Consider the following 48,642-nt stretch of genomic DNA (forward strand, 5'->3'; position numbering starts at 1 on the left):
ACCTTGATAATTAAACAATAGACAACAAACCCTTGAAAATTTCTTATAGAGAAAATTTTTAAGAACAGCATCATAATGATGCACCCATCACTGAGATTAATCTCGGTGGTAAGAACAGTAAAAGGGATAGAATTAGCTAGTAGTTAATTTTGACCCGGATACAAACACTTTTAACGAGAGTTTGATCCTGGCTCAGGATGAACGCTGGCGGCGTGCTTAACACATGCAAGTCGAGCGAAGCGCTTTACTTAGATTTCTTCGGATTGAAAAGTTTTGCGACTGAGCGGCGGACGGGTGAGTAACGCGTGGGTAACCTGCCTCATACAGGGGGATAACAGTTAGAAATGACTGCTAATACCGCATAAGACCACGGTGCCGCATGGTACAGTGGGAAAAACTCCGGTGGTATGAGATGGACCCGCGTCTGATTAGCTAGTTGGTAAGGTAACGGCTTACCAAGGCGACGATCAGTAGCCGACCTGAGAGGGTGACCGGCCACATTGGGACTGAGACACGGCCCAAACTCCTACGGGAGGCAGCAGTGGGGAATATTGCACAATGGGGGAAACCCTGATGCAGCGACGCCGCGTGAAGGATGAAGTATTTCGGTATGTAAACTTCTATCAGCAGGGAAGAAAATGACGGTACCTGACTAAGAAGCCCCGGCTAACTACGTGCCAGCAGCCGCGGTAATACGTAGGGGGCAAGCGTTATCCGGATTTACTGGGTGTAAAGGGAGCGTAGACGGTTATGTAAGTCTGATGTGAAAACCCGGGGCTCAACCCCGGGACTGCATTGGAAACTATGTAACTAGAGTGTCGGAGAGGTAAGTGGAATTCCTAGTGTAGCGGTGAAATGCGTAGATATTAGGAGGAACACCAGTGGCGAAGGCGGCTTACTGGACGATGACTGACGTTGAGGCTCGAAAGCGTGGGGAGCAAACAGGATTAGATACCCTGGTAGTCCACGCCGTAAACGATGCATACTAGGTGTCGGGTGGCAAAGCCATTCGGTGCCGCAGCAAACGCAATAAGTATGCCACCTGGGGAGTACGTTCGCAAGAATGAAACTCAAAGGAATTGACGGGGACCCGCACAAGCGGTGGAGCATGTGGTTTAATTCGAAGCAACGCGAAGAACCTTACCTGCTCTTGACATCCCCCTGACCGGCGCGTAATGGTGCCTTTCCTTCGGGACAGGGGAGACAGGTGGTGCATGGTTGTCGTCAGCTCGTGTCGTGAGATGTTGGGTTAAGTCCCGCAACGAGCGCAACCCTTATCTTTAGTAGCCAGCGGTTCGGCCGGGCACTCTAGAGAGACTGCCAGGGATAACCTGGAGGAAGGTGGGGATGACGTCAAATCATCATGCCCCTTATGAGCAGGGCTACACACGTGCTACAATGGCGTAAACAAAGGGAGGCAATACCGCGAGGTTGAGCAAATCCCAAAAATAACGTCTCAGTTCGGATTGTAGTCTGCAACTCGACTACATGAAGCTGGAATCGCTAGTAATCGCGAATCAGAATGTCGCGGTGAATACGTTCCCGGGTCTTGTACACACCGCCCGTCACACCATGGGAGTTGGTAACGCCCGAAGTCAGTGACCCAACCGTAAGGAGGGAGCTGCCGAAGGCGGGATCGATAACTGGGGTGAAGTCGTAACAAGGTAGCCGTATCGGAAGGTGCGGCTGGATCACCTCCTTTCTAAGGAAGAAAGAAGTAAAGAGTATGTTGTCTATTGTTTAGTTATCAAGAGAGTGTCTGAAGAGGACATGATCTCATAACAAAATTTTTTGGTGGCGATGCGCCTGGGGGAAACACCCGTTCCCATCCCGAACACGATGGTTAAGACCCAGACGGCCGATGGTACTGCATTGGAGACGATGTGGGAGAGTAGGTGGCCGCCAAATCTAAAAAAGAATAACAGAATGACGGAAGCGCCGTCAGTATTATATAAATGTTTATTATATAGATACCGGCAAGGATAAGCAACAACTTATCAACGCCAACCCAATCAGCAGGGCAGTGCTGTTATGATAGCTGGTTTTACCAGTGATTAGATATACGAAGCAATTCGTGTATGTAATGACTGATAAAGCAGTCAGCGGATAGGAAGCGAAAGCAGAGCATCCGGATATGTACCTTGAAAATTGCATACAAAGAAAGGTTATATTATTACTGATAAGCGATAATATAACAGATTAAATATCTTATGCTTATTGAAAGACATTCAATAAGATATTCCTATTAAATGTCATTTGATAAGATATTAATCAAGACATCCGAGGTAATGTTAACAACATTAACTGGTTCGAAAAAAACGAACGGAAAAAATTGAATTTTATTGAACATTAGCAGTTCAATAAGAGGAACCTATTACCAACGCATATCACGCTAGATATGTGTCGCCTGAACTCCAACCCGTGAGAGAAGGCAAGTTGGTTATGCTAATAAGAGCGTATGGTGGATGCCTTGGCACTAAGAGCCGATGAAAGACGTGATAAGCTGCGATAAGCTTCGGGGAGGGGCAAATACCCATCGATCCGGAGATTTCTGANTACCGGCAAGGATAAGCAACAACTTATCAACGCCAACCCAATCAGCAGGGCAGTGCTGTTATGATAGCTGGTTTTACCAGTGATTAGATATACGAAAGAATTCGTGTATGTAATGACTGATAAAACAGTCAGCGGATGGGAAGCGAAAGCAGAGCATCCGGATATGTACCTTGAAAATTGCATACAAAGAAAGAGCTGTATTATTATAGATAAGCGATAATACAGTGATTAAATATCTTATTTAATCAAGACATCCGAGGTAATGTTAACAACATTAACTAGTTCGAATAAAACGAACGAAAAAAATACATTCTTATTGAACCTTAGCAGTTCAGTAAGAAGAAAAACCTATTACCAACGCATATCACGCTAGATATGTGTCGCCCGAACTCCAACCCGTGAGAGAAGGCAAGTTGGTTATGCTAATAAGAGCGTATGGTGGATGCCTTGGCACTAAGAGCCGATGAAAGACGTGATAAGCTGCGATAAGCTTCGGGGAGGGGCAAATACCCATCGATCCGGAGATTTCTGAATGGGGAAACCCACTGGAGCAGACCTCCAGTATCCTTAACCCAATCCATAAGTTAAGGAAGGGAACCCGGTGAACTGAAACATCTAAGTAGCCGGAGGAAGAGAAAACAACATGTGATTCCGGAAGTAGCGGCGAGCGAAACCGGAAGAGCCCAAACCAGGGTGCGTGCACCCTGGGGTTCGGACCGCATAATTGATTCATGGAAGATAGCAGAACAGTTTTGGGAAAGCTGGCCAGAGAGGGTGAAAGCCCCGTAAGCAAAATCCAACATGACATGGCGGTATCCAGAGTACCACGAGACACGAGAAACCTTGTGGGAATATGCGGGGACCACCCCGTAAGGCTAAATACTCCTTAGTGACCGATAGCGCATAGTACTGTGAAGGAAAGGTGAAAAGGACCCCGGGAGGGGAGTGAAAGAGAACCTGAAACCATATGTTTACAAACTGTGGGAGCACTATATAGGTGCAACCGCGTACTTTTTGTAGAACGGTCCGGCGAGTTACGCTGGCTGGCGAGGTTAAGGGCCAAAGGCCCGGAGCCGAAGGGAAACCAAGTCTGAATAGGGCGATCATAGTCAGTCGGAGTAGACCCGAAACCGGGTGATCTATCCATGTCCAGGTTGAAGTTGCCGTAAAAGGCAATGGAGGACCGAACCCACATCCGTTGAAAAGGGTGGGGATGAGGTGTGGATAGGGGAGAAATTCCAATCGAACCCGGAGATAGCTGGTTCTCCTCGAAATAGCTTTAGGGCTAGCCTCATACTCAAGTCTTGCGGAGGTAGAGCACTGAATTTCCTAGGGGGCGTCAAAGCTTACCAAAGAATATCAAACTCCGAATGCCGTGTAGATGATGTATGGGAGTCAGACTGTCCGAGATAAGTTGGATGGTCAAAAGGGAAAGAGCCCAGACCTACAGCTAAGGTCCCAAAATGTGTGTTAAGTGGAAAAGGATGTGGGATTTCGAAGACAACTAGGATGTTGGCTCAGAAGCAGCCATCCATTGAAAGAGTGCGTAATAGCTCACTAGTCGAGAGGTCCTGCGCCGAAAATGTCCGGGGCTGAAACACACTACCGAAGCTTAGGAATTAACGAATGTTAATTGGTAGAGGAGCATTCTTAACTGCGACGAAGCTGTACCGTAAGGAGCAGTGGAGTGTTAAGAAGAGAGAATGCCGGAATGAGTAGCGAGAGGAAGGTGGGAATCCTTCCGGCCGAATATCTAAGGTTTCCAGAGTAAAGCTGATCTGCTCTGGGTAAGTCGGGGCCTAAGGCGAGGTCGAAAGACGTAGTCGATGGACAACAGGTTGAAATTCCTGTACTTTTAACTGACAGAACTGTGGGGACGCAGAGAGAAAGCGCAAGCCGGGAGTGGAAAATCCGGTGCAAGCGGGGTAGGAGTATATCAGGCAAATCCGGTATACAATCCGAAGACGTGATGCGGAGCGAACTAAAGTAGCGAAGTGCGTGAGCTAGCTGCCAAGAAAAGCCGCTATTGTTCAGTTAAAACCCGTACCGTAAACCGACACAGGTGGATGAGGAGAGAATCCTAAGGCCGACGGGAGAAGCATTGTTAAGGAACTCGGCAAAATGACCCCGTAACTTCGGGAGAAGGGGTGCCTCGCGAGAGGCCGCAGAGAATTGGCCCAAGCAACTGTTTAGCAAAAACACAGGTCTATGCAAAACCGAAAGGTGAGGTATATGGGCTGACGCCTGCCCGGTGCTGGAAGGTTAAGGGGAGAGGTTAGCGCAAGCGAAGCTTTGAACTTAAGCCCCAGTAAACGGCGGCCGTAACTATAACGGTCCTAAGGTAGCGAAATTCCTTGTCGGGTAAGTTCCGACCCGCACGAAAGGCGTAATGATTTGGGCACTGTCTCAACAATGCACCCGGTGAAATTGAAGTACCAGTGAAGATGCTGGTTACCTGCGCCAGGACGGAAAGACCCCATGGAGCTTTACTCCAGCTTGATACTGGGATTCGGTATTGCATGTACAGGATAGGTGGGAGGCTTTGAACTTATGACGCCAGTCGTAAGGGAGCCGCTGTTGGGATACCACCCTTGCAGTATTGGGTTTCTAACCATCAGCCGTGATCCGGCTGGGGGACAATGTCAGGTGGGGAGTTTGACTGGGGCGGTCGCCTCCGAAAGGGTATCGGAGGCGCTCAAAGGTCTTCTCAGAATGGTTGGAAACCATTCGCAGAGTGCAAAGGCATAAGAAGGCTTGACTGCGACACCGACGGGTGGAGCAGGTACGAAAGTAGGACTTAGTGATCCGGTGGTATAAAGTGGGATTGCCATCGCTCAACGGATAAAAGCTACCCTGGGGATAACAGGCTTATCACTCCCAAGAGTTCACATCGACGGAGTGGTTTGGCACCTCGATGTCGGCTCATCGCATCCTGGGGCTGAAGTAGGTCCCAAGGGTTGGGCTGTTCGCCCATTAAAGCGGTACGCGAGCTGGGTTCAGAACGTCGTGAGACAGTTCGGTCCCTATCCGGCGTGGGCGTAGGATATTTGAGAGGAGCTGACCTTAGTACGAGAGGACCGGGTTGGACTGGCCGCTGGTGTATCTGTTGTTCTGCCAAGAGCATAGCAGAGTAGCCAAGCCGGGAAGGGATAAACGCTGAAGGCATCTAAGCGTGAAGCCCCCCTCAAGATGAGATATCCCATAACGTCAAGTTAGTAAGACCCCTTGAAGACGACGAGGTAGATAGGACAGAGGTGGAAGTGTGGCAACACATGGAGCTGACTGTTACTAATAGGTCGAGGGCATAACCAAGCAAGGTGATAGGAAATGGATGGATTTAATTCTTTGTATGCAGTTTTGAAGGTATATACATATGGAATGAGGAGACGGTACCAGAAGGTATCGTTTTTTTTACATAAATCATAATCCCTAAGTTATGTTGACAGTATTTGTTCTCTTAAAATTTATTGATTTTAGAATATTCTGAAAACAATGAGCAAAAGGGTCTGACCCCCTTGCATGTTTTATGAAATCAAACTATAATGGACATACTATATAAAAAGGAGAATATACATATGAGTCAGGAAGTATTAGCAGTTGTTGCAGGAGAAGAGATTACACAGGAAGAGTTTGATGCATTTTTGCTCAACGTTCCGAGAGACCGTCAGGCGTACATATCCAATCCTCAGTTCAGACAGCAGTGTTTGGAGCAGTTGATTGCACTGCATTTGTTTGCGAAAATGGGGAGCGACCTGAAGCTGGATCAGACTGAGAAATATGAGAAGTTTCTTGTGAATGCAAAGAGAGATATCCTTGCACAGATGGCAATGGAAGAGATTATGAAAGACATTACTATATCTGATGAGGAAGTGGCCGCATATTATGAAGCTAATATGCAGCAGTTTACCAAGGGCGAGATGGTAAATGCAAAACATATTCTCACAGATTCAGAGGAAAAGTGCAGCTCTATATTAGAGTCTATAACAAGCGGAGAAAAGAGTTTTGAGGATGCTGCCAGAGAGAATTCCATCTGTCCATCAAAAGAGAACGGCGGAGATTTGGGTAAATTCGGAAGAGGCCAGATGGTAAAAGAATTTGAAGATGCAGCGTTTGCTGCTGAGGCGGGGCATATAGTCGGACCGGTAGAGAGTCAGTTTGGCTATCATCTGATCAAAGTGGAAGGGAAAGAAGATGCGTCAATAGCTCCTTTAAGCGAGGTGAAGGAGTCCATTAAGACGAGTATGCTTCAGCAGATGCAGAGCAGCGCTTATGCAGAGATGGTGAATGAATTAAAAGCAAAATACATGCAGGAATAATCAGACTTCTATAGGTGGGGGATAAATCACGAAAGAATGTAATGGCAGATGGTCAAGCGGGACTATCTGCCATTTTTTGTGATATGCTTATATTACGATGTACTAGACAAAAAACAGTATCGCGGCGGAGTGCAAAGTGCGCAGCCCTGTAAGCATGAGGGAAAGAAGGGCTGCAGCCAGTACGCTCATGTTGTAATCTAATTTAAAATCGAATAAAACAAATAAAAACCACATTAATACATTGACAAAACCACATAAAACCAATATAATGAATATATAACCAGTCAAGAAAAAACATTTCAATGAAGGAGGAATGATTATATGAATATAAATTTATTACATCCTGCAGACCAGCTGGTCATGATGATGGACCGTATCTATCATTATGGGATGACCACAACATCTGGAGGTAATCTGTCCATTTTGGATGATAATGGAGATGTGTGGATTACACCAGGCAGTGTGGATAAAGGAAGTTTGACAAGAAATGATATCGTATGTATTAAAAATGACGGTACTATTATAGGAAATCATAAACCATCCAGTGAATACCCATTTCATTTGCAAATCTATAAAACAAGAAGTGATATAAAATCAGTTCTGCATGCACATCCACCGGCATTGGTTGCCTTCAGCATTGTCAGAGGGATACCGAATACATTGCTGAGTCCGAACTCCTTTGTGGGATGCGGCCGGATCGCTATGGCAGAATATGGACTGCCGGGAAGTCAGGATCTCGGGGACAAGATTGCTAAGGAATTTGCCAAAGGATGTGACATTGCCGTTTTAGAGAACCATGGTGTAGTAGTTGGAAGTGACAGCCTGTTTAATGCATTTAAAGCATTTGAGAACCTGGACTTTTGTGCCCGGCTTCAGATCAACGCAGCTATTATCGGTACGCCCAGATATTTAAAGGCAGAAGAGATTCAGCTTAAGTATACAAGGAATCATCTGAATATGGATGAATTCGTAAGAAATACTATCACAAGCGGCGAGAAGGCTGCTAGACGGGATATGTGCAACATCATTCATCGTGCATACGACCAGGGGCTGGTGAACTCCACTCAAGGATCCTTTTCTGTAAGGCTGGATGAAGAGCGATTTCTGATATCCCCTTATAATGTGGACAGGAAATATATTGATGTAGAAGATATTGTCTGTATCAAAAGAGATATGAGGGAAGCTGGGAAGGTTCCGAGCCGCTCTATCAAGATACATGATGAAATCTATAAGCAGCATCCGGAAATCAATTCCGTTATCATTGCGCATCCACCGTATATCATGGCATACGCCGTTACGGATGAAACTTTAGATTCAAAATCTATACCGGAAAGTTATATTCTAATGAGGGATATACCTAAAGTGGAATACTCAGAATTTTATCAGAATCCGGATAAGGCTGCTCAGAAGTTTGATGAGAGCACTCCGATTGTAATGGTTAGCAATGACTGCTTAGCCGTAACGGGAGATAGCCTGCTCAATGTATTTGACCGTCTGGAAGTAGCGGAATACAGTGCAAAGGCGCTTGTATATGCTAAGAATCTGGGGGATATGGTTCCAATCAGTGAAGAACAGATTGAAGAAATTAAAAATGCATTTCATTTAAAATAGAGATATAAAATTGAGGTTTAAAAGAATTAAAAACTGTTAATTAAAAAAGATAAAAACTGAAAATAGAAAAGAAAAAATGTCCGGCGGAGATTCATCGATGAGAATTCGATGTGCTCCGACGGACTTTTACGTTTAAAGCGACGGGGAGTTCGGGTTATTTTTTCAGAACATCCATATACTCCGGATGTTTTTTAAACCACTTCACTGCGTAAGAGCAGGTGAGAACAGCCTTTTGTCCGCTTTGACGAAGTTCAGAGACCAGTTCCTCCATGAGTTTACCAGCAACGCCCTGCCCTTGCAGCACAGCGTCCACATATGTGTGATTAACATTAACCGTACCGGCATCGATCTCAGGAAAGGTGACCTCTGCCACTACCAGATAATCCGGAGTATATACGGCGATTTGATTTTTATTATGCACAAACTCCATCTAGAATTCTCCTCTCATTTGACGTTATAGATTGAAATACAAATTGTTTCTGTGTCAGCTCTGAATTAATATTAGCGGAACATGAGCAATATTGCAAGTTACTATGTGCAGCTTACAGCCGTGAATAGTAAATAATGCTAATAAAATATTCAGAAATTTATAAAAAATGATGAGAATTGTGAGAAAAAGTGGTACAATGAAAATACACTAATGTGTTTCAAGTGAAGGCTTCGTTGGATGGGAGGTATGGAATATGAACGAAGTACAATTAAAAAGGATGCACGAAGGTAATGGATTCATTGCGGCGTTGGATCAGAGCGGCGGAAGCACTCCAAAAGCTCTGAAACTATATGGAATTGATGAGTCGCAGTATCACAATGATGATGAGATGTTCGAACTGATACATAAGATGCGGACAAGAATTATTACGAGTAATGCCTTCACTTCTGAACACATACTGGCGGCTATTTTATTCGAGAATACGATGGACCGAAAAATGGAAGGAAAGTACACCGCAGATTATCTGCTGGAGGAAAAAGGGATTCTGCCGATTCTGAAGGTAGACAAAGGTCTGGAAAAGGAAGAGGCCGGTGTTCAGATCATGAAACAGATTCCGAATCTGAAAGAACTCCTGAGCAGGGCGAAAGAGAGGCATATCTTTGGAACCAAGATGCGCTCTGTGATCAAGCTCGCGAATGAGGATGGTATACGTGAGATTGTAGAACAGCAGTTTGCTGTCGGCATGCTGATTGTCAAAAGGGGACTGATTCCGATTCTGGAGCCGGAAGTCGATATCGACAGTCCGGAAAAAGAACAAGCAGAGAAGATCCTGAAAAGAGAACTGCTTCGTCATCTGGATCGGGTACCGGAAGATACCAGGCTCATGTTTAAACTGACGCTTCCAACGCAAAACGGCTATTACAGTGACCTACTGGAAGACCCGAGGGTAGTGCGTGTGGTTGCTCTTTCCGGAGGATACAGCAGAAAAGAGGCCAATACACTGCTAGCTGATAATCCAGGAGTGGTGGCGAGTTTTTCACGTGCGCTTACACAGGGACTGCGGGCTGACCAGACACAGGCAGAATTTGACAGTATGCTTGCAGAATCCATTCAGGAAATTTATGATGCCTCAATAACATAACAAAATATGGTCTTAAAGTGATTTTCACAGCCCTTTTTAAGTTTTTAACCTAAAATTTGAAAAGGGCTGTGATTTTTTGGCAAAATCTATTGACAGATCCAACTGTATCTGATATTGTTACAGTATAAACTGAAACTATAAAAGATACAGATTCCGGGAGGGAACTATGAATACGAAATATGATGATATAATTATTGGATTTGGAAAAGGCGGAAAAACGATTGCGGGTGCATTGGAGAAATCCGGAAGAAAGGTGGCGCTGATCGAAAAGTCGGCAAAGATGTACGGAGGAACCTGCATTAATGTAGGATGTATACCTACGAAGTCACTGGTTCACAGTGCCGGCGCTGCAGCCAGTGGATGCATAGAAAAAAGTATTGCTTATGCGAATGCTGTGGCTAGAAAAACACAGCTTGTAGAGAAGCTGAGATTGAAGAATTATAAGAAGTTGGATACGAACCCCAATATAACAATTATCGATGGAACGGCTCGTTTCACTTCTGATCATAAAGTGGAAGTACAAAGGGCAGACGGTGTCCTGGTGCTGGAAAGCGATCGGTTTTTTATCAATACAGGATCTTCACCATTTATTCCACCTATTCAGGGGATTCAGGGAAATCCGTATGTCTACGTCAGCGAATCTCTTCTGGATATGGAGACGCTCCCCGAACGCCTGGTAATCATAGGCGGTGGTTACATAGGTGTTGAATTCGCTTCGATTTATGCGGATTTTGGAGTAGATGTGACGATTTTGCAGGACGGTTCGGTATTTTTGCCGAGAGAAGATACAGAGATCGCAGATATGGTAAGACAGAATCTTGATCATAGAGGGGCCAGGGTACTCACGGAGGTTCAGGTTCAGGAAATTAAGCAAAAAGAAGGTTTTGCAGAAGTTGTTATCAAAACAAAAGACGACATAGAAATACTTCCGGCAGAAGCGATTCTTGTAGCAACCGGGCGCAGGCCTAATACAAAAGAACTGAATCTGGAAGCTGCAGGCGTACATGTGAATGAAAGGGGCGGCATCATAACTGACAATTCAAGGACAACAACAGCACCGAATATTTTTGCAATGGGTGATGTAACCGGCGGACTGCAGTTTACCTATATCTCACTTGATGATTATCGGATTGTGGCTTCAAAAGTTCTTGGGGATGGCAGTTACACACTTGACAAACGAGGCGCGGTACCGTACAGTGTATTTCTAAACCCGCCTTTCTCAAGAGTTGGGATGAGTGAAAAGGAAGCTGTTGAAGCAGGCTATCGTGTAAAGACAGTAAAGCTTCCCGCAGCGGCAATTCCGAAGGCGCAGGTACTGGAACAGCCGGACGGACTGTTGAAAGCCGTTCTTGATGCTGACACGAATAAAATACTTGGTGCACATCTTTTCTGCGAGGAGTCACATGAATTGATAAATCTAATAAAAATGGCAATGGATGTCGGACTTGACTATACAGTTCTGAAAAATATGATATTTACACATCCGACTATGGGGGAAGCATTGAATGATTTATTCAGTGTCTAAAGATGGAATATTTCGGTGTCATCAGATCCCGGATATTGCATAGTAAATAATACTTAAAATAGGGAGATTAAGATATGGGATTTTCATTGGATATAAGCGTACCAATACTTACGGTATTTGTTCAGGGATTATTGAGTTTCTTCTCACCATGTGTGCTTCCGCTGATTCCGCTTTATATCGGATATCTGGCGGGAGGCACAAGGAAGGTCGGCGAAGATGGCAAAGTATATTTCAGCAGAAAAAAAGTTATGGTAAATACGTTGTTCTTTGTGGTTGGGGTGAGTTTCACTTTCTTTCTGCTGGGATTTGGAGCCTCGGTGCTTGGAAGCTTCTTCAAAGGCAGCCAGAGTATGTTTGCACGGATCGGAGGCATTCTGATCGTTGTATTCGGATTCTATCAGCTGGGAGTATTCGGAAAGTCCAAGGCTTTAAGCCAGGAACACAGGCTGCCGTTCCATTTGGATAAACTGGCCATGTCACCTTGGACCGCACTGATCATGGGATTTACCTTCAGTTTTGCGTGGACACCCTGTGTCGGCCCGGCTCTGTCCAGCGTCCTGCTAATGTCAGCGTCTGCAAGCACGAAATTGTGGGGATTTGCGTTGATTGGCGTATATACCCTTGGATTCGTACTTCCGTTTTTAGCAGTAGGCATCTTCAGTACAACTTTACTGGATTTATTTAAAAAGCATAATAATGTTGTCAAATATACAGTGAAGGTGGGCGGAGTACTCATGATATTAATGGGTCTTATGATGTTCACTGGAAAAATGAATGCAATTACGGGATATCTTTCAGAGGTACAGACTGCGCAGCAGGATAATACGAAGACAGAAAAGCAGGTACCTGAAAATGAAGAAAAATCAGCGGGTGATGCTGCAGAGAAAAAAGATAAAGCGCAAAATAATGACAGTAATACAAAGGATAATACAGATAAAAATGATGATTCAAAACAGGGCAGCGTTACGGAACTTCCGGATGCCATTGATTTTGAATTAAAGGATCAGTATGGGAATGTGCATAAGCTTTCTGACTATAAAGGGAAGACCGTCTTCCTGAATTTCTGGGCGACGTGGTGCCCGCCGTGCCGTGCAGAGATGCCGGAAATACAAAAGCTCTATGAAGAATACCAAAAGGAAGAAGATCCTGAGGTTGTGATACTGGGAATTGCTGCTCCTGGATATGGACAGGAACAGTCTGCAGATGGCGTGAAACAATTTCTGGAGGAGAACGGGTATACCTATCCGGTTCTGATGGATGAAGGCGGAAACATATTCGACCAATACGGCATTCAGTCTTATCCTACTACATTTATGATTACAAAAGAAGGCAAGGTATTTGGTTATCTGAGCGGACAATTGAGCGAGGATATTATGAGAAACATTATCGCTCAGACAATCAGCGGAAAGCGAGAAACGAATTAGTAGACGGAGCAGCAGAGGGGTCTGACCCCTTTGCTCTCCGTTTTCAGAATATTCTTAAATTAATATACGAGAAAAATCGTGGAAAATGAAAAAAGCTGTTGACAAATGACATAAAAATGTGATAATCTAATCAAGCTGTCGCTTCAAATAGCAACTTTTTCTATAAAACAGTTGATTGAGATGAGTTGAATTTGGGAATTCTAATTTATGCAGTCAGTTGAAAATTAGTTGATAAGTTTTAGAATGAAAATCGACAAGAGGTTATAAAGCCTCTGCCGATTTTCTTTTTTTATAGGAAACAGCAGAAAAGAAGAGCGTGCAGAGCGTAAAACTCTGGCACGCTTATTNTTTGACGACAGGACAGAGGAAGAGGTAGAGAGTATAGAGAACTGGATAAACGGATACCCACGCAAAATACATGGCTACCATTCAGCGGGGGAATTATTCAAGGAAGAGGTAAAGCAGCTTGCATAACAACGGATACAGGGAGCGTGAGAGGCTGGCAGCAGTGGCAGCCTTAGTACTGCGCTGCCTAAAAGTGAAAATACACAATAAAACAGGCTGCGTATTGTGCAAAATGGCAAAACGATAAAAACATGAAAAAATGTCGATTTTAATGTTGACATTTTTAAGGATAAGTTTTAGAATGAAAATCGACAAGAGGTTATAAAGCCTCTGCCGATTTTCTTTTTTTATAGGAAACAGCAGAAAAGAAGAGCGTGCAGAGCGTAAAACTCTGGCACGCTTATTTTTTTACCATAAAAGCGAATGAGGACGGAAAGGAGCATAGAACATGGAAAAACGAAAGTACAAGCGTCTGCATTACGAGGACAGGCAGACCATAGAGGCTATGAGTAAGCAGGGCAGCAGTGTAAGCGATATTGCAGAGGTGCTGGGAACACATAGGGACACAATTTATAGAGAGTTCAAACGCTGCAACGCCACACTGAAAACCTACACGGCGGCAGCGGGGCAGCAGGCATTATAAACCAGAAGAACAAAAGAGAGGTAAGGCACATGAAAAAAGTAGATTTTAACAAATTGCAGGCGGGCGACTTAGTACAAGTACCACGTACACAGTTTGCGCCTATGCGCAGTGGGTGGAACGGCTGGCTATTCAGTGAGGCGGTAGTAATAAGAAAGGGAGTAGGAAGAAAAAGCAAAAGGAACGTAGTTGTAGTGGAAATGAGAACACCAGCAGGAAAGAACAACTACGGAACTATAAAGGCAACATTTTACGCAGAGAATGTTTTTACCACGCCAGCAGCAAAGAACGCAAGAAACATTTTGAAGAAATACGGAATAGAGGACGCAGAGGGCTTTTACAAATTCATTGAGCGGGACGACGTAACGGGCTGCGATTGGATAAGGTTTTTAATAGAGAAAGGCTTTTTATTTAATGAGTAGGCGGCAGCAGCCGCCACGAGTGCCGTTAGTTCAGTGGTTAGAGCAGCCGCCTCATAAGCGGCAAGTCGTGGGTTCAAGTCCCACACGGCACATTGCGTAGCAGGCATGGCGAGCCTGCGGCAGAGGGCAGCAGGCTAATAGCTGCAATCTGTATACCGTGGAAAAATAGCGGCGGTCATACCAGCCAGAAAGTATGTGGACGGTCAACAGGTTTTCAGTTGCTTTTTAATGCGAAAAGCAGCCCGCACGGTAAAACCAAACGCCAGAACAGGAGAGCGGCACACATGGAAAGACAGAGAGCGCCGCCGAAAGGAAGAGAGGCAGAGAATGGCAGCAGAGACATTGATAGTAGAGGACGCATACCAGAGAGGCTATGCAGATGCCATAGCAGATATGCGAAAGAAAAAAGAGCAGAGGCGGCAGCGGGAGCAGGCAAAGAAAGCCCGCCGCTGGTATTTCATTAAGCAGAAAGCCTACGGGCTTGCAATGCTGGCAGTTACCGTGCTGGCAGTATGGGCGACAGAGAGAGATATAACAATAGCGGTTATTACCGTACCGCTGGGGCTTATGTGCATTTTCAGTAAAAAAATGCTGATAGTAGACAACTACTATTTTGAGGCAGAAAAGGGGCAGACATGGGTATAACAAGGACGGTAACTACACAGGTGTATTGCGACGTATGCGGCAAGTGGGTAATTGGCTGGGAAAGCGAGAAAACAGGAGTAAGCAGAGAGTGGGCTAAGTACCATGCAAGGTGTAAGGGCTGCACAGCTGGACAAAAGGTTATATGCAAAGAGTGCCGGATAAAGCAGCGTATAAAAAAATGCAGTTTGCAGAAAAAATGGGGCGCAGCCGGAATGGACGGCGGCGCTTGTCTGGGATTTTCACACGACGGGGACGACGAGCCTATAGAACGCTGCAAGCGTTGCATAGCCTACACAAGTTTTGACTGGGACGAGGAAAAAGAAAGGCTGAAACTATGAGGAAACAGAAACGACAGACAGTTAAGAAACTGATACAGTGCGCAGCCATTATAGCAGCAGGCGTGCTGGCAATCATTTTGTTTATGTGGGTTATCTGGTGCAGAGGAAAGAACAGCGAGCCAGTGACGGACGAACAGGTAGCAGCGCAGATGCAGCAGGCAGAGCCGCTGGTTATTGAAACGCCAGAGGCAGCCACAGAGGGCAGTATAAGAGTATACGACTATGACGGCTGCTGTATTTATTCCTACTACGGAAAAATTCGGATAAACAACGACGGTAAGAACGGCAAGGACATTGATGTAGAGACAATAGGCTACTTAGAGGGCTACCAAGAGCATAAGGACGAAAGCGAGGCAGGCAATGAGTGAGGTATACATACGCAGCCAGAATAAAGAAAAGCTGTATAGACTGGGCGGTAATTACGCCTGCGTAGAGTACGGAGAGTATGAGGACGTAAAGAAAAAGAGAGGCGGCGCAGAGGCAGACAAAAAGCGCCACGTAATTTGCATAAGTGACGGGTGCTTAGAGGAAATCGGAGAGTATGCAACAAAAGAGCGCTGCTTAGAGGTTTTGGACGAGATACAGAAAGCGTGCGTAAGCTATCTGTTTACGGCTGGCGGTGCAGCCGTAATAAGGGGCGGCATGGACGTACAGCCGTTTGCAGCAGTAATACCGAGGCTGTACGAAATGCCGGAGAAGTAGGAGAGGCAGACAGTGACAGTAAAAGAATTTATAGGCACGCTGGAGAGTTCAGACCGCCTGCGCATTATTGAGGGCAAAGCAGAGGTTTACGTAGGGTATCTGGCAGCGTTCAAACCGTTTGCAGACCACGAGATAAGCGAGGAATACCGAAAATACAGCGAGCATGAGGTAAAGAAGTTTAGAGCAGTGCCGGAGATAACGCACAGACGCTGGAAAGAGCTGGGGCTTATGAAACCATTAGAGCCAGACCAGACAGCACAGTATAAGTTTAGTGATTTGCAGATGTCACTTTACTACACCATATACATACAGGAAAGGAAAGGGCAGGAAGTATGACAAAGAAAAAGCCGGATTTTTTACGGGATTTAGATACTGCAATCATGGACGAGCTTACAGGTGGCGGTATCAAGGAAAATGCAGCGGGACTGGTAGGAACGCTTACACAGATTAAGGAAATTAAGCAGCTATGCGGGCTGCCGTTTTGTGGTTATATGGCAAAGGTAGAAACGGTAAGACCAAGCGGCGTGCCGGACGAGGTAACGGTAGTATTTGCAGAGGACGTACCATACAGAGCTTGCAGCGGCATAGAGTTTGACGTTATGCAGGAATTTGTAGAGGGCAGCAGGCTTTTACTGACGGGCAAGGTGCAGACGCTTAAGGACTTCCAGAGCGGTAGACTGCTGGTATATATTCTGGCAGATTTTGTGGCGGTATCAGAAAAGGCAGTAGAGCAGGACGAGGTAGCAGTAAGAGGCATTATAGCAAATACGCCAACACACAGAGAAACGCCGAGAGGCAAGCGCATTACTGATATTACGGTAAGGGTAAGAAATGAGCTTACAGGCGGCAGCTGCTATTTACCGTGCATCTGCTGGCAGGAACAGGCAGACGAGGCGGCGCAGTGGCAGCAGGGCGATACTGTAGAGCTGCTGGGGCGGTATCAGAGCCGCCAGTATGAAAAGGTGCTTGACGCAGCCACAGGAGAAAGAGAACAGCGTACAGCTTATGAGGTATCGGTACGGCTGATTAGAAGAAAGGAAGAGGCAGAAAATGAGCGTTGAACGCATTGGTAAGGGCTATGTAAAAATCTGCGTGAGTGAGGAAGAGTTAGAGAACAGCATAGCTGGGCTTAGCCAGTTAAAACCTATTTTGCAAACGCAAGTAATGAAAGGGAATGGAAGAAACACAAAGCAGGGGCTTATTGACGCAGCAGAGCTGGGAAAACATTTTGATACGGCGATAGATGCAATGACTATGCTTTTGGCTGGGTTTAAGGAAGAAAGCGAGGTACAGAATGAAGAGTAAAACAATTTTAGGAGCAGACGGCGCAACAAAAATGCGACAGATTACAGTAGGGATACACGGAAAGGGCGGCGAGGCAGGCATAAAGGCAATACAGCAGCTTGCAGGCATGGTGGACAGCTTAAAGCAGTGCCAGACACCGCAGGAAGTATACGACAGATATTTACAGATTACGGGGTATTGTAAATGTTGCGTTGATTGTAATTTTATAGACCAAAAGGGAGCAGACGAGCTGATGTGCTTAGCAGCATATCTGGCAGGAAATGAACAGGCACGGGCAGAGGCACAACAGAAAGCGGGTAAAAAGGCATGAGAAAGGTTTATATATGCAGCCCATACAGGGCGAAAGACGGCGCAGAGCTGGACAGAAACATAGATTATGCGCAGCAGCTGACACGGCAGGCGTTAGAGGCGGGCTTAGCACCCATTACGCCGCATTTATATATGACGCAGTGCATGGACGATAAAAAGCCGGAAGAGCGGGCAAGAGGTATGGCTGCGGGGCTTACGTTGTTGAAAAGCTGCGATTTTGTTATTGCTGGCGTGAAATACGGCATAACAGAGGGAATGGACAGAGAAATACATACAGCAAATATGCTGGGAATTGCGGTTATAGATGCAAACCAGATTAAGCGGCATCTGGAATACGAGGAAAAGCGGAAGGAGCGGGCGGCGAGCGATTACGCAAAGTTGCATAGCTGCGAGTTTTGCAGGGGCAGCAAATTATACAGCTGCACGGGCTACGATTGCAGAGAGCCGTACAGACGGGCTTATGAGTATGCCTTAAGCCGCATAGGAGAGCGGCAGGAAACATGAAAAAAATAAAAGCGCCTACGGTGGGGAAACACCATAGGCGCTAAGCTATACAGCTTTGAAATACTATAAAAATTATAAGCTATGTATGGCGCAAAGTCAAGAAAATTAACGGGCGGGCAGCCCGTTTTAACACTTGATAAAAGTATTAACGAACCGACAGAGAGGTAGATATATGCCATACGTAGAGAGGGTAACAAAAGCGGGGAATACGATAGAGATAGAGAGGTACTTTACCAGCAGATACAAAAAGAAAGGTATCAGCAGAGGGGATAAGGTAAAGCCAACAAAAGAAGAGCAGGAGAAAGTAAACACCAGACAGGCAGAGAGAAAGTTAAGGATACTCATAAATGCGAACTATGGCTATGGGGACTACCATTTAGTGCTTGATTATATCCGCAGGAAAGGGCAGCCAGACAGAACGCCGGAGCAGATGCGGCAGGACATAGACGTATTTTTGAGGGAGTGCAGAAAGGAGTACAGAAAAGCAGGGTTAGAGTTCAAATACATACACGTTATGGAGATAGGCAAGAAAGGTGCGAGGCATCACCACCTTGTAGTAAATAAAATTGACACAGAGATTTTACAGCGCTGCTGGTATAAGGCATACGAGGGGCATAACAGGGTTAAGGTATTCCCTCTGGACGACAGCGGAAACTATGCAGAGCTGGCAAACTATTTAATTAAATACACAGGAACGCATAAAAAGGGTACTGACGGAGCATTACAGGGCAAGCGCTGGAATTGCAGCAAGAATTTGGTAAGACCAGAGCCAGAGTATCACATAATTTCAGACCGTGAGTATTTCAAGAAAGAGCCAAAGGCAATAAAGGGCTATTACGTGGATAAGAACAGCGTGAGCATGGGCGTACATAGTCCAGAGTATTACGGCTATGGGTATTTAAGATACACCTTAGTAAAAATAACGGATAGGGGGGGCTGAAATGCAGATAATCAAGGGCATTGCCATTGCAGCAGTGTTGATAATAGCCGGACTGCTGGCGCTGATTGTGGCAGCGTATCTGGCGCTTAGAATTGCGGCGGCTATTTTTGAACAGCAGGAGAGCTGGAAAGACAACGGCAGCAGAAAGGGCAGAAAACATGATAGAAAAAATTAAATACTGGTTATTCCAGAAAGGCAAGGACTGTAAGCGCTGCTGCCTACGGTGCAGATATTACGATATATGCCGCTGGGACGTACTGGGAAATGCAGGACTACAAAGCGAGGAAACAATAACGCTTTTGGCGATAGAGAACAGCAAGCCGCATAAGGACGGGCTGCTTTTCAGAATTTGCCAGTATGTAGAATTTAAGCAGAAAGCGAGGCGAGAAAATGAGAAACTTTAGACTGGACGACGAAAGCGGGCATCAAGAGGCATTATTTAACTGGGCTGCATACAGAACAGGGCTTATGCCGGAGCTGCAATATATGTATCATGTGCCAAACGGCGGCAAACGTGATGCGGCAACAGCAGTGGCGCTTAAGAGGCAGGGCGTAAAGGCTGGCGTGCCGGATATTATGTTACCAGCTGCAAGGGCTGGGTATCACGGGCTTTACATAGAGCTTAAGGCAGGCAAGAACACGACGACAAAGAAACAGAAAGAGTGGTTAGAGTATCTGCGGCAGCAGGGTTATTATACCGCCGTCTGCTATGGTTGGCAGCCAGCAGCGCAGCTGATAGAGCAGTATTTATTACATTCAGACGAGCTTACAAAAGAGCAGGAAACAGTAACCATGCGTTAGAGGCGACGCAGGAAAGAGAGGCAAAGAATGAAAACAATAAGCATTTTGAATTTAAAGGGTGGCGTAGCCAAGACCTTTACAGCGGCAAACATGGCGTATGAGCTTTACAGGCGAGGCTATAGGGTGTTGCTGATTGACAACGACAAGCAGGGAAATTTAAGCAAGGCGTACAGCAGATATGACGCAGAAAACGTAGCACCAGTTACAAGGTTGTTGGCTGGGGACTGGCAGGGAGCAACAGAGCTGATACAGAATACAGATTACGTAGGGCAGCAGTGCTGCATAGATATTGTTACGTCGAATATGTCACTTTTTGGGGCTACGTGGAATTTGACAAAAGAGGACAGCGAGAACCAGACAGAACGCTATAAGAGATTTGCAGACATTATGGGCGGCTTTTATGATTACTGTATCATTGATAACCCGCCGGATATTGGGCTTAATGTCATAAATGCGCTGGCAATCACGGACGAGGTAATAGTACCCGTAAAAGTGGACGAGGACGCTTTAGAGGGGCTGGACATTGTGACAGAGCAGATAGAGGACGCAAAGGCGTTTAACCCAGCATTAAAGCTGGCAGGCGTGTTGATTACGTCATACCAGAACACAGACGGCGAGGCAGCAGGCGTAGAGTGGCTGGAACAAAAGACAGATTTTAATATTTTGGGTATTATTCGGTATTCCAAGAAAGTAGCAGAAAATACTTTCATGCGTAAGCCAATTTATGAGTATAGCCCATGCTGCGGAGCGGCGCAGGGGTACAAGAAATTTGTAACAGCGTATACAGGGAAAGCGAGGTAGCAAGCGTGGCACATAAAGAGAGATTATGCGCTTACTGGCATTGCCGCAGGACTGGCGGTACGGAGTGCTGGAACTGGGGCAGCAAATTTGCAGGGCAGAAATGCCCGCAAAGCGACGCTTGCGAGCATTGGAGAACGTGCGAAATGTGTAACGGAGTAATGGGACAGTGTAAGAAAAAACAAAGGATTGAGAAAGAGAGGTAGAGAATATGGCAAAGTTTGGTATTAACGACATTCTGAACGCAAAGACGAAAGCAGCAGGGCATCAGGCGCAGACAGAGGGATACAAAGAAATCTATTTAAGCCCTTACGAGGTAAAAGCAGCGCAGGAGAATACACACCAGAAATTAGAGAACATAGAAGAGCTGGCAGACAGCTTTTTACACGTAGGACAGGAGCAGCCTACAGTATTGGCGAGAGTAAACGGGGAATACCGTATAATCGACGGACACAGACGTAATGCGGCAAATATTTTAAACTTAGAGCGGGGGCATAAGGAGTATGAGAAAGTGCTTTACCGCTTTATGGACATGAGTGAGGCAATGTATGAGCTGCGCTTATTGGCTGGCAACGGATATACGCAGGAGCTTACAGCCTATGAAAAAACCAGATTAGTAGAGCGTACCAAAGCGGCGCTTATCAGAGCCAAGGAAGAGGACGGCTTAGAGATACAGGGCAAAATGCGTGATTTAGTAGCAGCTATGATAAACGAGAGCAGCACAAACGTAGCCAGAATGGACGCAATCAACAACAACGCAACGCCGGAGATTAAAGAGCAGCTGAAAGAGGGCAATTTAGGTATCACTGCTGCATACGAGGCAGCCAAGCTGGACGAGGACGAGCAGAAAGAAATAGCGGAAAAAGCAGCAGCGGGCGAAAATGTGAGGGCAAAGGAAATAGCGGAAAAGGTAGCAGAGAAAAAGGCGGGGGACGATTACGAAACACCGCACCCAGAAAGCATAACGTCTTTGTGCTATTCTTGCCAGAAATACAAGGACTGCAACGTAAAAACGGGAACGTGCCAGAAATGCGACCAGTACATAAACAAGGCAGAGGCTGAAAAGACGGACGAACAGCGGTACAGCGAAGAGCAGGACGCTATAGACCGCCAGACAAAGAAGAAATTACAGGAGCGGGCAGACGCAGAAAAAATGGAGCATCTGCCAAGCGAGGGAAACACAGAGCATAAACAGCATGAGGTAAAAATAGTGGCATCTTATTACGAGGACGTAGTAAGCGGGAAAAAGAGCTTTGAGCTGCGGAAAAATGACAGAGGCTACAAACAGGGCGACAGCCTTAAAATGCTGGAATTTAAGGACGGTAAGCACACAGGGCGCACGATTAATGCAGATATTATTTATATGCTGGAAGATTATACAGGGCTTACAGAGGGCTACTGCATTCTGGGTATCAGAGTAACAGACTATACGGGTAAGGTGTCCGAAACGGACACAGAAAGCGGGGCGGTAAATGTTTGAGTTTATGGACGGCGTAGTAGATGCGCTGGAAGAATTGGGACAGGCAGCAGTAGACGGGGCGGTATATTGCCTGATATGCGTAGTCAAACTGGCGTTGATAATAACAGCGCCAGTATGGGTGCTGCCGTATGCGATATGGAGAAAGGGGCGTAAGTAGTGAAATACAGACAGTGGAAAAAGAACTATAAGAAAAAGCACGGAGTAAACCCGCCGTTAGAGCTGGACAAGCGAAAACAGCGCAGGCTTGCAAGAAAAATGGCAAGACAGATAAATAAAACCTTGCCAACAGCAGCAGAAACATTGACGGCAGCTATTAACAGCTGGGTAAAGAGCATAAAGCCAGTGCTGGCGACATTCTGCGAGAGCGTAGCGGCGGCGTTTAGCAATGTGGCGGCAGGATTGAGAGAAGAAAGCGAGGCGGTAGAAAATGACAAGTATATTACTGGGAATAATTGCGCTGGAATTGCTGGCGATATTTTCAAAGCTGGACAAGCTGGAAGAGAGGGGCAGAGAGAATGAATAATGTATCACTTACAGGGCGGCTTACAAGAGAGCCAGAGCTTAGATATGGCGGGCAGGACAATAGCACAGCTATTACCCGCTTTACGCTTGCGGTAGACGACGGGAAAGACACAGATTTTATAAATATTAAGTGTTTCGGGCGTACTGCGGAATGGGCGCAGAAATGGTTAAGTAAAGGCAGCAGGGCAGAGGTTACGGGCAAGATTAAAACAGGCAGCTACGAGAGCCAGCGCACGGGCAGCAAGGTATATTACACAGAGGTTGTGGCAAATAGCGTAGGTTTTGGAGAGAGTAAAGCAGAGGCAGAGGCGAGAGGGCAACAGCTGCCGGAGAGCGACGGGTTTATGAACATACCAGAGGGAGCAGACGAAGAGCTGCCGTTTAATTAACAGAAAGCGAGGTACAGAACATGGAGCAGGAAGAAGCAAAGACAACAGCGGCGGTAGGGGCAGAAATGCCGCCAGAGGCTGAAAGCTGGGTACAGCTGCACGAAAGCGAATTGACGGAGCTGATGCAGAAACAGGCAAAGGCTGCAATAACGGAACTGAAAAGACAGGAAAAGCAGGAGCAGAAGAAAGAGAAATACCACAACACTTTTACGCTTATGAAATGTTACCGTGATGCAGTTTTCCATATCGAGAACGCCATAAGCGACGGGCAGCAGTTAGAGCTTAAGGGCATGACGGACGAGCAGCAGCGTACATACTTAGAGAGTATCAGACGCACACGCTTTAAGACATTGATAATGACAGCGCATATAGACAAAGCGGTAGAAGAGATAGAGCGCCGCAGAGAGGCAGCAGGCAGAGGCGTAGAGTACAAGGCTTTTGAAATGTATTTCATGCAGGGTATGGACTATGCGGAAATTGCAGAGCAGCTGGACACAGGAAAGAATACACCGAGGCGCTGGGTAACGGGTATCATAAATGAGCTGTCAGTATTATTGTGGGGCATTGATGAAGAGAGGGTAAAGTAAGTGTTTGAAAAAATAAAGGCATGGATAAAAAGAAAGCGGGAAACAGCGAGGGAACAGCAGGCGGCAGACAGGCTGATAAAGCATATAGAGCAGGCGTTAGGATTTGAGCTTTACGAGTGGCAGAGGTTATATATAATAACTGGGATATGGCAGCCGCCAGAGGGACGACTGCACGGAAGAACGACAGCATATATATTGCGGCTATTGTTAGACCAGAGTAAGCCACTGCTGCTGTATGAGTTTTCACAAGTGGCAGCGTATGCAGATAACCCATTTATGGAGCGGCAATATCAGCCAGTACCCATGCAGTATGTAGGCTGGTTTAGGCATGAGATAAGGAGCATATACGAGCAGCTAAGAACAGCAGGCGTGCCAGTAAGAGAAATGATAACAGTACAGCAGCGGGTAATATCGTGGTAAAAACGTGGTGTTTACATGGGAAAACAAAAGAGATACAATGGTAGCATGAAATGAGTAGGCGATAGCTTAAGCCATGTGCGGCAGCAGTTGCCTACTCTTTTTCTATTCATTCTTTAGCCTCCACCCAGCGCATGAAACTTAGGGCGCTGGGGAATGAAGAAAGAGAGGGGACAGTATGAAAGCATGGGCTAAGAGTTTTTATTTATCGGCGGCGTGGGAACAAACCAGAGCCGCTTATTTAATGTCACAAGATTATATTTGTGAACGCTGCGGGCAGCCCGCAAAGATAGTGCATCATAAGCGCTGGCTTAACAGAGAGAACATAAACGACATAAGCGTTACGTTGTGCTGGGATAACTTAGAGGCGTTGTGCCAAGACTGCCACAACAAGGAACACCACAAACAGGAGAGGCATAAGCGGTATCGGTTCGACGAGAACGGCGGCATACTCCCCCCATATCAGAAAAATAATTAAAGGGGGCGAATACCGAGGGGGATACCCTAAAATTACCCTACGGGCGTGCGCACGGGTGGTGTAGGGGGTGTGGTGCGGCGCAGGAATGGAAAGCGGGGTAAAGGAATGGCAACAAAGAAAGAGAAAACCAAAGAACAGAGGATAAAGACCGAAAAGACCAGACTTAAGGGAATTTTCAAGGACTTAGACGAAAACAAAAGAAAATTAGTAACGCCGCTGATAGAAAAGGCTGCATTTATGAGCGTTGAGCTGGACGACTTGCAGGCGAAACTTGAAAAAGACGGCTGGACGAGTGAGTACCAGAACGGGCAGAACCAGTGGGGAACAAAGAAAAGCCCAGAGGCAGAAACCTACATAGCGCTTAGTAAGAACTATGCAGCAGTGATTAAGCAGCTTACAGAATTAGTACCAGCTGCGAAACGAAAGACAAGCAGGCTGGCGGCTTTGCGGGAAGAGTAAGCAATATTGCCGCCTTATCGAAATTATATCTATGAGTACCACGCAAAGATTACAAGCGGCGAAATCATAGCGGGAAAATGGATAAAGAAAATATACGAAATCATTATAAACGGGCTGCAAAAGCAGGAGTATTTTTTTAATGCAAAGGCTGCGAATAAGGCTATACGGTTCATAGAGAACTTTTGCCACCACAGCAAGGGACGTAATGATTTAATCAAGTTGGAGCTATGGCAGAAAGCCATAGTTTCTGTTATTTTTGGCATACAAGACGCAGAAAAAATACGTATTTTCCGTGAAATTTTTATTGTAATTGGCAGAAAAAACGGAAAAAGTTTATTTGCATCTGCGATTATTGCATATATGGCGTACTTAGAGCCGGAGTATGGACAAGAAATATACTGCTTAGCACCGAAATTAGACCAAGCGGCGCTGGTGTACGACGGATTTTATCAAATGGTACAGGCAGAGGACGAGTTAGCGGAGCTGGCAAAGAAACGGCGCAGCGATATTTATATTGCGGAGAGCAACACGGTAATAAAACCGATTGCTTTTAATGCCAAGAAGTCAGACGGATTTAACCCACAGCTTGTGGTATGTGATGAAATGGCAGCATGGAGCGGGGACGCTGGACTAAAACAGTATGAGGTTATGAAATCCGCTTTAGGCGCACGTACTCAACCTATGATATTGAGCATAAGCACTGCCGGATATATCAACGACAGTATTTATGATGAACTAATGAAACGTAGCACAAGTTTCTTGAAAGGAAACAGCAAAGAGCGCAGGCTATTACCATTCCTTTACATGATTGATGATGTGGAGAAGTGGAACGACATAGACGAACTGAAAAAGGCTAACCCTAACATGGGTGTATCCGTAAAAGAAAGTTTCTTTATGGACGAGATAGCCGTAGCAGAGGGCAGCTTAAGTAAAAAAGCAGAGTTCCTTACAAAGTATTGCAATATCAAGCAGAACAGCTCTATTGCATGGCTGGAATATCAGACAGTAGAGAACGCCGGAGTAGAAAAGACCTTAGAAGACTTTAGGGACTGCTACGCAGTGGGCGGTATCGACTTAAGCCAGACAACAGACCTAACAGCAGCAAGCGTGGTTATTCAGAAAGACGGCACGCTATATGCGTTTACACAGTTCTTTATGCCACGGGGCAGGCTGGAATACCTACAGGCTACAGACGGCGTGCCGTATGACATATTTGTAAGAAAGGGACTGATAACCTTAAGCGGCGAGAATTACGTAGACTACCACGACGTTTACGGCTGGTTTACTATGCTGCTGGAAGATTACGGTATACGACCTCTGAAAATCGGCTACGACAGATACAGCGCCCAGTACCTTATTACCGATATGGCAAATTATGGTTTTCACATGGACGACGTTTACCAAGGCGAAAACCTTACACCAGTTATACGGGAGTTTGAGGGCATCATAAAAGACGGCGATTTTAAGATTGCCGACAACAATTTACTAAAGACACATTTCTTAAATGTTGCGCTTAAGCACAACATGGAAACAAGAAAATTCAGACCTATAAAAATCGAGCAGCGGGCGCATATCGACGGCTTTGTATCTGTCATAGATGCAATGACCGTGCGGCAGAAATACTGGGAAGAGTGCGGCGAGCTGCTTAAAAATGCCGCATAGAAAGGAGTGTAAACGGCATGAAATTTTTAGACTATCTTTTTCATGGCAAAGAATTAAAAGCCATAGGTAATTATTTCAAAATGCTGAACGGATACAGCCCGACGTTTACCAGCTTTAGCGGCGGCGTGTATGAAATGGATTTAACCAGAACGGCTATAAATAATTTTGCCACACATTGCAGCAAGCTAAAGCCGGAGATAGAGGGCAGCGCCCTTAAGTCGCTGGAAAAGACATTGCAGCATAAACCCAACTACTTCATGGATACAACAAAATTTATAAAGCGTCTGGCAACGTATGTAGCGGTGGAACACACCGCTTTTATTATACCTATCGAGGATGAATACGGGCGCTTGTGTGGCTGGTATCCGCTGCGGGCTGAACGCTGCGAGGTGGTAGAGAGTGAGGGGCAGTTATATTTACGGTATCTGTTTGCAAATGGCAGCTATGGAGCTATTGAGTTTGAGCGTGTAGGCATTATGACAGACTTTGAATATAAAGACGACCTTTTCGGAGAGGACAACAGCACGCTTGCACCAACTATGCAGCTGATACATACGCAGAATGAGGGAATTATAAACGCTGTAAAAAATTCTGCAAATATCCGTTTTCTGGCAAAGGTGGCAAATATGCTGAAACCAGAGGATATAAAGAAAGAGCGGAAACGCTTTACAGAGGATAACTTAAGCGCCGACAACGATAGCGGCATGATTATTTATGATAACAAGTTTAGTGAGCTGAAACAGGTAGAAAGCAAACCATATACACCAAACGCATTGCAGATGCAGCACATACAGGAAAATGTATGTACGCATTTTGGTACAAATATGGATATTCTGCAAAATAAATTTGATGAAAATACGTGGAACGCTTACTACGAGGGGAAAATAGAACCGTTTGCAATACAGCTATCGCTTGTTATGACAAATATGAGCTTTACAGAGAGAGAAAGAGCCTGCGGCAATGCTATTTTCTTTTCTGCAAACCGCCTACAATACGCCAGCAACGCCACAAAGTTAAGCGTAAGTACACAGCTTTTCGACCGTGCGCTACTGAACAGAAACGGCGTAATGGATATATGGAACATGGCACACGTTGAGGACGGGGAAAAGTATTATATCCGAAAGGAATATACAGAGGTAAGCGAGCTGCACAAAGGAAGTGAGCAGTCAGTTATCATACAGCAAGTACCGCAGCAGACAGAACCAGCAGCAGGAGAAGAGCCGCAGAACGGACAGGAAGAGAAAGAGGGTGTAAATAATGCCAGTTAAGAAAGAGCGGGAATATAGAACGCTGGTAGCGCCTCTGGCTGCGCAGAGTTCCGGCGAAAAGCGTTTACAGTCGGAGTGCTACGTAGAGGGCTACGCTACTACATTTAATGCGCCATACCTTTTATATGAGTTTGAGGACGGCACAAAGATTTACGAAAGAATAGACGCACACGCATTAGACAGCGCAGACATGAGCGACGTTATCATGCAGTACGACCATGAAGGCAGAGTATTTGCCAGACAGTCAAATAATACGCTGATTTTAGAGCCGGACGTAAAGGGGCTTTTTGTGGCAGCAGACTTAAGCCGGACAGACTTAGCCCGTGGGCTGTATCAGGACATAAGCGCAGGAATGATTACTAAAATGTCATGGGCGTTTACAGTGGCAGAGGAAAGTTACGACAGAGAAACACATACAAGAACAATTTTGAAAATCAAAAAGGTTTATGATGTATCAGCCGTGAGCATTCCGGCAAATAACGATACTGAAATAAGCGCCCGTGCTTTTGCGAGTAGGAGTTACGAGCGAGAGCGGCAGGAGTTGCTTAAGAGGCGGGCAGCAATACTAAAGATTAAGGCGAGCTTATAAAAACCAAAAACAAAAAAGGAGAACACAGACTATGAGATTAAAGGAAATTGAGGCAAGATTAGCCGAAATCAAAGAAGAGCTTAACACCAGAGCGGCAGAGCTTACAGACGAGGAAATTACAAAACTGGAAACAGAGGTAACAGACTTGCAGGAAGAGCGCACCGCTTTACTGGCAGCGGCAGAGAAACGCAAAAAGCTGCTTGAAAGAATTGCAGCAGGAGAGCCGACAGGTGGAGCGGGAGCAGATACCACGCTGCTTAGAAATTTCAAGGGAGCAGGCGGCGCAGGAGCAGGAGAACCAGAGGACAAATACGACACTATGGCATACAGAAAAGCGTTTATGAATTATGTATGCAGAGGCGTTGCTATTCCGGCAGAGTACAGAGCAGCTGAAACCACCACCACAGCAGACAGTGGCGCTGTAATTCCGACAACTATTATGAATGAAATCATTCAGAAACTGGAAAGCTACGGCAGCATTTATGCAAAGGTGCGCAAGATTAACGTACAGGGCGGCGTTTCCATTCCGATTGCAGACTTAAAGCCTACTGCGCACTGGATTGCAGAGGAAAAGAGCAGCGACGACCAGAAAGCATCTGCTAAAAATTCCGTAACATTCAATTATTACGGTTTGGAGTGCAAAATTTCCCAGAGCATTTTAGCGAATGTAGTAACGCTGAAAATGTTTACTGATTTGTTTGTACCTATGGCAACAGAGGCAATGGTAAAGGCTATTGAAATTGCTATTTTCAACGGTACAGGCGAGGGGCAGCCGCTGGGCGTTCTGAAAGACAGCAGGGTAACAGCTGTAATTACTCTGACACCGGAAGAGTACGCAAGCTGGAACGGCTGGCACAAGGTAAAAGGAAAAATGAAAAAGGCGTACAGAAACGGCAGTTTTGTTATGAACCAGTCCACTTTTGATACTGGCATTGACGGTATGGAAGATAAGAACGGGCAGCCTATCGGACGCACAAACTACGGCGTAAACGGAGAGGAAACATACCGTTTCATGGGTAAGAACGTAGAAACAGTAGAGGACGACGTTTTACCGAGCTGGGACGACGCAAACGAGGGCGACGTAATCGCAGTATTTATGAATTTCTCCGATTACGTTATCAATACCAACATGGAAATGCAGGTAGTGAAGTGGACAGACCACGACAACAACAAGATTAAGAATAAGTGCTTAATGGTTGTGGACGGCAAAGTAGCTGACGCTGCGGGCATTATCTTAGTTAAAAAGGGCGTAACAGCAGTGTAAGAAAGCGAGGCAGGCAATGAAAGGACATTTAGACGTAAAGCAGTTGGAAAGCTATAATAAAGCAGATTTGCAGGAACTGGCAAAGCAGCTGGGCGTAGATGCAGAGGGAACAAAGAAAGAAATTGCTGCACGCTGCGCAGCCGTCGAGGTAGACATACCAGACGACAGCGAGCTTACGGAAGAGGATAAAAAAGTAGCAGCCGAGGCAGCGGCAGAGGCAGCAGCCAAAGCCGAAGAGGAAAAGGCAGCGGCAGAGGCGGCAGCCAAAGCCGAAGAGGAAAAGGCAGCGGCAGAGGCAGTAGCCAAAGCCGAGGAAGAAAAGAAAGCAGCAGGGCTGGTAAAAGTGAAAGCAAAGCGCCGTTTTCTTGACAAGGAATTAAACCAGATTAAGGATACGGGGGATATTTACACAGTAAGCAGAGAGCGTGCAGCAGTTCTGGAAGAGGCAGGCGTAGCAGTAGTAATGACAGAGTAAGAAAGAGGGTGCAGGCTATGGCAGCAGATACCACAACATTAACCGAGAAGATGCGGGCGGCGCTGCGTATAAGCAGCACCAGTGAGAAAATCACAGAGGAAATAAACGACTGTATAGCCGCCTGCAAAATGGATTTGCAGGACGTAGGCGTAAAGAAACTGGATGAAACAGACGCACTGATTATTAGGGCAATTACCTTATACTGCAAGGCAGAGTTTGGCTATTCTGATAAATCAGAGCAGTTTTGGAAGTCTTACGAGTGCTTGAAAACTCATTTAAGCCTATCCAGTGAATACACAGGCGGCGAAACGCCGGACAGTACAGACGACGAGGTAAACGAGGAAGATATCAAGAACTTATTCGGATAGGAGAAACAGACAGAATGGCGATTAAAAGAGTAACTTATAATACGCTGTCTTATCTGGTAGCGGAAATTAAAGACCGCTACGCAGAGAAAAGCGCCATAGGAGCGCTGGGGGGGGCTTGATAAGGTAGCGGTAGAAAATCTGGCAGACGATTTGAAAAAACTTATAAACGGCAAGGCAAATGCAGCCACCACGCTTGCGGGTTACGGCATCACAGACGGAATGACAGCAACGGAGATAGCAAGCGCTATTTCCACGGCGATTGCTGGAACAGACCACTTAAGCCGTGTAATGGTAGACAGTACGGCAGATATTAACGTAGCGGCAGACGGTGCAGAAAAGAAAATCTACATGGTAAAGAATACCGACGGAGAGGCAGGAAACCTTTACAGTGAGTACATGGTAATTGACGGAAAGCTGGAAAAGGTAGGCGACTGGAAAGTAGACTTAAGCAGCTATGCCAAGACCACAGAAGTAACGGCAGCCATTGCAAATGCGCTGACAGCATACGCCAAGACCGCAGACGTTACTAAGGCAATCAATGCAGCAGTAGCGGGGCTTATCCAGCTGGACGACTTAAGCGTAGCGTCTACGGGGGCAGGCAATGTAGTAACGGGGCTTGCGTATGACAACAAGACAGGAAAATTTACAGTAACCAAAGGACTTACTGCACTTACAGAGGCAGACTTTACAGAGATTACGCAGCAGGAAGTAAAAGCCATGTTTGCGTAAGTGAGGTGCTGGTATGAGGTGGTTTAGCCTTGCCAGCTTAAAGGCGCTGGTATCAGAGATAACAGCCAGAGAAAACAGCAATATGCAGGCTGTAAATGATACGTTTTCAGAAGTCTACGACAATATGGAAACGCTGGACGGGCGCATAGATGCTTTAGAGCATAAAACCGACGCTGCATATCTGGGTAACTGTTATTGCGGTAGCGTCTATTTGGGCTATGTGTCCGAAACGGACACCTAAAGGAGTGGTAAAAAATGGACTGGATAGACGAGATAACGCTAATAAGCGAGGTAAGCGGAGAAAACAGGGTAAATAAAAACGGCTTTGCAGTAAAGCCGGAAGAAAGCGCCCGCACTGTATTCTGTAATAAAAAATCAGTAGGGTACAGTGAATATTTTAAGAGCCAGCAGACAGGAAAGCTGGTAGAGGCAAAGTACGAGGTACATAAGGCAGATTATGGCGGCGAGGACGTAGTAGAAGTAAACGGGCGGCGCTATTTTGTGCTTAAGACCTACGACACAGGGACAGACACCATAGAGCTTACGCTTACAGATTTACGCCACAGAAACGAGGTGTAAGCATGGGAGAATTTAATACAGTTGGGCTGGAAGATATTATAGACGCTTTCGGCAGGAGAGAAACCGCCACGGTTGAGGCAGTACCGAAAATGCTTAAGGCTGGCGCAGATGTGCTGATAGAGGCACAGAAAGCAGAGGCACAGGCAATGGGACTGAACGAAACGGGCGGTTTTATCAATTCCATAAAAGCCACGGACGTAAAGGGCGACGATACGGAGAAATACGTAGAGATATACCCGCAGGGACGGGCAGGGCATGGAAACGACAGGAAAGGCGATAAAAGCAAAGTGCGCTATGCAACAATCGGCTTTGTGGCAGAATACGGGACAAGCAGCCAACAGGCACGCCCGTATATGACAACTGCAAACGCCAAGGCGCACGAAAAGGTAGTAGAGGCGCAGCGCAGTATATGGGAGAGTGAAACGGGCAAATGAGCATACAGGAGATTTTAGAAAGTGCAGGGCTGCCAGCCCAGAGGGGCGTATACACTGGACGGGATAAGCCGGACGCATACTATACATTTTTGCGGCTGCTGGGTACGCCTGCGGTAAATGCAGACGACGAAGAGAAAGAACGCAGGGAAATGTATAGAGTTACGCTTTTCCATAAGGGCGATTTTGAGGCGCAGCTTGATAAGACAAAAGAGGTATTGAAAGCAGCAGGCGTTTATATCAACAGCATAGATGCAGAAAGCTACGAAACAGAAACGGGGTACTGGTTAGTGCCTATCACAGTCGAGATTTTGAAAGAGGAGTGATTAAACAATGACACTGGGACTGAAAGATTTATATTATGCCGTATGCACAGAGGCAGACGGCGTAGAAAGTTACGGAACGCCTAAGAAAATGGCAGAGGCTATGACCGCCGATTTATCCGTAAAGACCGCAGACGGCAGTTTATATGCAGACGATACGTTAAGCGAGAGCGTCACGGAGTTTGCAAGCGGCACGCTTAAGTTGGGAATTAAAGACCTTACGCCGGAAGTGCTGGCAGAGCTGCTGGGGCAGGAAGTGGACGAGAACAGCGTAGTATGGGCTGGAAAAGAGGACGAGCCGCCGTATGTTGCTGTAGGGTTCAGAGCAAAGAAAACGGGCGGCAAATACCGCTACGTATGGCTGCTTAAGGCAAAATTCAAAGTGCCGTCTGAAAAGTACGAAACTAAGGGCGAGAGCATTAAGTTTAATACGCCGGATATTGAGGCAGATTTTACAGCCAGAAAGAAAGATAACCGCTGGAAAGCAGACTTTGTGGGAACAGAGGACAGCAAGGCGGCTAAGACATGGTTTACAGCCGTACCCGAACCGGGAGCGGCAATGCAGACAATATAAGAGAAAGGAGAGAGGCGCAGCGCAGGCTGCGCCTTAATTTATAGCATGAGCGCAATTAAAGACGGACGCATGCCCGTAGAACTGAACGGCAAAACCTATTATTTACTGTTTTCCCTTAATGCACTGGACGAGATGCAGGACAGATTTGGGGGATATGACAAGCTGGACAAGGCTTTTGACCAGAGTAACCCGACTATGATTAAAGATTTACGCTGGTTGCTTACCCTCATTATCAACGAGGGCATGGAAGAGGGAGAAACACCGCTTACAGAGCAGCAGGTAGGTAAGTTAATTCATATCGGCAATCTGCCGCAAATTAAAGACGCTATTTTCTCTGCTTTTGTATATTCCACAAACGGCGGGGAAGAGAAAGAGGCAGCAGACGGAGAGGCAGACACAACAGCAGAGGGAAACAGAGTAGCCGTGCAGGACGAATAGACACCGCACGGCTGCTTTATATAGCAATGGCTATGCTGCATTACACGGAAAGCGAGGCGTGGAAAAAGACACCTTACCAGATTATTAAGCTATTCGGCTATCACAAGGAGTATAACCCGCACATTTTCGGACAGGAAAGCAGCAGCGCACCAGCACAGGCAGCAGAGGGTATGGACGACATAGACATAGCGTTAGGGGGCTTGTAAATCATGGCTGATAAAACAGACAATATTAAAACCAAACTTAGTTTTGACGGCGAGGCACAGTATAAAGCAGCCTGCAAAGAGATTAACAGCACCCTTAAGCTGCTTAACTCTGAAATGAAACTTGTAACGGCAGAGTATAAGAGCAATGCGAGCAGTGCAGAGGCGCTGAAAGCCAAGCAGGAAGTATTACGCAAAACTTACGACGAACAAAAGAAAAAGGTAGAGGAAACGGAAAAAGCCCTTGCAAAGTGCAAAGAGGCTACAGGAGAGAACAGCGAGGCGAGTAAAAAGCTGGAAACGCAGCTTAATTACCAGAAAACAGCCCTTGCGAATACAGAAACAGAGTTAGGAAAGACCACTACAGAGCTGGACAAGGCAGAAAAAGCCGCAGACGGAATGGGAAACGAGGTAGAGGACAGCGGAAAACAGGCGAAAGAGGCAACAAGCAAATTCAGCGGCTTTACAGAGGTTGTAAAAAAGGTTGCGACAGCAACGGCAGCAGCGGTGGCGGCAATCGGCACGGCAGCCGTAGCAGCAGGCAAGGCACTTTACGATATGGCGAGTGATACGGCATCTGCGGGCGACCAGATAGACAAGGAAAGCCAGAAAATGCAGATAAGCGCAAGCCTATACCAGCAGTTAAGCTATGCTTGCGAAAGGAGCGGCAGCAGCGTAAGCGACTTAACCAAAGGCGTTAAGAATATTACTACAGAGCTGGGGAAAACAGCAGAGGGAGCGAAAGGTGCAGGGGCGAGTTTTGAGGCTATCGGTGTATCGCTGAAAAATACAGACGGAAGTATAAAAAGCACGGAGCAGGTGCTTTTAGAGAGCATAGACGCACTGGCGGGCATGGAAGATGAAACACAGCGAAATGCAGCCGCACAGGATATTTTTGGAAAAAGTGCAGCCGAGCTTTTACCGTTGCTTAATTCTGGCGCAGACGGAATTAAGCAGCTTATGGACGAAACAGAAGAATACGGCATGATAATGTCGGACGAGGCAGTAGCAGCAAGCGCAGCGTTTGAGGACAGCTTAAGCCGCTTGCAATGGACGTTTAGCGGCGTAAAGAACAGTATCACTGGCGAAATGCTGCCGTCTATCACAATGATTATGGACGGACTAAGCGACCTTATGGCGGGACAGGACGACGCAGGCGAGAAGATAAAGCAGGGCGTTACTGGAATAATCAGCAATATTTCACAAATGATACCGCAGATATTGGAAGTGATAACGAATATAGCGGGGGCAGTGCTGGAAAGCGCACCCTCTATTATGCAGGCACTGGCGCAGGGCATTATAACGGCGCTGCCTACGTTATTGCCGACCATAACAAACGTAGTAACCAGCATTGCAACTATGCTGATACAGTTACTGCCGCAGATTTTAGAGGCGGGTATGCAGATACTCATAAGCCTTGCGCAAGGTATCGCACAGGCGCTGCCTACATTGCTGCCGACAATCGTAACGGTGGTTACGAATATTGTAACCATGCTGATAGAAAATATACCGCTGCTGATTACAGCAGCCTTACAGCTTATTACAGGGCTGGCACAGGGGCTGGTAGCAGCGTTGCCCGTACTGATTGAGGCACTGCCGGAAATCATAACGGCTATCATAAATGCGCTGATTGAGGGCATACCGCTTATTATCGAAAGTGCGGGCGATATTATAGTTGCGCTGATTGACGGCATCATAGATGCAATACCGCTTTTAATCGCAGCCATGCCGCAGATTATCGCAGCCATTGTAACAGGACTAATTACAGGGCTGCCTAAGATTTTGACGGCAGCAGGCAAGCTGGTAACGACAATCATAAACAAGATAAAAGAGCTGCCTACTCTGATACCGCAGGCAATCGCTGCGGGCGTTGAGAAAATAGCAGAGTGGGGCGCAAATATGCAGGAAAAAGGCGACACGGTTATAACAGATTTTGTAACGAAAGTTATAGATATTGTTAAGGAGCTGCCGCAGAAAATCTGGAACAGTATAGTAAGCGCAGTTACCAGAGTGGCTACATGGGGTGCAAATATGCAGACCAAAGCCAAAGAAGTAATGAACACAATGCTAACGGGCATTGTTACTATCGTGAAAGAAGTACCGCAGAAAATCTGGAACAGCATAGTAGGAGCAGTTACCAAAGTGGCTACGTGGGGTACAAATATGCTTACGAAAGCCAAAGAGGTAATGAACACAATGGTAACAGGCATTGTTACTATCGTGAAAGAAGTACCGCAGAAAATCTGGAACAGCATAGTAGGAGCAGTTACCAAAGTGGCTACGTGGGGTACAAATATGCTTACGAAAGCCAAAGAGGTAATGAACACAATGGTAACAGGCATTGTTACTATCGTAAAGGAAATACCAGAGAAGATATACAACAGCATTTCTGGCGCAATTTCCAAAGTGGCTACATGGGGTACAGAAGTAAAGAACAAAGCCGTAGAGGGCATGAAAAATGTAATTACTGGCATAACCGACGTATTTAAGGATATTGGTAGTACGTTCGCTGGGTTCGGTAAGAACATGGTAGAGGGCATCTGGAACGGCATACATGGAGCTACGCAGTGGATAAAGGACAAAATAAGCGGCTGGGTAGGTAATGTTACCGACTTCCTTAAGGGATTATTTGGAATTAACAGCCCGTCTAAGCTGATGCGTGACGAAATCGGCGTATATCTGGCGCAGGGTATCGGCGTTGGCTTTTCTGATGAAATCGGCGGCGTTAAGAAAATGATTGAGGACAGCGTACCGCAGGAGTTCGACGTAGGCGCAAAGGTAAATGTAGGCAAAGAGTTTACATACGATTATGACGACAAAAAGCCAAAGCCGAGAGGTGGCGGCAGTGCAGCAGGCGGCGTAGTCGTCAATCAGTATATTTATGCGAATACTACGGACTACGCAAAGCAGCAGAAAGAGGCAGCCCGACAGTTCAGAATGATAGCAAGGACGGTGTAACACATGGAAAATGAAAAACTGACTTACATAAATTCAAGGGGCGAGCGGTTAGAGCTGGGAGTAGACAGCGTATACCATTGCAACATAAGTAAAGACGTAGAGGGTATTTCCGGCGTTACGAGCGTCATTTACAGCACAAACAGTATGGGACAGCACGGCGACACTTACGTAGGGCAGCGTATCGAGGCAAGGGACATAGACGTAGTGGGGCATATCAACACACGGGACAAGGCGCAGGCATTGGAACTGCGCCGCCATATGCTTAAGATATTCAACCCAGAGCTTAGCGCTACGCTGGTGTATGAGTATGGCGGCTTTAAGCGTGTGATTGATTGCAGGGCGTATGGAGAGCCTAAGATACTAAAGAAAGAGGTACTTTATGAGTTTGATTTACAAATAGAGTGCCTTAACCCGTTCTGGCGGGAAGAGGAAGAAACAAAAGAGGATATAGCAAGCTGGGTGGCTGCGTGGCATTTTCCTTGCGTTATCGAAAAGGACAGCACAAAGAGCATGATATACGGATACCGGGCAGAAAGCGTAATAGTGGACTGCTACAACGAGGGCGACGTATCAACAGGAATGAGGATAAGGTTTACAGCACTGGGGACAGTTTCAAACCCGATACTGCTTAATGTGGATACCGAGGAATTTATACAGATTAACGCCACCATGAAAACGGGCGACGTGATAGAGATTAACACGAAGTACGGCAGCAAGGGCGCTAAGCTGATAAGGGACGGCGTAGAAACCGACTATTTCCGCTACATTGATGTAGACAGTACATTTATGCAGCTTGCCATAGGCGACAATATGTTTAGGTATGATGCAGCCAGCGGGGTAAATTCTCTGGAAGTATCCATATTCTACAGCAAGGAATTTTTAGGAGTGTGACGGTATGGAGCTTAGAGTATTCGATAAGACGGTGCAGCCGCTGGGAGCTATAGACGAGCTGGCAAGCCTACTATGGCATACAAAGTATTTTGACGTAGGAACTTTTAGCCTGCTTGCGCCGATTACGGACAATAACAGCCGTTTGCTGGTAGAGGGCAATTTAATAACCAAGCACGACGGGAAAAAGGAAGTAAAGACCGCTGACGGCGGCGTATGGCGCAGGGCAGCGCAGATAACCTACGTACACATTACCAAAGACGAGAACGGCTTAGAGCAGTTAGAGGCACAGGGCTATATGCTTAGCTGGTGGCTTAATAAGCGCTGCATTTATCCGCAGATTGTGGCAACAGGTACAAACCAGTACCTTATAAACCTTATGGTAAAAAACAACTGCGGCAGCGCAGCAGGAACAAAGCGACGTTTTCCATTGTTTACATTTCTGGCGCAGGAAACCATAGACGGCGTGGCGGTTGAATATGCAAACGAGGTATACGCACAACTGGGGCAGGAAGTAAAGGCAAGGGCGCAGGCTGGAAAGCTGGGCTATGACATTCTGCTTAACGAAAGAGAGGGACTGTTTGGCTTTTATCTGTATAAGGGCAATGACCTTACAGCCACAAATACCGAGGGTAACACGCCCTGCATATTTTCAAGAGATTTTGATAATGTCAATGAGCAGGAATATACAGCCAGTATAGAGAACTGCGGCAACTTTATTTATGTGCAGGGAGCAGCTGACGACGACGGCAGCCAGCCAGTAACCACAGTGGACGGCGAGGGCGCAACGGGGCTGGATTTGGTAGAGGTATTCTGCGACGCTACGGACATTGCCAGAAAGTACCAGCAAGGGGAAACAGAGGTAACAATACCGCTGAATACCTATATTGCAATGCTGAAAACGAGAGGCAGCGCAGAGCTGGAAAACTACGGCAAGAACATAAATTTTGTAAGTACCATAAATACAAATTCAAACTTGAAATTTAAGGCTGATTTTGATTTAGGCGACCGTATTACTTGCAAAGAAACCAAGTGGGGCATACAGATAGATGCACGTATTACAGAAGTAACAGAAACATACCAGAAAGGCGAGGAAACCATAGAGGCGACTTTTGGCGACAGCCTGCCGACGCTGGTAGACCAGATTAGGAAAGTGAGGTAGCAGAAATGGCAAACAGCTTACCGTTTAATGCCGTGGCAGTAGACGGAGAGTACGACAGGGTATATAAAGCCGAGGATTGGGCGTGGTACTTTGCTACTTTCATTGCAAACGGCATTTTTCCAAAGCCGAGCGACGGGCTACAGGTGGTAGCTTACAGCGGCATGGAAATAAGAGTAAATGCAGGCTATGCCTTTATAAACGGCTACGCCTTTAGAAATCCTGCAACGCTTAGCGTAACACTGGATACGGCAGAGGGAGCGCTTAACAGGGTGGACAGGGTAGTAGTTCGCTGGGATTTGCCGCAAAGAGATATGTATATTGCGGTGCTGAAAGGCACACCGTCTGCAAAGCCGACAGCAACGGCAGTAACCCGCACTACGGAAATATGGGAGCTTGCACTTGCAGATATTTACGTAGGCAAGGGCGTAACAAGGATACAGACGCAGAATATCACAGACCAGCGGTTTAATAGCGCAGTCTGTGGCATTGTGACGGGAACGGTGGAAGAGATAGACGCAAGCGTGCTTACAAAGCAGTTTACGGACTTTTTCAACACCTACAGCGCAGCCGTGCTGGACGAGTTCAGCGCATATAAGCAGAGTATGGAAAAGTACCTTACAGAGATTGCGGGCGTATATGACAGCTACGTAAGCAAGACAGAGGGTTTATTTGCGCAGTATGAGAGCCAGTTTAACGAAAGATACAGCAGTTTTGAAAGTACACTTGATAACTGGGACAATGAGCTTTTAAGCGCCTATACAGACTTTATGGCAAAAATTAAGCTATTCCAGTCGGACGCTGAAAACGAATTTAACACATGGTTTGAGAGCATCAAGGACAAGCTGGGCGGGGACATAGCAGGCAGCCTGCAACTGCAAATTGAAGAGCTGGCAGCAGCCATGCAGGAAGTGAAAGAGCAGGCAGAGGCAGGCACGAAAGAAACCAAAGAGGCAATAGCAGCGCTGGACGAGCGGCTTAAGAGGGTAGAAAGCGGCTGGGGCATTGACTATAAGCATGACGCTGTACTGGGATTGTGCTACATGGGTGCAGCATATATGAGCCAGCATTACGAAAGAACAGAAGAAACGGCAGTATTAGGGGCTACCTACGTGGGTAATTCCTATCTTGCAAATACATTTTAGAAAGGCGGCAGACTATGAAAGGGTTTCCAAAGGTATTAAAGACAAAAGAGGACTATTACAACTGCCTTGCTATGGTAGCAAGCGGAGAACTGGCAGCAGCAGACTTGCTGGCAAAAATCGAGAGCGCAGAGAACCAGCGCTATATTGAGTGCGGCGTAGCAGCTGTAGAGGAAGAGAAAAAGGCGGTTACGGTATATTACTGCGACGAGGCAGCAGTAGGCATGAAGTTTGTAGCGGGCAGCGTATCCGGCACGGTGCAGGGAGTAACACATATCCAGACTGACGAGGCAGCGGCAGCAGGAGAGGCAGGAAACGACAGAACAGCCCTCACGCTTTCCAAAGCAGTAAAAGCGGGCTGCACGGTAATTGCGCTGGAACGCACAGACACCGTGGCAGGAATGACAACAGACGACATTGCAGCACTGAAAGGAGTATTAAAGCAGTATGAGTAGATTATTAGTGGACGACGTTACAAAGACAGACGCAAGGGCGCTTTTGAATGTAAATAAAATGGCTACAATCAGCGATATTGTAGCACCGAGCAACGAGTACATTTATGCCAGCGGAGCAAATGAGCTGACCGTAGTAGAGGGCTGCGTAATTGCCGTGGGTGGAGCTGGAATTTTCAAGACAGCAAATACCATTCTTACGGCTGCTAATCTGGACGCAGGCAGCGCTTTTGCGGTAGGTAAGGACTATTACGTATATATCTGCGACAGCAGAATTGACAGCGCAGACGAGAAATACGTAATTTCCCTTAACTCTACATACCCGACAGGCTGGAACGCTACAAACAGCCGTAAAATCGGCGGCTTTCATTATGGACGCTGCCGCAAGGTGGACAGCAATTTACAGCCGCTTAATGGCAGCAGTGTTATTTTTGGCACTGGCTGGGAAAGTGCAGTAAGCAACGGCATTGTACCACGTTCTGTATGGACACTGGGACACCGCCCGAAATGCAGCCCAGAGGGTATGGTATATTTAGGCGGCGGCACATGGGTAGATATTTACCTTAATTCTGACGACGGAGCAAAGGGCTTAAAATCAGAGTACGGCTGCGCACCTATGACGGGTACAGAAAGCATGAACTGGTACAACTTTGTAGAACGTCTGGCAAAGAGCGGTAAGCGCCTGCCGAACTATGCGGAGTTTTGCGCTTATGCTTTTGGCAGCCCTGCCGGACTGGATAACGCAAATACAAACGCATGGAGCGCCACCAGCAATACAGGCAGAGGCGTAACGGGCAGCGTAGTAAATGCCGTTTCTTCCGTGGGCGTTGTAGATGCCGTGGGGCGTGTATGGGAATGGCTGGACGAGCTTATTACAAGAGCGGAACACGCAACAAATGCAGACTACCACGCAAGCGTAGCGTGGGGCTGGGACAAGAAAAGCCCATTGAATACAGGCGAGAAGTCTTACGACGTTGGTAACATTTACCAGTATTACGCATATTCTCTGGCGGCGCTGATAGCGGGCGGCAGCTGGGGCGATGGGGCGGATTGCGGCGCTCGTGCCGTGAGTTGCGGCAATTACCCGTGGAATGTCAGTACGTACTTTGGCGCTCGTGGGGCGTGTGACTCTCTGTAGACGGCGGGCGAAAGCCCAGCCGGATAAACGGGGGTAAGGCATGGACATACAGACAAAAACAGATATTATACACCAGAAAATATACGATTTTCTGCTATATATCTATCCTTTACTTGCAAAGTATCCAAAGTTTGAAAAATTCAGTTTACAGACGGCGACCAGAAACGCAATTCTTGAAATGCTGCAAGAGGTTATAAAGTGGGATAAGACGGCGACGAAAAGCCACTTATACACGGTAGATACGGCATTGCAGGAAAGTAAAGAATTGCTGCGGCTGGCGCATGATTTGGAATATAGCGCCATGAACGCACGGCACTACGGCGAGAGCTGCCGCAAGCTGAAAGAAATAGGCGTTATGCTGGGCGAAATGATAGAAGAGGTAAAGACCAGAAAATAGCAGGATATGGGGCAGCTGCTTACTTACAGCCTCTGGCGGCGCTGATAGCGGGCGGCAACTGGGACAATGGGGCGAATTGCGGCGCTCGTGCCGTGAATTGCAACAATTACCCGTGGAATGTCAATACGAACATTGGCGCTCGTGGGGCGTGTGACTTAGTGAGAACATTACAGGCACAGAGTTCTACGGAATACTGGCAAGGACTTAGAAAGGGATAAGACCGAGTGTTTAATATCCTATAGTCAGAGCGGCTGTCCCGCCGTGAGGCAAAGAGAAAAAATACGGCTGCTGGTTAGTAGCTACGGCGAAAGGCAGGAGCTTAATACTTGAAGAGAGTAGGATACATTACCGATAAGGACGGGCGGCACATTACGCTTTTAGAGGCTATGGGCGACTACGGAAACGTACAGAAAGCATATAACAAAGCCAGAAAGTGTAAGCGCCACAGAAAAGACGTACTGATTTTTACGAAAGATAAAGAGGAAAATTTAGACAAGGTGAGGGAAGATATTCTAAACCTTGCCTATGAGCCGAGCGAATACCATTACTTTAAGGTGTACGAACCGAAAGAGCGGCAGATAATGGCACTGCCGTTCTATGACAGGGTGGTACAGCACGCCATAAACAACGTGTTAGAGCCTATATTTGATAAGCGGTTTATATCGCAGTCTTACGCCTGCCGGAAAGGTAAAGGTATGCACGCTGCATCTGATACGCTAAAAGAGTGGCTGTATGAGTGGAACAAATACCACCCAGACCAGCCACTTTATGCTATCAAGGCAGATATACACCACTATTTCCAGAGCATAGACCATGCGGTATTAAAGACTGAAATACGTAAGGTTATAAAAGACGCTGGGGTACTGGCATTGCTGGACAGGATAATAGACCACAACGGCAATATGCCGGACGGCGTAGGGATACCAGTGGGAAACCTTACCAGTCAGTTATTTGCAAATATCTATCTGGACGCATTAGACCAGTTTATTAAGCATGAGCTGGGCGTAGAGGCGTACATACGCTATATGGACGACTTTGTAATATTAAGCCCAGACAAGGAACAGCTGCGCAGCTGGCTTGCACGGATAGAGCAATTCTTACGGAAAGAGCTTAAGTTAGAGTTTAACCCGAAAACTACCATACTGGCAGCAAAGAACGGTATAGACTTTGTAGGCTACAAACACAGGGCGACGCACAGGAAAGTACGAAAGGACAGCATAAAGCGTATAAAGCGTACTATCAAGAAGTGCGAGAGCGGGAAAATCACAAAAGAACAGTTACAAAAGAGTATACAGAGCTGGACGGGACACGCAGGACACGCCGACAGCTATAACCTACGAAAGAAAATAGAAACGCTGGCAGAGGCAGCCATAGAAAAGGCTACTTAAGCGGCAAAATGCAGGAGCGAGTACATGAGTAGCAATTTATTAAGGGTGGTACAGGAACAACAGGAAACCATAGAAAAGCAAAGCAGGCTTATTGCTGATTTAATAGCCACTCTGGAAAGCTGGGAGCAGACAGCGGGCTACGACGGCGCAGAGCTGAAAGAGCGGGCAGAAAATTTGCAATTAAGAGAAAGGCAGGATTTATGAACATGACTATTACAGAATTTATTGAGGCGGCGGCACATAACAAAATTATCCAGCTGGTAGTATTGGCGATTGTGTGCGACACGGTTTTTGGCGTGCTGCGTGCAATCAAAGAAAAGAAATTTAACAGCTGCGCAGGAATTGACGGGGCTATCAGAAAAGTAGGTATGCTTATTTCTCTGGTATTCATGCTGGCAATCGACGTACTGATTAAGATTAACTTAATCGGATTTATACCGGAGCAGGCACGTACATATTTAGGGCTTAACACCGTGGGCGTGGCTGAATTTTTCGCATTGCTTTACATTGCCTATGAGGTAGTGAGTATTTTTAAGAATATGGCATTATGTGGGTTGCCCGTAAAAAAGGTATGGGAAAAGGTACGGGAGTTTTTGGCAAAGTATACGGACGAGCTGCCGGACACAGACGAACTGGACGGGGGCAGCACCACAGGCAGCGTAGAGGAACACAGGACACAGGAAAGATAAGGATAATAAGGACATAGCAGCAAAGAGCGCTTGCGGGACACCGCAGGCGCTTATTTTGTATGCGGAAAGGCGGGAAACATGAAAATTAACAGAATGATAAGCGGGTACAATTTCAACAAGGGCAGCATTTCCAGAATTAAGTATATTGTTATCCATTACGTAGGCGCACTGGGCGGCGCAGAGGATAACTGCCGCTATTATGGCGGCGGCAATAGAAATGCGTCGGCGCATTACTTTGTAGGATTTAACGGCGAGGTATGGCAGTGCGTAGAGGACGCTAATATAGCGTGGCATTGCGGAGCGTCGAGCTATAAGCACGCAGAGTGCCGGAACGCTAATAGTATCGGTATTGAAATGTGCGTAAGGAAGAAAAACACAAAGAGCATGGGCGCAACAGATAAAGACTGGTATTTTGAGAACGCAACAGTAGAGGCAGCGGCAGAGCTTACCCGTTACCTTATGAATAAATACGGCGTGCCTGCATCTCATGTAATCAGACATTACGACGTAACGGGCAAGATTTGCCCTAACCCGTATGTATATAACACCAGCGCCCACACATGGGACGAGTTTAAGCGTAAAATCAGCGGACAGGCAGAAACACCGCAGGGCGGCAATGAAAAAATAATCTGGAATTTTCTTACAGGCAAGGGCTTAAATGCTTATGCCGTGGCTGGTATTATGGGGAATCTGTATGCTGAAAGCGGGCTTATGCCGAACAACTTACAGAACACCTATAACAATAAGCTGGGTAAGACGGACGCAGAATATACAGCGGCGGTGGATAATGGCAGTTATGGCAATTTTGTAAAGGACAGTGCAGGCTATGGGCTGGCGCAGTGGACGTATTGGAGCAGAAAGCAGGCGCTGCTTAATCATGCAAAACAGGCGGGCGTATCCATTGCAGACCTTAATATGCAGCTGGGCTTTTTATGGGAAGAATTGCAGGGATACACAGCAGTAATGGACGCACTGAAAAAGGCGGGCAGCGTGCGTGCTGCATCTGATGCCGTTCTTACTGGATATGAAAAGCCAGCAGACCAGAGCGAAACAGTAAAGAAAAAGCGTGCAGAGTACGGCGAGGGATACTATAAAAAGTATGCAGCAGGAAACGGTACAAAGTATTACAGAGTGCGCAAGAGCTGGACGGACGCAGCAAGCCAGCTGGGGGCGTTTACGTCGCTGGAAAATGCAAAGAGTGCTTGTAAGGCGGGCTATACTGTATATGATGATAACGGCAAGGCGGTATATACCGCAGCGGGGCAGCAGGCAAGCGCAGGCGTTCCGTTTAGCGTACAGGTGGATATTTTAGACCTTAATATCAGAACGGGAGCAGGCACAAACTATGCAAAGACGGGAGAAAAAACAGGAAAGGGAGTATTTACCATTGTGGAAGTGAAAGCCGGACAGGGCGCAAGCGCTGGCTGGGGACGCTTGAAGAGTGGCGCAGGTTGGATTAGCTTAGATTATGCCACAAGATTAGCTTAAGTTTTTGAGGGCGGGCGGTTTGCTGTCTGCCCTCTATTTTTTTTACAATTTTATAGGATTTTCTGCATAAAAGCGTTGACAATATACCAAAGTTGGTATATAATAAAATCATGGAAAGGAGATAAGAACAAATAAGAGGCAAAGCCACTGGAAAGGAGAAACGGCACAATGGGTAAGAAAAAGAAACAAAAGAAAAAGCCTATCGAATGGCGAGACCTGACAATCAACGCATTGATAGACTTAATCATAGGCATAATACTTATCATAATCGGTAAGTACATAGGTTAGGGCGAAAGCCCTAACCGACAGGCGGGCGATAAGCCCGCCACCTATAAAAAATATATCACAAACCCACAGCCGAGTAAAGAGTATGCTTTTGAAATTAGGAGTATTTTTAGTAGTAGTAGGACTGGTAAAGCTGCTTATTGCTTTCGTTTTGAGAGCAAAGAAAAAGAGAGGTAAGGCATGAACTTAGGCGAGAACATAAGGAAAGCACGAAAAGCGGCGGGCGTTTCACAGTCAGAACTTGCGGAACGCCTGCAAGTCCACCAGAAAGATATAAGCAGGTGGGAGAATGGGGCGCACGCACCGACAATAGAAATGTTTGCGAAAATATGCAGAGAGCTTAACGCCTCTGCTGATGAAATTTTAGAATTGAAGTAGATACGAAAGCGAGGGCTTACTATGACAAAGAAAAAGGTAATTTTAGTGGCAGCGGCTGCATTATTTGCAGTAAGCGGTTTAACAGCGCTGCCGTCTGGAAATATAACAGGTGGGGTGGGCTGCATTGTGGTTGCGGCAGTATGCACCTATTTTGGACTGAAAAAGAAAAGCGCAGGAAAAGAGAGCGAAAACAGAACGCCTGCGCCTGCCGCTGCATCTGGTGGTAGAGTTTTAGATACAATCAGAACGAAAGTAGTAGGCGTGACGTTCAATAATGAGGACGGAGAAAACAGGCAGGATATTTTAAGCAGAATGTCCGGCAGTGAAGATATTACAGTAGAAAAGTATACATACAACGGAGAGCCTGCCGCATACGTAAAGTGGGGCGATAAGGTAATAGGCAATCTATCGGCAGAGCTGGCGGGGGACTTAGCGAGAAAGTACCCGAAAGCCCGCTACACCGCAGAAATACTGGAAATTTCTGGGGGGGGGGTACAGACGTTCGGGTGCAATATAGAGCTTGACGTAATCGAGGACGCAACGCCCAGCGTAAGCCAGCATACGGGAGAAACTACAGTATATGTAGACCGTAGCAACAAAAAATACCATAGTAAGCCTAACTGTTCGGGAATGAAAAACCCAAAGAGCATACCGCTAAGCCAAGCAAAGAAGAAATACACCGCTTGTAAAAAGTGTTGTAAATAGGTAAAGGCATAAGCCGCAGACTTGTAAAAGAGTTTGCGGCTTTTCGTCGTATATGGGGAAAGAACAGGAACGAAAGAGAGGTAGCAGAAATGGCGAATAAGAAAGGCAGCCGACAGCTGACATGGACAGACCGTATAAGTATTGAGGCATTGAAAAAAGCAGGGCATAGCGTGATAGAGATAGCAGAACAGCTGGGCGTACACCGCAGCACTATATACAATGAGCTTAAGAGAGGGGAATATATGCACAGAAATAGCGACTATACAGAAACATTAAGTTATAGCCCAAACAAGGCACAAATGAAAGCAGAGGAAAATTTAAAGGCAAGGGGTACACAGCTTAAAATAGGAAACGATATTGCATACGCTAATTATATAGAGGATAAAATAGTAAATGAAGATTACAGCCCAGCTGCGGTACTGGGAGAATTGAAAGCACAGGGGAAAGAGGGGGACTTTTCCGTAACAGTATGCGTAACGACCTTATACAGCTATATTGATAAGGGCATTTTCCTTAAGCTGTCTAATAAGAATTTGCCAGTAAAGAAGAATAAGAAGAGAAATTATAAGAAAGTACAGAGGCAACAGAAAAGGGCGACAGCAGGAGAGAGTATAGACAAACGCCCGAAAGAGATAGATACACGGGAAGAGTTTGGCAACTGGGAAATGGACAGCGTTTTAGGTAAGCGGGGAAAGTCGAAAAATACGTTGCTGGTACTGACAGAGCGGAAAACCAGAAACGAGATTATATTTAAACTGCCAGACCATACAGACGAGGCAGTAGTAGCGGCACTGGATAGATTAGAAAGAAAATGGGGCGCTGATATGTTTAAGCGGGTATTTAAGACAATCACGGTAGACAACGGCAGCGAGTTTGCAGACGCAGAGGGCTTACAGCGTTCTATTATCAACGAGGGAGAAAAGCGGACAAAGGTATATTACTGCCACCCTTATAGTAGCTGGGAACGTGGCACGAATGAGGTAACAAATAAGATGATACGCCGGAAGATACCGAAAGGCACAAATTTTGACGACAGGACAGAGGAAGAGGTAGAGAGTATAGAGAACTGGATAAACGGATACCCACGCAAAATACATGGCTACCATTCAGCGGGGGAATTATTCAAGGAAGAGGTAAAGCAGCTTGCATAACAACGGATACAGGGAGCGTGAGAGGCTGGCAGCAGTGGCAGCCTTAGTACTGCGCTGCCTAAAAGTGAAAATACACAATAAAACAGGCTGCGTATTGTGCAAAATGGCAAAACGATAAAAACATGAAAAAATGTCGATTTTAATGTTGACATTTTTAAGTTGAAAATTAGTTGAAAATAGTTGTTGACAAAAAGTAGGGCAGTATGGTAATATATTAAAGCTGTCGCTTGAAGAAACAGAAAGAAATGAGTTCTGAAGAGCAAAAAGAAAAATAAAAAAGTTCTTGACAGACGGCAACGAACATGGTATTATATAAAGGTTACTGCTGACGACAAAGAACGACAGCAAAAACAACAAAGCACCTTGATAATTAAACAATAGACAACAAACCCTTGAAAATTTCTTATAGAGAAAATTTTTAAGAACAGCATCATAAT

At 46.2% G+C, this 48,642-nt stretch carries 57 protein-coding genes, 1 tRNA gene and 3 rRNA genes; 60 read left to right on the plus strand and 1 reads right to left on the minus strand.

Annotation, left to right across the window (positions count from 1 at the left end; all coding sequences use genetic code 11):
* Nucleotides 1-169 precede the first annotated feature (169 nt).
* From GKG43_RS17500 to GKG43_RS17520, 5 genes are all read left to right on the plus strand, one after another.
* Nucleotides 170-1,702: ribosomal RNA gene (locus tag GKG43_RS17500) — 16S ribosomal RNA — on the plus strand.
* 88 nt (nt 1,703-1,790) lie between these two features.
* Nucleotides 1,791-1,908 (plus strand): 5S ribosomal RNA (gene rrf, locus GKG43_RS17505).
* Between the two features lie 1,063 nt (nt 1,909-2,971).
* Nucleotides 2,972-5,868, plus strand: a 23S ribosomal RNA gene (locus tag GKG43_RS17510).
* Together the 16S, 23S and 5S rRNA genes form the textbook arrangement of a ribosomal RNA operon.
* A gap of 263 nt (nt 5,869-6,131) precedes the next feature.
* Nucleotides 6,132-6,872: a peptidylprolyl isomerase gene (locus tag GKG43_RS17515; RefSeq protein WP_050638636.1), complete on the plus strand. Its 741-nt coding sequence runs from the start codon at nt 6,132-6,134 to the stop codon at nt 6,870-6,872.
* A gap of 321 nt (nt 6,873-7,193) precedes the next feature.
* Entirely contained in the window at nt 7,194-8,483 is a 1,290-nt protein-coding gene (locus GKG43_RS17520) for a class II aldolase/adducin family protein (RefSeq protein WP_129880080.1), read from the plus strand.
* A 154-nt stretch (nt 8,484-8,637) separates the two neighbouring features.
* Here the strand turns inward: GKG43_RS17520 and GKG43_RS17525 are convergent, their stop codons facing one another.
* Nucleotides 8,638-8,913, minus strand: a complete 276-nt coding sequence (locus GKG43_RS17525; protein WP_129880082.1) for a GNAT family N-acetyltransferase — start codon at nt 8,911-8,913, stop codon at nt 8,638-8,640.
* A gap of 253 nt (nt 8,914-9,166) precedes the next feature.
* On the opposite strand from GKG43_RS17525, the gene GKG43_RS17530 reads away from it, so the two are divergent.
* From GKG43_RS17530 to GKG43_RS17805, 55 genes are all read left to right on the plus strand, one after another.
* Complete coding sequence (locus tag GKG43_RS17530) at nt 9,167-10,054, plus strand: fructose bisphosphate aldolase (protein ID WP_129880084.1); 888 nt, start codon at nt 9,167-9,169, stop codon at nt 10,052-10,054.
* Nucleotides 10,055-10,220: 166 nt separating this feature from the next.
* Nucleotides 10,221-11,579 carry an FAD-dependent oxidoreductase gene (locus GKG43_RS17535; protein WP_055155367.1) on the plus strand — a complete coding sequence of 453 codons (1,359 nt, stop codon included), beginning with the start codon at nt 10,221-10,223 and terminating at the stop codon, nt 11,577-11,579.
* Nucleotides 11,580-11,653: 74 nt separating this feature from the next.
* A complete protein-coding gene (locus GKG43_RS17540; protein ID WP_055155366.1) occupies nt 11,654-13,003 on the plus strand; it encodes a cytochrome c biogenesis protein/redoxin in 1,350 nt (449 codons plus the stop codon).
* 793 nt (nt 13,004-13,796) lie between these two features.
* Complete coding sequence (locus tag GKG43_RS17550; RefSeq protein WP_021904675.1) at nt 13,797-13,991, plus strand: helix-turn-helix domain-containing protein; 195 nt, start codon at nt 13,797-13,799, stop codon at nt 13,989-13,991.
* A 29-nt stretch (nt 13,992-14,020) separates the two neighbouring features.
* A complete protein-coding gene (locus GKG43_RS17555; protein ID WP_129879481.1) occupies nt 14,021-14,410 on the plus strand; it encodes a hypothetical protein in 390 nt (129 codons plus the stop codon).
* A 19-nt stretch (nt 14,411-14,429) separates the two neighbouring features.
* A tRNA-Ile gene (locus GKG43_RS17560) sits at nt 14,430-14,502 on the plus strand.
* Nucleotides 14,503-14,737: 235 nt separating this feature from the next.
* Nucleotides 14,738-15,055 carry a hypothetical protein gene (locus GKG43_RS17565; RefSeq protein WP_173020122.1) on the plus strand — a complete coding sequence of 106 codons (318 nt, stop codon included), beginning with the start codon at nt 14,738-14,740 and terminating at the stop codon, nt 15,053-15,055.
* Complete coding sequence (locus tag GKG43_RS17570; protein ID WP_129879485.1) at nt 15,046-15,393, plus strand: hypothetical protein; 348 nt, start codon at nt 15,046-15,048, stop codon at nt 15,391-15,393. The genes GKG43_RS17565 and GKG43_RS17570 overlap by 10 nt, the downstream gene beginning before the upstream one ends.
* On the plus strand, nt 15,390-15,761 hold the full coding sequence (locus tag GKG43_RS17575; protein ID WP_129879487.1) for a hypothetical protein: 372 nt from the start codon (nt 15,390-15,392) through the stop codon (nt 15,759-15,761). The genes GKG43_RS17570 and GKG43_RS17575 overlap by 4 nt, the downstream gene beginning before the upstream one ends.
* A complete protein-coding gene (locus GKG43_RS17580) occupies nt 15,754-16,095 on the plus strand; it encodes a hypothetical protein (RefSeq protein ID WP_055056136.1) in 342 nt (113 codons plus the stop codon). The genes GKG43_RS17575 and GKG43_RS17580 overlap by 8 nt, the downstream gene beginning before the upstream one ends.
* 12 nt (nt 16,096-16,107) lie before the next feature.
* The gene (locus tag GKG43_RS17585) at nt 16,108-16,431 is read left to right on the plus strand and encodes a hypothetical protein (RefSeq protein ID WP_129879489.1); all 324 of its coding nucleotides are present in this window, start codon (nt 16,108-16,110) and stop codon (nt 16,429-16,431) included.
* On the plus strand, nt 16,428-17,156 hold the full coding sequence (locus tag GKG43_RS17590) for a single-stranded DNA-binding protein (RefSeq protein WP_129879491.1): 729 nt from the start codon (nt 16,428-16,430) through the stop codon (nt 17,154-17,156). Before GKG43_RS17585 ends, GKG43_RS17590 begins: the two co-directional genes overlap by 4 nt.
* Nucleotides 17,146-17,400, plus strand: coding sequence for a hypothetical protein (locus GKG43_RS17595; RefSeq protein ID WP_003023403.1), 255 nt, complete (start codon nt 17,146-17,148; stop codon nt 17,398-17,400). The genes GKG43_RS17590 and GKG43_RS17595 overlap by 11 nt, the downstream gene beginning before the upstream one ends.
* On the plus strand, nt 17,390-17,710 hold the full coding sequence (locus tag GKG43_RS17600; protein ID WP_002591249.1) for a hypothetical protein: 321 nt from the start codon (nt 17,390-17,392) through the stop codon (nt 17,708-17,710). The genes GKG43_RS17595 and GKG43_RS17600 overlap by 11 nt, the downstream gene beginning before the upstream one ends.
* Nucleotides 17,707-18,213, plus strand: coding sequence for a hypothetical protein (locus tag GKG43_RS17605; RefSeq protein ID WP_129879492.1), 507 nt, complete (start codon nt 17,707-17,709; stop codon nt 18,211-18,213). Before GKG43_RS17600 ends, GKG43_RS17605 begins: the two co-directional genes overlap by 4 nt.
* 172 nt (nt 18,214-18,385) lie before the next feature.
* Nucleotides 18,386-19,153, plus strand: coding sequence for a hypothetical protein (locus tag GKG43_RS17610; RefSeq protein ID WP_129879494.1), 768 nt, complete (start codon nt 18,386-18,388; stop codon nt 19,151-19,153).
* A gap of 1 nt (nt 19,154) precedes the next feature.
* Nucleotides 19,155-19,328, plus strand: coding sequence for an N-acetylmuramoyl-L-alanine amidase (locus tag GKG43_RS17615; protein ID WP_129879496.1), 174 nt, complete (start codon nt 19,155-19,157; stop codon nt 19,326-19,328).
* A 215-nt stretch (nt 19,329-19,543) separates the two neighbouring features.
* Nucleotides 19,544-19,954, plus strand: a complete 411-nt coding sequence (locus GKG43_RS17625; protein WP_022279756.1) for a VRR-NUC domain-containing protein — start codon at nt 19,544-19,546, stop codon at nt 19,952-19,954.
* A gap of 27 nt (nt 19,955-19,981) precedes the next feature.
* Nucleotides 19,982-20,755, plus strand: coding sequence for a ParA family protein (locus GKG43_RS17630; RefSeq protein WP_129879498.1), 774 nt, complete (start codon nt 19,982-19,984; stop codon nt 20,753-20,755).
* Nucleotides 20,756-20,963: 208 nt separating this feature from the next.
* On the plus strand, nt 20,964-22,232 hold the full coding sequence (locus GKG43_RS17635) for a DUF3850 domain-containing protein (RefSeq protein ID WP_129879500.1): 1,269 nt from the start codon (nt 20,964-20,966) through the stop codon (nt 22,230-22,232).
* Complete coding sequence (locus GKG43_RS22975) at nt 22,225-22,389, plus strand: hypothetical protein (protein WP_173020123.1); 165 nt, start codon at nt 22,225-22,227, stop codon at nt 22,387-22,389. Before GKG43_RS17635 ends, GKG43_RS22975 begins: the two co-directional genes overlap by 8 nt.
* Nucleotides 22,389-22,751 (plus strand): DNA-binding protein, encoded by a 363-nt coding sequence (locus GKG43_RS17640; RefSeq protein ID WP_227240229.1) that lies wholly within the window; start codon nt 22,389-22,391, stop codon nt 22,749-22,751. Before GKG43_RS22975 ends, GKG43_RS17640 begins: the two co-directional genes overlap by 1 nt.
* Nucleotides 22,748-23,143, plus strand: coding sequence for a single-stranded DNA-binding protein (locus GKG43_RS17645; RefSeq protein ID WP_002591261.1), 396 nt, complete (start codon nt 22,748-22,750; stop codon nt 23,141-23,143). The genes GKG43_RS17640 and GKG43_RS17645 overlap by 4 nt, the downstream gene beginning before the upstream one ends.
* A gap of 20 nt (nt 23,144-23,163) precedes the next feature.
* Nucleotides 23,164-23,730 (plus strand): hypothetical protein, encoded by a 567-nt coding sequence (locus tag GKG43_RS17650; RefSeq protein WP_129879502.1) that lies wholly within the window; start codon nt 23,164-23,166, stop codon nt 23,728-23,730.
* The gene (locus tag GKG43_RS17655) at nt 23,731-24,150 is read left to right on the plus strand and encodes a hypothetical protein (protein WP_055056146.1); all 420 of its coding nucleotides are present in this window, start codon (nt 23,731-23,733) and stop codon (nt 24,148-24,150) included. It begins immediately after the preceding gene.
* A 175-nt stretch (nt 24,151-24,325) separates the two neighbouring features.
* Nucleotides 24,326-24,625 carry an HNH endonuclease signature motif containing protein gene (locus tag GKG43_RS17660; protein WP_129879504.1) on the plus strand — a complete coding sequence of 100 codons (300 nt, stop codon included), beginning with the start codon at nt 24,326-24,328 and terminating at the stop codon, nt 24,623-24,625.
* A gap of 105 nt (nt 24,626-24,730) precedes the next feature.
* Complete coding sequence (locus GKG43_RS17665) at nt 24,731-25,084, plus strand: hypothetical protein (protein WP_154253358.1); 354 nt, start codon at nt 24,731-24,733, stop codon at nt 25,082-25,084.
* Nucleotides 25,085-25,090: 6 nt separating this feature from the next.
* Entirely contained in the window at nt 25,091-26,746 is a 1,656-nt protein-coding gene (locus GKG43_RS17670) for a terminase large subunit (protein ID WP_129879506.1), read from the plus strand.
* A 17-nt stretch (nt 26,747-26,763) separates the two neighbouring features.
* Nucleotides 26,764-28,014, plus strand: coding sequence for a phage portal protein (locus tag GKG43_RS17675; RefSeq protein ID WP_055056149.1), 1,251 nt, complete (start codon nt 26,764-26,766; stop codon nt 28,012-28,014).
* Nucleotides 28,004-28,603, plus strand: a complete 600-nt coding sequence (locus tag GKG43_RS17680) for an HK97 family phage prohead protease (protein ID WP_003023355.1) — start codon at nt 28,004-28,006, stop codon at nt 28,601-28,603. The genes GKG43_RS17675 and GKG43_RS17680 overlap by 11 nt, the downstream gene beginning before the upstream one ends.
* Nucleotides 28,604-28,634: 31 nt before the next feature.
* On the plus strand, nt 28,635-29,867 hold the full coding sequence (locus tag GKG43_RS17685; RefSeq protein ID WP_129879508.1) for a phage major capsid protein: 1,233 nt from the start codon (nt 28,635-28,637) through the stop codon (nt 29,865-29,867).
* 16 nt (nt 29,868-29,883) lie between these two features.
* A complete protein-coding gene (locus GKG43_RS17690; RefSeq protein ID WP_129879510.1) occupies nt 29,884-30,342 on the plus strand; it encodes a hypothetical protein in 459 nt (152 codons plus the stop codon).
* Between the two features lie 17 nt (nt 30,343-30,359).
* Nucleotides 30,360-30,710, plus strand: coding sequence for a hypothetical protein (locus GKG43_RS17695; RefSeq protein ID WP_003023345.1), 351 nt, complete (start codon nt 30,360-30,362; stop codon nt 30,708-30,710).
* A 150-nt stretch (nt 30,711-30,860) separates the two neighbouring features.
* Entirely contained in the window at nt 30,861-31,439 is a 579-nt protein-coding gene (locus GKG43_RS17700; protein ID WP_243125870.1) for a hypothetical protein, read from the plus strand.
* Nucleotides 31,440-31,452: 13 nt separating this feature from the next.
* Nucleotides 31,453-31,680, plus strand: a complete 228-nt coding sequence (locus GKG43_RS17705) for a hypothetical protein (RefSeq protein ID WP_003023341.1) — start codon at nt 31,453-31,455, stop codon at nt 31,678-31,680.
* 14 nt (nt 31,681-31,694) lie between these two features.
* Nucleotides 31,695-32,018: a hypothetical protein gene (locus tag GKG43_RS17710; protein ID WP_009297820.1), complete on the plus strand. Its 324-nt coding sequence runs from the start codon at nt 31,695-31,697 to the stop codon at nt 32,016-32,018.
* A gap of 2 nt (nt 32,019-32,020) precedes the next feature.
* Nucleotides 32,021-32,452 carry an HK97-gp10 family putative phage morphogenesis protein gene (locus tag GKG43_RS17715; protein ID WP_129879512.1) on the plus strand — a complete coding sequence of 144 codons (432 nt, stop codon included), beginning with the start codon at nt 32,021-32,023 and terminating at the stop codon, nt 32,450-32,452.
* Entirely contained in the window at nt 32,449-32,775 is a 327-nt protein-coding gene (locus tag GKG43_RS17720) for a hypothetical protein (RefSeq protein ID WP_002591274.1), read from the plus strand. Before GKG43_RS17715 ends, GKG43_RS17720 begins: the two co-directional genes overlap by 4 nt.
* 7 nt (nt 32,776-32,782) lie before the next feature.
* Nucleotides 32,783-33,346 (plus strand): major tail protein, encoded by a 564-nt coding sequence (locus tag GKG43_RS17725; protein ID WP_129879514.1) that lies wholly within the window; start codon nt 32,783-32,785, stop codon nt 33,344-33,346.
* A gap of 69 nt (nt 33,347-33,415) precedes the next feature.
* The gene (locus tag GKG43_RS17730; protein ID WP_243125871.1) at nt 33,416-33,784 is read left to right on the plus strand and encodes a hypothetical protein; all 369 of its coding nucleotides are present in this window, start codon (nt 33,416-33,418) and stop codon (nt 33,782-33,784) included.
* A gap of 32 nt (nt 33,785-33,816) precedes the next feature.
* Nucleotides 33,817-33,990, plus strand: a complete 174-nt coding sequence (locus tag GKG43_RS17735) for a hypothetical protein (RefSeq protein WP_154253359.1) — start codon at nt 33,817-33,819, stop codon at nt 33,988-33,990.
* A 3-nt stretch (nt 33,991-33,993) separates the two neighbouring features.
* Nucleotides 33,994-36,945: a PblA gene (locus tag GKG43_RS17740; protein ID WP_129879518.1), complete on the plus strand. Its 2,952-nt coding sequence runs from the start codon at nt 33,994-33,996 to the stop codon at nt 36,943-36,945.
* A 3-nt stretch (nt 36,946-36,948) separates the two neighbouring features.
* A complete protein-coding gene (locus GKG43_RS17745; protein WP_129879520.1) occupies nt 36,949-37,836 on the plus strand; it encodes a phage tail family protein in 888 nt (295 codons plus the stop codon).
* 4 nt (nt 37,837-37,840) lie between these two features.
* Nucleotides 37,841-38,995 carry a siphovirus ReqiPepy6 Gp37-like family protein gene (locus GKG43_RS17750; RefSeq protein WP_129879522.1) on the plus strand — a complete coding sequence of 385 codons (1,155 nt, stop codon included), beginning with the start codon at nt 37,841-37,843 and terminating at the stop codon, nt 38,993-38,995.
* A gap of 5 nt (nt 38,996-39,000) precedes the next feature.
* Nucleotides 39,001-40,137: a hypothetical protein gene (locus tag GKG43_RS17755; protein ID WP_003023320.1), complete on the plus strand. Its 1,137-nt coding sequence runs from the start codon at nt 39,001-39,003 to the stop codon at nt 40,135-40,137.
* Nucleotides 40,138-40,151: 14 nt separating this feature from the next.
* Nucleotides 40,152-40,589, plus strand: a complete 438-nt coding sequence (locus GKG43_RS17760) for a hypothetical protein (protein WP_003023317.1) — start codon at nt 40,152-40,154, stop codon at nt 40,587-40,589.
* Nucleotides 40,582-41,724, plus strand: a complete 1,143-nt coding sequence (locus tag GKG43_RS17765; protein WP_129879524.1) for a hypothetical protein — start codon at nt 40,582-40,584, stop codon at nt 41,722-41,724. Before GKG43_RS17760 ends, GKG43_RS17765 begins: the two co-directional genes overlap by 8 nt.
* A gap of 40 nt (nt 41,725-41,764) precedes the next feature.
* Nucleotides 41,765-42,121: a diversity-generating retroelement protein Avd gene (gene avd / locus GKG43_RS17770; protein ID WP_003023311.1), complete on the plus strand. Its 357-nt coding sequence runs from the start codon at nt 41,765-41,767 to the stop codon at nt 42,119-42,121.
* A 326-nt stretch (nt 42,122-42,447) separates the two neighbouring features.
* On the plus strand, nt 42,448-43,509 hold the full coding sequence (locus GKG43_RS17775) for a reverse transcriptase/maturase family protein (RefSeq protein ID WP_129879526.1): 1,062 nt from the start codon (nt 42,448-42,450) through the stop codon (nt 43,507-43,509).
* 24 nt (nt 43,510-43,533) lie between these two features.
* Complete coding sequence (locus GKG43_RS17780; protein WP_002591286.1) at nt 43,534-43,713, plus strand: hypothetical protein; 180 nt, start codon at nt 43,534-43,536, stop codon at nt 43,711-43,713.
* Nucleotides 43,714-43,715: 2 nt separating this feature from the next.
* A complete protein-coding gene (locus GKG43_RS17785; protein WP_347562101.1) occupies nt 43,716-44,198 on the plus strand; it encodes a phage holin family protein in 483 nt (160 codons plus the stop codon).
* Between the two features lie 78 nt (nt 44,199-44,276).
* Entirely contained in the window at nt 44,277-45,686 is a 1,410-nt protein-coding gene (locus GKG43_RS17790) for a phage tail tip lysozyme (protein WP_129879530.1), read from the plus strand.
* A gap of 465 nt (nt 45,687-46,151) precedes the next feature.
* A complete protein-coding gene (locus GKG43_RS17795) occupies nt 46,152-46,349 on the plus strand; it encodes a helix-turn-helix transcriptional regulator (protein ID WP_003023288.1) in 198 nt (65 codons plus the stop codon).
* Between the two features lie 21 nt (nt 46,350-46,370).
* On the plus strand, nt 46,371-47,054 hold the full coding sequence (locus GKG43_RS17800; protein WP_243125872.1) for a hypothetical protein: 684 nt from the start codon (nt 46,371-46,373) through the stop codon (nt 47,052-47,054).
* An 89-nt stretch (nt 47,055-47,143) separates the two neighbouring features.
* On the plus strand, nt 47,144-48,205 hold the full coding sequence (locus GKG43_RS17805) for an IS30 family transposase (RefSeq protein ID WP_129879532.1): 1,062 nt from the start codon (nt 47,144-47,146) through the stop codon (nt 48,203-48,205).
* Nucleotides 48,206-48,642 lie beyond the last annotated feature (437 nt).

It is taken from the genome of Eubacterium sp. BIOML-A2 (assembly GCF_009680135.1).
GTDB lineage: Bacteria > Bacillota > Clostridia > Lachnospirales > Lachnospiraceae > Faecalicatena > Faecalicatena contortus_B.

What these genes read in the sequence shown, in the direction of transcription:
- GKG43_RS17675 (WP_055056149.1), top strand. Translation starts at nt 26,764, where the DNA reads ATGAAATTTTTAGACTATCTTTTTCATGGCAAAGAATTAAAAGCCATA.
- avd (WP_003023311.1), top strand. Translation starts at nt 41,765, where the DNA reads ATGGACATACAGACAAAAACAGATATTATACACCAGAAAATATACGAT.
- GKG43_RS17740 (WP_129879518.1), top strand. Translation starts at nt 33,994, where the DNA reads ATGGCTGATAAAACAGACAATATTAAAACCAAACTTAGTTTTGACGGC.
- GKG43_RS17755 (WP_003023320.1), top strand. Translation starts at nt 39,001, where the DNA reads ATGGCAAACAGCTTACCGTTTAATGCCGTGGCAGTAGACGGAGAGTAC.
- GKG43_RS17795 (WP_003023288.1), top strand. Translation starts at nt 46,152, where the DNA reads ATGAACTTAGGCGAGAACATAAGGAAAGCACGAAAAGCGGCGGGCGTT.
- GKG43_RS17590 (WP_129879491.1), top strand. Translation starts at nt 16,428, where the DNA reads ATGACAAAGAAAAAGCCGGATTTTTTACGGGATTTAGATACTGCAATC.
- GKG43_RS17715 (WP_129879512.1), top strand. Translation starts at nt 32,021, where the DNA reads ATGGGAGAATTTAATACAGTTGGGCTGGAAGATATTATAGACGCTTTC.
- GKG43_RS17645 (WP_002591261.1), top strand. Translation starts at nt 22,748, where the DNA reads ATGAATAATGTATCACTTACAGGGCGGCTTACAAGAGAGCCAGAGCTT.
- GKG43_RS17540 (WP_055155366.1), top strand. Translation starts at nt 11,654, where the DNA reads ATGGGATTTTCATTGGATATAAGCGTACCAATACTTACGGTATTTGTT.
- GKG43_RS17735 (WP_154253359.1), top strand. Translation starts at nt 33,817, where the DNA reads ATGCTGCATTACACGGAAAGCGAGGCGTGGAAAAAGACACCTTACCAG.
- GKG43_RS17595 (WP_003023403.1), top strand. Translation starts at nt 17,146, where the DNA reads ATGAGCGTTGAACGCATTGGTAAGGGCTATGTAAAAATCTGCGTGAGT.
- GKG43_RS17525 (WP_129880082.1), bottom strand. Translation starts at nt 8,913, where the DNA reads ATGGAGTTTGTGCATAATAAAAATCAAATCGCCGTATATACTCCGGAT.
- GKG43_RS17615 (WP_129879496.1), top strand. Translation starts at nt 19,155, where the DNA reads ATGCAGATAATCAAGGGCATTGCCATTGCAGCAGTGTTGATAATAGCC.
- GKG43_RS17745 (WP_129879520.1), top strand. Translation starts at nt 36,949, where the DNA reads ATGGAAAATGAAAAACTGACTTACATAAATTCAAGGGGCGAGCGGTTA.
- GKG43_RS17660 (WP_129879504.1), top strand. Translation starts at nt 24,326, where the DNA reads ATGAAAGCATGGGCTAAGAGTTTTTATTTATCGGCGGCGTGGGAACAA.
- GKG43_RS17565 (WP_173020122.1), top strand. Translation starts at nt 14,738, where the DNA reads ATGGCAGCAGAGACATTGATAGTAGAGGACGCATACCAGAGAGGCTAT.
- GKG43_RS17705 (WP_003023341.1), top strand. Translation starts at nt 31,453, where the DNA reads ATGAGGTGGTTTAGCCTTGCCAGCTTAAAGGCGCTGGTATCAGAGATA.
- GKG43_RS17515 (WP_050638636.1), top strand. Translation starts at nt 6,132, where the DNA reads ATGAGTCAGGAAGTATTAGCAGTTGTTGCAGGAGAAGAGATTACACAG.
- GKG43_RS17685 (WP_129879508.1), top strand. Translation starts at nt 28,635, where the DNA reads ATGAGATTAAAGGAAATTGAGGCAAGATTAGCCGAAATCAAAGAAGAG.
- GKG43_RS17605 (WP_129879492.1), top strand. Translation starts at nt 17,707, where the DNA reads ATGAGAAAGGTTTATATATGCAGCCCATACAGGGCGAAAGACGGCGCA.
- GKG43_RS17535 (WP_055155367.1), top strand. Translation starts at nt 10,221, where the DNA reads ATGAATACGAAATATGATGATATAATTATTGGATTTGGAAAAGGCGGA.
- GKG43_RS17695 (WP_003023345.1), top strand. Translation starts at nt 30,360, where the DNA reads ATGGCAGCAGATACCACAACATTAACCGAGAAGATGCGGGCGGCGCTG.
- GKG43_RS17730 (WP_243125871.1), top strand. Translation starts at nt 33,416, where the DNA reads ATGCCCGTAGAACTGAACGGCAAAACCTATTATTTACTGTTTTCCCTT.
- GKG43_RS17780 (WP_002591286.1), top strand. Translation starts at nt 43,534, where the DNA reads ATGAGTAGCAATTTATTAAGGGTGGTACAGGAACAACAGGAAACCATA.
- GKG43_RS17720 (WP_002591274.1), top strand. Translation starts at nt 32,449, where the DNA reads ATGAGCATACAGGAGATTTTAGAAAGTGCAGGGCTGCCAGCCCAGAGG.
- GKG43_RS17600 (WP_002591249.1), top strand. Translation starts at nt 17,390, where the DNA reads ATGAAGAGTAAAACAATTTTAGGAGCAGACGGCGCAACAAAAATGCGA.
- GKG43_RS17530 (WP_129880084.1), top strand. Translation starts at nt 9,167, where the DNA reads ATGAACGAAGTACAATTAAAAAGGATGCACGAAGGTAATGGATTCATT.
- GKG43_RS17555 (WP_129879481.1), top strand. Translation starts at nt 14,021, where the DNA reads ATGAAAAAAGTAGATTTTAACAAATTGCAGGCGGGCGACTTAGTACAA.
- GKG43_RS17570 (WP_129879485.1), top strand. Translation starts at nt 15,046, where the DNA reads ATGGGTATAACAAGGACGGTAACTACACAGGTGTATTGCGACGTATGC.
- GKG43_RS17765 (WP_129879524.1), top strand. Translation starts at nt 40,582, where the DNA reads ATGAGTAGATTATTAGTGGACGACGTTACAAAGACAGACGCAAGGGCG.
- GKG43_RS17520 (WP_129880080.1), top strand. Translation starts at nt 7,194, where the DNA reads ATGAATATAAATTTATTACATCCTGCAGACCAGCTGGTCATGATGATG.
- GKG43_RS17580 (WP_055056136.1), top strand. Translation starts at nt 15,754, where the DNA reads ATGAGTGAGGTATACATACGCAGCCAGAATAAAGAAAAGCTGTATAGA.
- GKG43_RS17635 (WP_129879500.1), top strand. Translation starts at nt 20,964, where the DNA reads ATGGCAAAGTTTGGTATTAACGACATTCTGAACGCAAAGACGAAAGCA.
- GKG43_RS17710 (WP_009297820.1), top strand. Translation starts at nt 31,695, where the DNA reads ATGGACTGGATAGACGAGATAACGCTAATAAGCGAGGTAAGCGGAGAA.
- GKG43_RS17550 (WP_021904675.1), top strand. Translation starts at nt 13,797, where the DNA reads ATGGAAAAACGAAAGTACAAGCGTCTGCATTACGAGGACAGGCAGACC.
- GKG43_RS17650 (WP_129879502.1), top strand. Translation starts at nt 23,164, where the DNA reads ATGGAGCAGGAAGAAGCAAAGACAACAGCGGCGGTAGGGGCAGAAATG.
- GKG43_RS17630 (WP_129879498.1), top strand. Translation starts at nt 19,982, where the DNA reads ATGAAAACAATAAGCATTTTGAATTTAAAGGGTGGCGTAGCCAAGACC.
- GKG43_RS17785 (WP_347562101.1), top strand. Translation starts at nt 43,716, where the DNA reads ATGACTATTACAGAATTTATTGAGGCGGCGGCACATAACAAAATTATC.
- GKG43_RS17625 (WP_022279756.1), top strand. Translation starts at nt 19,544, where the DNA reads ATGAGAAACTTTAGACTGGACGACGAAAGCGGGCATCAAGAGGCATTA.
- GKG43_RS17760 (WP_003023317.1), top strand. Translation starts at nt 40,152, where the DNA reads ATGAAAGGGTTTCCAAAGGTATTAAAGACAAAAGAGGACTATTACAAC.
- GKG43_RS17690 (WP_129879510.1), top strand. Translation starts at nt 29,884, where the DNA reads ATGAAAGGACATTTAGACGTAAAGCAGTTGGAAAGCTATAATAAAGCA.
- GKG43_RS17665 (WP_154253358.1), top strand. Translation starts at nt 24,731, where the DNA reads ATGGCAACAAAGAAAGAGAAAACCAAAGAACAGAGGATAAAGACCGAA.
- GKG43_RS17750 (WP_129879522.1), top strand. Translation starts at nt 37,841, where the DNA reads ATGGAGCTTAGAGTATTCGATAAGACGGTGCAGCCGCTGGGAGCTATA.
- GKG43_RS17575 (WP_129879487.1), top strand. Translation starts at nt 15,390, where the DNA reads ATGAGGAAACAGAAACGACAGACAGTTAAGAAACTGATACAGTGCGCA.
- GKG43_RS17790 (WP_129879530.1), top strand. Translation starts at nt 44,277, where the DNA reads ATGAAAATTAACAGAATGATAAGCGGGTACAATTTCAACAAGGGCAGC.
- GKG43_RS22975 (WP_173020123.1), top strand. Translation starts at nt 22,225, where the DNA reads ATGTTTGAGTTTATGGACGGCGTAGTAGATGCGCTGGAAGAATTGGGA.
- GKG43_RS17800 (WP_243125872.1), top strand. Translation starts at nt 46,371, where the DNA reads ATGACAAAGAAAAAGGTAATTTTAGTGGCAGCGGCTGCATTATTTGCA.
- GKG43_RS17725 (WP_129879514.1), top strand. Translation starts at nt 32,783, where the DNA reads ATGACACTGGGACTGAAAGATTTATATTATGCCGTATGCACAGAGGCA.
- GKG43_RS17680 (WP_003023355.1), top strand. Translation starts at nt 28,004, where the DNA reads ATGCCAGTTAAGAAAGAGCGGGAATATAGAACGCTGGTAGCGCCTCTG.
- GKG43_RS17610 (WP_129879494.1), top strand. Translation starts at nt 18,386, where the DNA reads ATGCCATACGTAGAGAGGGTAACAAAAGCGGGGAATACGATAGAGATA.
- GKG43_RS17805 (WP_129879532.1), top strand. Translation starts at nt 47,144, where the DNA reads ATGGCGAATAAGAAAGGCAGCCGACAGCTGACATGGACAGACCGTATA.